The organism is Lysinibacillus sp. F12, from assembly GCF_057773605.1.
In genome coordinates this window covers 230,686-271,057 of the sequence record NZ_JBYMLP010000004.1, presented here as the reverse complement: position 1 = coordinate 271,057, position 40,372 = coordinate 230,686, and the positions used below count along the sequence as shown (strand labels likewise).

The 40,372-nt window shown below is 37.0% G+C and carries 42 protein-coding genes, 16 tRNA genes and 2 rRNA genes (1 of these 60 cut by a window edge); 42 read left to right on the top strand and 18 right to left on the bottom strand.

The annotated features are described in order from the left end of the window. The 19 genes from AC3CH7_RS19205 to AC3CH7_RS19115 all read left to right on the top strand — a co-directional run. Window positions 1-124 (top strand): 23S ribosomal RNA (locus tag AC3CH7_RS19205); the annotation flags it as partial. Between the two features lie 112 nt (window positions 125-236). Next, window positions 237-352, top strand: a 5S ribosomal RNA gene (rrf, locus tag AC3CH7_RS19200). Window positions 353-368: 16 nt separating this feature from the next. After that, window positions 369-445: transfer RNA gene (locus AC3CH7_RS19195), tRNA-Asn, on the top strand. A 5-nt stretch (window positions 446-450) separates the two neighbouring features. Beyond that, window positions 451-542 (top strand) — tRNA-Ser (locus AC3CH7_RS19190). Window positions 543-566: 24 nt separating this feature from the next. Further along, window positions 567-641 (top strand) — tRNA-Glu (locus tag AC3CH7_RS19185). 19 nt (window positions 642-660) lie between these two features. Then, window positions 661-736, top strand: a tRNA-Val gene (locus tag AC3CH7_RS19180). Between the two features lie 25 nt (window positions 737-761). Then, a tRNA-Met gene (locus AC3CH7_RS19175) sits at window positions 762-836 on the top strand. Between the two features lie 3 nt (window positions 837-839). Then, window positions 840-915: transfer RNA gene (locus tag AC3CH7_RS19170), tRNA-Asp, on the top strand. 16 nt (window positions 916-931) lie between these two features. Then, a tRNA-Phe gene (locus tag AC3CH7_RS19165) sits at window positions 932-1,004 on the top strand. Between the two features lie 10 nt (window positions 1,005-1,014). After that, a tRNA-Thr gene (locus AC3CH7_RS19160) sits at window positions 1,015-1,090 on the top strand. Window positions 1,091-1,099: 9 nt separating this feature from the next. Continuing rightward, window positions 1,100-1,183, top strand: a tRNA-Tyr gene (locus tag AC3CH7_RS19155). Between the two features lie 23 nt (window positions 1,184-1,206). Next, a tRNA-Trp gene (locus AC3CH7_RS19150) sits at window positions 1,207-1,280 on the top strand. 12 nt (window positions 1,281-1,292) lie between these two features. Then, a tRNA-His gene (locus AC3CH7_RS19145) sits at window positions 1,293-1,368 on the top strand. A gap of 44 nt (window positions 1,369-1,412) precedes the next feature. Further along, a tRNA-His gene (locus AC3CH7_RS19140) sits at window positions 1,413-1,488 on the top strand. 4 nt (window positions 1,489-1,492) lie between these two features. Further along, window positions 1,493-1,567, top strand: a tRNA-Gln gene (locus AC3CH7_RS19135). Window positions 1,568-1,573: 6 nt separating this feature from the next. After that, a tRNA-Gly gene (locus tag AC3CH7_RS19130) sits at window positions 1,574-1,648 on the top strand. Window positions 1,649-1,656: 8 nt separating this feature from the next. Then, window positions 1,657-1,730: transfer RNA gene (locus AC3CH7_RS19125), tRNA-Cys, on the top strand. 47 nt (window positions 1,731-1,777) lie between these two features. After that, window positions 1,778-1,858 (top strand) — tRNA-Leu (locus AC3CH7_RS19120). A 307-nt stretch (window positions 1,859-2,165) separates the two neighbouring features. Next, a complete protein-coding gene (locus AC3CH7_RS19115; RefSeq protein WP_488381831.1) occupies window positions 2,166-2,315 on the top strand; it encodes a hypothetical protein in 150 nt (49 codons plus the stop codon). Between the two features lie 129 nt (window positions 2,316-2,444). Here the strand turns inward: AC3CH7_RS19115 and AC3CH7_RS19110 are convergent, their stop codons facing one another. Beyond that, window positions 2,445-3,740, bottom strand: coding sequence for a S8 family peptidase (locus AC3CH7_RS19110; RefSeq protein WP_036165430.1), 1,296 nt, complete (start codon window positions 3,738-3,740; stop codon window positions 2,445-2,447). 135 nt (window positions 3,741-3,875) lie between these two features. Between AC3CH7_RS19110 and AC3CH7_RS19105 the strand changes: the two genes are divergently transcribed. From AC3CH7_RS19105 to AC3CH7_RS19095, 3 genes are all read left to right on the top strand, one after another. After that, complete coding sequence (locus AC3CH7_RS19105) at window positions 3,876-5,096, top strand: helix-turn-helix domain-containing protein (protein ID WP_031418222.1); 1,221 nt, start codon at window positions 3,876-3,878, stop codon at window positions 5,094-5,096. 434 nt (window positions 5,097-5,530) lie between these two features. Then, window positions 5,531-6,562 (top strand): ABC transporter permease, encoded by a 1,032-nt coding sequence (locus tag AC3CH7_RS19100; RefSeq protein WP_036165434.1) that lies wholly within the window; start codon window positions 5,531-5,533, stop codon window positions 6,560-6,562. Window positions 6,563-6,564: 2 nt separating this feature from the next. After that, on the top strand, window positions 6,565-7,260 hold the full coding sequence (locus AC3CH7_RS19095; protein ID WP_036165435.1) for an ABC transporter ATP-binding protein: 696 nt from the start codon (window positions 6,565-6,567) through the stop codon (window positions 7,258-7,260). A 19-nt stretch (window positions 7,261-7,279) separates the two neighbouring features. Here the strand turns inward: AC3CH7_RS19095 and AC3CH7_RS19090 are convergent, their stop codons facing one another. From AC3CH7_RS19090 to AC3CH7_RS19080, 3 genes are read right to left on the bottom strand one after another with little or no spacing between them, the layout of a single operon-like run. Next, entirely contained in the window at window positions 7,280-8,089 is an 810-nt protein-coding gene (locus AC3CH7_RS19090) for an SDR family NAD(P)-dependent oxidoreductase (protein WP_036165438.1), read from the bottom strand. Between the two features lie 3 nt (window positions 8,090-8,092). Further along, a complete protein-coding gene (locus tag AC3CH7_RS19085; protein ID WP_012292133.1) occupies window positions 8,093-8,794 on the bottom strand; it encodes an SGNH/GDSL hydrolase family protein in 702 nt (233 codons plus the stop codon). Next, entirely contained in the window at window positions 8,795-9,391 is a 597-nt protein-coding gene (locus AC3CH7_RS19080; RefSeq protein ID WP_036165440.1) for a TetR/AcrR family transcriptional regulator, read from the bottom strand. 162 nt (window positions 9,392-9,553) lie between these two features. On the opposite strand from AC3CH7_RS19080, the gene AC3CH7_RS19075 reads away from it, so the two are divergent. Continuing rightward, on the top strand, window positions 9,554-9,913 hold the full coding sequence (locus AC3CH7_RS19075) for a VOC family protein (RefSeq protein WP_031418229.1): 360 nt from the start codon (window positions 9,554-9,556) through the stop codon (window positions 9,911-9,913). Between the two features lie 82 nt (window positions 9,914-9,995). Continuing rightward, window positions 9,996-11,081 carry an S-layer homology domain-containing protein gene (locus AC3CH7_RS19070; protein ID WP_488381830.1) on the top strand — a complete coding sequence of 362 codons (1,086 nt, stop codon included), beginning with the start codon at window positions 9,996-9,998 and terminating at the stop codon, window positions 11,079-11,081. Window positions 11,082-11,121: 40 nt separating this feature from the next. On the opposite strand, the gene AC3CH7_RS19065 is transcribed toward AC3CH7_RS19070, so the two are convergent. Continuing rightward, window positions 11,122-11,868 carry an arylamine N-acetyltransferase family protein gene (locus AC3CH7_RS19065; RefSeq protein WP_012292137.1) on the bottom strand — a complete coding sequence of 249 codons (747 nt, stop codon included), beginning with the start codon at window positions 11,866-11,868 and terminating at the stop codon, window positions 11,122-11,124. Between the two features lie 186 nt (window positions 11,869-12,054). Between AC3CH7_RS19065 and nagB the strand changes: the two genes are divergently transcribed. From nagB to AC3CH7_RS19050, 3 genes are all read left to right on the top strand, one after another. After that, window positions 12,055-12,768 (top strand): glucosamine-6-phosphate deaminase, encoded by a 714-nt coding sequence (gene nagB, locus AC3CH7_RS19060; protein WP_012292138.1) that lies wholly within the window; start codon window positions 12,055-12,057, stop codon window positions 12,766-12,768. Window positions 12,769-13,058: 290 nt separating this feature from the next. Beyond that, window positions 13,059-13,967: a S66 peptidase family protein gene (locus AC3CH7_RS19055; protein ID WP_012292139.1), complete on the top strand. Its 909-nt coding sequence runs from the start codon at window positions 13,059-13,061 to the stop codon at window positions 13,965-13,967. A 22-nt stretch (window positions 13,968-13,989) separates the two neighbouring features. Next, the gene (locus AC3CH7_RS19050) at window positions 13,990-14,391 is read left to right on the top strand and encodes a cytidine deaminase (protein ID WP_031418233.1); all 402 of its coding nucleotides are present in this window, start codon (window positions 13,990-13,992) and stop codon (window positions 14,389-14,391) included. A gap of 47 nt (window positions 14,392-14,438) precedes the next feature. Here the strand turns inward: AC3CH7_RS19050 and AC3CH7_RS19045 are convergent, their stop codons facing one another. From AC3CH7_RS19045 to AC3CH7_RS19035, 3 genes are all read right to left on the bottom strand, one after another. After that, the gene (locus tag AC3CH7_RS19045) at window positions 14,439-16,025 is read right to left on the bottom strand and encodes a catalase (RefSeq protein ID WP_488381829.1); all 1,587 of its coding nucleotides are present in this window, start codon (window positions 16,023-16,025) and stop codon (window positions 14,439-14,441) included. A gap of 298 nt (window positions 16,026-16,323) precedes the next feature. After that, entirely contained in the window at window positions 16,324-16,833 is a 510-nt protein-coding gene (locus AC3CH7_RS19040; RefSeq protein ID WP_031418234.1) for a hypothetical protein, read from the bottom strand. 15 nt (window positions 16,834-16,848) lie between these two features. Then, window positions 16,849-17,538 carry a B3/B4 domain-containing protein gene (locus tag AC3CH7_RS19035; RefSeq protein ID WP_012292143.1) on the bottom strand — a complete coding sequence of 230 codons (690 nt, stop codon included), beginning with the start codon at window positions 17,536-17,538 and terminating at the stop codon, window positions 16,849-16,851. Window positions 17,539-17,597: 59 nt separating this feature from the next. Between AC3CH7_RS19035 and queG the strand changes: the two genes are divergently transcribed. Together queG and trmL are read left to right on the top strand one after the other, a co-directional pair. Beyond that, window positions 17,598-18,731, top strand: a complete 1,134-nt coding sequence (queG, locus tag AC3CH7_RS19030; RefSeq protein WP_488381828.1) for a tRNA epoxyqueuosine(34) reductase QueG — start codon at window positions 17,598-17,600, stop codon at window positions 18,729-18,731. A 67-nt stretch (window positions 18,732-18,798) separates the two neighbouring features. After that, entirely contained in the window at window positions 18,799-19,272 is a 474-nt protein-coding gene (gene trmL / locus AC3CH7_RS19025) for a tRNA (uridine(34)/cytosine(34)/5-carboxymethylaminomethyluridine(34)-2'-O)-methyltransferase TrmL (RefSeq protein WP_012292145.1), read from the top strand. A 35-nt stretch (window positions 19,273-19,307) separates the two neighbouring features. On the opposite strand, the gene AC3CH7_RS19020 is transcribed toward trmL, so the two are convergent. After that, window positions 19,308-20,153: a VOC family protein gene (locus AC3CH7_RS19020; protein ID WP_281486889.1), complete on the bottom strand. Its 846-nt coding sequence runs from the start codon at window positions 20,151-20,153 to the stop codon at window positions 19,308-19,310. A gap of 392 nt (window positions 20,154-20,545) precedes the next feature. Between AC3CH7_RS19020 and AC3CH7_RS19015 the strand changes: the two genes are divergently transcribed. Continuing rightward, on the top strand, window positions 20,546-20,716 hold the full coding sequence (locus AC3CH7_RS19015) for a hypothetical protein (protein WP_012292147.1): 171 nt from the start codon (window positions 20,546-20,548) through the stop codon (window positions 20,714-20,716). 84 nt (window positions 20,717-20,800) lie between these two features. Next, window positions 20,801-21,631, top strand: coding sequence for an aldo/keto reductase (locus tag AC3CH7_RS19010; protein ID WP_012292148.1), 831 nt, complete (start codon window positions 20,801-20,803; stop codon window positions 21,629-21,631). Between the two features lie 24 nt (window positions 21,632-21,655). Here the strand turns inward: AC3CH7_RS19010 and AC3CH7_RS19005 are convergent, their stop codons facing one another. After that, the gene (locus tag AC3CH7_RS19005; protein WP_012292149.1) at window positions 21,656-22,519 is read right to left on the bottom strand and encodes an RluA family pseudouridine synthase; all 864 of its coding nucleotides are present in this window, start codon (window positions 22,517-22,519) and stop codon (window positions 21,656-21,658) included. A gap of 54 nt (window positions 22,520-22,573) precedes the next feature. Then, on the bottom strand, window positions 22,574-22,999 hold the full coding sequence (locus AC3CH7_RS19000) for a disulfide formation protein C (RefSeq protein WP_012292150.1): 426 nt from the start codon (window positions 22,997-22,999) through the stop codon (window positions 22,574-22,576). A gap of 183 nt (window positions 23,000-23,182) precedes the next feature. On the opposite strand from AC3CH7_RS19000, the gene AC3CH7_RS18995 reads away from it, so the two are divergent. Together AC3CH7_RS18995 and AC3CH7_RS18990 are read left to right on the top strand one after the other, a co-directional pair. Then, the gene (locus AC3CH7_RS18995) at window positions 23,183-24,298 is read left to right on the top strand and encodes a GAF domain-containing sensor histidine kinase (protein WP_012292151.1); all 1,116 of its coding nucleotides are present in this window, start codon (window positions 23,183-23,185) and stop codon (window positions 24,296-24,298) included. 12 nt (window positions 24,299-24,310) lie between these two features. Beyond that, window positions 24,311-24,958: a response regulator gene (locus tag AC3CH7_RS18990; RefSeq protein WP_008173403.1), complete on the top strand. Its 648-nt coding sequence runs from the start codon at window positions 24,311-24,313 to the stop codon at window positions 24,956-24,958. Window positions 24,959-25,011: 53 nt separating this feature from the next. On the opposite strand, the gene AC3CH7_RS18985 is transcribed toward AC3CH7_RS18990, so the two are convergent. Next, entirely contained in the window at window positions 25,012-26,133 is a 1,122-nt protein-coding gene (locus AC3CH7_RS18985; RefSeq protein ID WP_012292152.1) for a response regulator, read from the bottom strand. A gap of 571 nt (window positions 26,134-26,704) precedes the next feature. Here AC3CH7_RS18985 and AC3CH7_RS18980 point away from each other — a divergent pair. Together AC3CH7_RS18980 and AC3CH7_RS18975 are read left to right on the top strand one after the other, a co-directional pair. Continuing rightward, window positions 26,705-27,631, top strand: a complete 927-nt coding sequence (locus tag AC3CH7_RS18980) for a helix-turn-helix transcriptional regulator (RefSeq protein WP_488381827.1) — start codon at window positions 26,705-26,707, stop codon at window positions 27,629-27,631. 63 nt (window positions 27,632-27,694) lie between these two features. Then, a complete protein-coding gene (locus tag AC3CH7_RS18975) occupies window positions 27,695-28,438 on the top strand; it encodes a zinc ribbon domain-containing protein (RefSeq protein ID WP_232900804.1) in 744 nt (247 codons plus the stop codon). 18 nt (window positions 28,439-28,456) lie between these two features. On the opposite strand, the gene AC3CH7_RS18970 is transcribed toward AC3CH7_RS18975, so the two are convergent. The 4 genes from AC3CH7_RS18970 to AC3CH7_RS18955 form a co-directional block, all read right to left on the bottom strand. Then, window positions 28,457-29,365, bottom strand: coding sequence for a cation diffusion facilitator family transporter (locus tag AC3CH7_RS18970; RefSeq protein ID WP_031418244.1), 909 nt, complete (start codon window positions 29,363-29,365; stop codon window positions 28,457-28,459). Between the two features lie 193 nt (window positions 29,366-29,558). Continuing rightward, window positions 29,559-30,878: a hemolysin family protein gene (locus tag AC3CH7_RS18965; RefSeq protein WP_031418246.1), complete on the bottom strand. Its 1,320-nt coding sequence runs from the start codon at window positions 30,876-30,878 to the stop codon at window positions 29,559-29,561. A 464-nt stretch (window positions 30,879-31,342) separates the two neighbouring features. Next, window positions 31,343-31,759: a hypothetical protein gene (locus AC3CH7_RS18960; protein WP_236249574.1), complete on the bottom strand. Its 417-nt coding sequence runs from the start codon at window positions 31,757-31,759 to the stop codon at window positions 31,343-31,345. A 171-nt stretch (window positions 31,760-31,930) separates the two neighbouring features. Further along, on the bottom strand, window positions 31,931-32,134 hold the full coding sequence (locus AC3CH7_RS18955; RefSeq protein WP_031418249.1) for a YheE family protein: 204 nt from the start codon (window positions 32,132-32,134) through the stop codon (window positions 31,931-31,933). A 189-nt stretch (window positions 32,135-32,323) separates the two neighbouring features. Between AC3CH7_RS18955 and AC3CH7_RS18950 the strand changes: the two genes are divergently transcribed. The 4 genes from AC3CH7_RS18950 (at window position 32,324) to AC3CH7_RS18935 (ending at window position 35,650) form a co-directional block, all read left to right on the top strand. After that, complete coding sequence (locus tag AC3CH7_RS18950) at window positions 32,324-33,466, top strand: DUF445 domain-containing protein (protein WP_012292160.1); 1,143 nt, start codon at window positions 32,324-32,326, stop codon at window positions 33,464-33,466. Window positions 33,467-33,482: 16 nt separating this feature from the next. Further along, the gene (locus tag AC3CH7_RS18945) at window positions 33,483-33,830 is read left to right on the top strand and encodes a YlbF family regulator (RefSeq protein WP_012292161.1); all 348 of its coding nucleotides are present in this window, start codon (window positions 33,483-33,485) and stop codon (window positions 33,828-33,830) included. A gap of 130 nt (window positions 33,831-33,960) precedes the next feature. Then, entirely contained in the window at window positions 33,961-34,623 is a 663-nt protein-coding gene (locus AC3CH7_RS18940; protein WP_488381826.1) for a ribonuclease H family protein, read from the top strand. Between the two features lie 118 nt (window positions 34,624-34,741). Further along, window positions 34,742-35,650 carry a copper amine oxidase N-terminal domain-containing protein gene (locus tag AC3CH7_RS18935; protein WP_488381825.1) on the top strand — a complete coding sequence of 303 codons (909 nt, stop codon included), beginning with the start codon at window positions 34,742-34,744 and terminating at the stop codon, window positions 35,648-35,650. A 46-nt stretch (window positions 35,651-35,696) separates the two neighbouring features. On the opposite strand, the gene AC3CH7_RS18930 is transcribed toward AC3CH7_RS18935, so the two are convergent. Beyond that, window positions 35,697-36,077, bottom strand: coding sequence for a hypothetical protein (locus AC3CH7_RS18930; protein ID WP_012292164.1), 381 nt, complete (start codon window positions 36,075-36,077; stop codon window positions 35,697-35,699). Window positions 36,078-36,252: 175 nt separating this feature from the next. Here AC3CH7_RS18930 and AC3CH7_RS18925 point away from each other — a divergent pair, with 175 nt between their 5' ends. Continuing rightward, the gene (locus AC3CH7_RS18925; RefSeq protein ID WP_012292165.1) at window positions 36,253-37,758 is read left to right on the top strand and encodes a coproporphyrinogen III oxidase; all 1,506 of its coding nucleotides are present in this window, start codon (window positions 36,253-36,255) and stop codon (window positions 37,756-37,758) included. Window positions 37,759-37,795: 37 nt separating this feature from the next. Here AC3CH7_RS18925 and AC3CH7_RS18920 read toward each other — a convergent pair whose 3' ends face one another. Then, complete coding sequence (locus AC3CH7_RS18920; RefSeq protein ID WP_099806326.1) at window positions 37,796-38,875, bottom strand: CdaR family transcriptional regulator; 1,080 nt, start codon at window positions 38,873-38,875, stop codon at window positions 37,796-37,798. A gap of 165 nt (window positions 38,876-39,040) precedes the next feature. Here AC3CH7_RS18920 and AC3CH7_RS18915 point away from each other — a divergent pair, with 165 nt between their 5' ends. Together AC3CH7_RS18915 and AC3CH7_RS18910 are read left to right on the top strand one after the other, a co-directional pair. Continuing rightward, window positions 39,041-40,180: a glycerate kinase gene (locus AC3CH7_RS18915; RefSeq protein WP_200990650.1), complete on the top strand. Its 1,140-nt coding sequence runs from the start codon at window positions 39,041-39,043 to the stop codon at window positions 40,178-40,180. After that, window positions 40,181-40,372, top strand: the beginning of a protein-coding gene (locus AC3CH7_RS18910; RefSeq protein WP_012292168.1) for a GntP family permease. The gene runs 1,155 nt beyond the window's last position; 192 of the gene's 1,347 nt are visible here — the first part of the coding sequence; the start codon lies at window positions 40,181-40,183; the stop codon falls past the right edge of the window.

Sequence of the window (40,372 nt, the reverse complement as noted above, 5' to 3'; positions counted from 1 at the left end):
AGATGAGATTTCCCATTACGCAAGTAAGTAAGATCCCTCAAAGACGATGAGGTAGATAGGTTCGAGGTGGAAGTGTGGTGACACATGGAGCTGACGAATACTAATCGATCGAGGACTTAACCAAAAAGTTTGAAGCATTCAATGAACCGTTTATCCAGTTTTGAAAGAATAAAATTATTATAATATACTTGTAATTTTGATAAAATATGTTATAATAAGTATTGTCTTTCAAATAGTCTAGTGATGATGGCAAAGAGGTCACACCCGTTCCCATACCGAACACGGAAGTTAAGCTCTTTAGCGCCGATGGTAGTTGGGGGCTTCCCCCTGTGAGAGTAGGACGTCGCTAGGCTGTATACTAAAATTATTCCGAAGTAGCTCAGTTGGTAGTAGCACCTGACTGTTAATCAGGTTGTCGCAGGTTCGAGTCCTGCCTTCGGAGCCATTCTTGGAGAGTTGTCCGAGTGGCCGAAGGAGCACGATTGGAAATCGTGTAGGCGGTTAACACTGTCTCAAGGGTTCAAATCCCTTACTCTCCGCCAGCACTTTTAATTATTCCAAACGAAGGCCCCTTGGTCAAGTGGTTAAGACACCGCCCTTTCACGGCGGTAACACGGGTTCGAATCCCGTAGGGGTCACCATTCATTTTTATACCCAGATGGAGGATTAGCTCAGCTGGGAGAGCATCTGCCTTACAAGCAGAGGGTCGGCGGTTCGAGCCCGTCATCCTCCACCATTTTAAAAACAACATATATCATTAACGCGGGGTGGAGCAGTGGTAGCTCGTCGGGCTCATAACCCGAAGGTCGTTGGTTCAAATCCGGCCCCCGCAACCAAATGGTCCCGTGGTGTAGCGGTTAACATGCCTGCCTGTCACGCAGGAGATCGCCGGTTCGATCCCGGTCGGGACCGCCATTTTTTTATAATATATGGGTCAGTAGCTCAGTTGGTAGAGCATTAGATTGAAGCTCTAAGTGTCGGCGGTTCGATTCCGTCCTGACCCATCATTTTTTTGCCGGTGTAGCTCAGTTGGTAGAGCAACTGACTTGTAATCAGTAGGTCGTGGGTTCGACTCCTATCGCCGGCACCATGAATTCCCGGAGGGGTAGCGAAGTGGCTAAACGCGGCGGACTGTAAATCCGCTCCTTAGGGTTCGGCGGTTCGAATCCGTCCCCCTCCACCAGTTTTATTTTTTTATTTTTAAATAGGGGCATAGTTCAACGGTAGAATAGAGGTCTCCAAAACCTTTGGTGTGGGTTCGATTCCTACTGCCCCTGCCAATTTATTTTATGGCGATTGTGGCGAAGTGGTTAACGCACCGGATTGTGGTTCCGGCATTCGTGGGTTCGATTCCCATCAGTCGCCCCATTCAAGAATAAAGTAAATTTCATAATAATAACTATAATATAATGGCGATTGTGGCGAAGTGGTTAACGCACCGGATTGTGGTTCCGGCATTCGTGGGTTCGATTCCCATCAGTCGCCCCATAGTTGGGGTATAGCCAAGCGGTAAGGCAACGGATTTTGATTCCGTCATGCCTAGGTTCGAATCCTAGTACCCCAGCCATTTTTTGCGGAAGTAGTTCAGTGGTAGAACACCACCTTGCCAAGGTGGGGGTCGCGAGTTCGAACCTCGTCTTCCGCTCCAAGTATGATGGCGGCATAGCCAAGTGGTAAGGCACAGGTCTGCAACACCTTTATCACCGGTTCAAATCCGGTTGCCGCCTCCATATTTTTACTGCTAATCGGTTTATCCGATTTTTTTTATCTCCATTATGCCGGTGTGGCGGAATTGGCAGACGCGCACGACTCAAAATCGTGTTCCTTTGGAGTGTCGGTTCGACCCCGACCACCGGTATCATTACGTACATATACGTTACATTTAGTAAGTTTAGAAAGCTCACAAACCTTGATAATACAGGGTTTGTGAGCTTTTTTCATTTTTGGGGATACGATAAGAATTGAAATCATTTTACACACTTCAGGTAGAAGACATTGATATATAAGGCTTTTTACTACATTCCCTATCCTTATCACCGGTAACGAGGTTAGCGTAATAATATAGCAATAGTTGTGTAGGAAGATTAGTTAAAGAAGGTAGTTTTTAAGTGAATGGTGCATTGTCAAAAAAATAATATATTACACAATAAGTAAGTTTCAATGGAATGGTTGGAGGTGATTTTTATGAAGAAGGTATTAGTGGACAACAAGATGAATTTAAAGGGAACGATACTGCAAATGGTATTGATAAAATGTTTTCTGGTCAACCTGTTCACCCTACATGTAGAAATATGTTTGAAGCTGATATCGTATAACAAGCGAAGCTATAATACTACTTGGGGGTAATAGGGGTACTGGTGAATACGTTTAGAACCCAAAAAATAGCAATACAAACCAAAGCTTTGGTTTGTATTACTATTGTTAGTATGCTTCACCTTTTGAAATTATTGAACGCGAGCAAATCCAAATCCTGAAGCGTAGTCATCACCTATAGCAGCTCCATAACCACCTTTAATATCTACTGATTTTGCTCTCTCTTGTAAGTTAGAACGTAGTTGCGTGTTAGATAATGACGGATTTTCAGCCCAAATTTTTGCTGCTAAACCAGAGACATGAGGGGTAGCCATTGATGTGCCGCTAATTGTATTATAACCGCCATTATACCATGTAGAATAAACGGATGAGCCAGGAGCTGAGATTTCAATATCACCTTCCTGGATGACATAATCTCCAGCTGTAGATATATAACCACGTGAAGAGTAGTCAGCTACACGATAAGTCCCATTTTGTTGTACATTTTCTAAAGCTGCAACGGCGATTGCATTTGGTAATGCCCCCGGATAACCAATTGTTCCTTGCGCATAGCCAGAATTACCAGCTGCAGCTACTATTAGAACTCCTTTACTGTATGCGTAATTGACAGCACTCGAAATGAGGCTATTATTCGCTGAAGAACCTAGAGACATACTAATAATTGTTTTGGTACCAGTAGCTGTTGCTTGATCTGCTGCATGTCGAATAGCAGCAGCAATATCATCTGAGTATCCAGAACCGCTATCTAATAACACTTTGTAAGCCCAAAGATCAGCATCTGGAGCTACACCGTAAATGCCTGCTTGATCGCTTCCACCATCAGCTAAGGCCGTACCAGCAACATGTGTACCATGTCCGTTTCTATCAGTACAGCTGTTATTAATGGGTGTTGTCGCACCTGTAAAGTCTTTACATTGCTCTACGTTATTGACAAGGTCAGGATGAGAAGTATTTACACCCGTATCGAGTACGGCAATATTAATGCCACTTCCTCCAGTTGTAGATGTTAAAGTATCATTGTTATAAATTGCTTTAATGCCCCAAGGTATTTGTTGAGAAGCTCTTAAAGAAGTTACCAAATCCAGAGTTTCATTTTCTACCATACTATCGTCTTCCAAACCTATCGTATCTAATGTAACGATAGGCACTTTTGTAACTGTGAAATTTTTATTCTTCTGTAATGCTTCGAATTGTTTTTCATTCATATCAGTTGAAAATCCGTTCTCTGTTAATTCCCAACGAGCAGAATATTGAGTTTTTAATGTTGATTTTTCTGTTTTTTTGTTTGCCTCAACATAAACACGGAATTTCTCCTGACCACCGTCGTTTCCTAAGCTATCTTCGCTATCCATCGCTGTTGCGTACACCGGGTTTATTACTGATCCTGCAATCAAAAGACTTAGCAACGTACTTTTCATTTTTTTCATTCTTTCCAACTCCTTTTCAAATTAAGTTATAGTACTACAATTTGAATCTACCATAATTTAGGTTTTTTGATTATTGGGAAAATTATGATTATAATAAATGTAAAATACAGTCATTCGATACGGGAGGTTATGAAAATGAAGATTGGTTCATTAATTAAGTACTATCGTACAAAGCTAGGAATGACACAGAATTCAGTGGCGATGGGGATTTGCTCGATTCCTCATTTAAGTAAAATTGAGAATAATAATAAAGAAGCAAATAGCGAGACAATACGTCTACTGCTAGAACGATTAAATATTAGTATTCACGATGTAGAGAATAACGAACAAAATATTATTTGCCTATTAAATGATTTACAAAAACATATAAATTACCTAGAGATTGAGAAAGTAAAAGAGACAATGAGCAGATTAAAAGAATATGAAGAAATAATAGGTTTTACAGAATCTATTTATTTATATGAACTTTATAAGTTACGTTATTATGTGTTTGTTAAAGAGCATAAATTAGCAGACAATCAATTAAAATGGCTAAATGCCCACCGACCAAATTTTTCCCAACATGAAAGGTATTTACATTCATATTATTATGCATTAGTTTTAATTACAAAAGGTAAATATGAGGAAGCAGCTAAAGAACTAACTCAAATACTTCAAATACATCCAGAACTAGGGTCACTAGAAGGAGAGTTTTACTATCATTTCGCTTTAATAAAAGGGCGGTTAGAGGAACCAAGCCAAGCAATTATTTATGGGAAAAAAGCTCTTCAATTCTATAAGGACCAATTTAATTTTAAAAGAATTGTTTATACATTAATGTCTCTGGCACTCAATTACTCTCGAGGAAAAGTGTTTCACGAAGCAATCGAAATCTATGAACATTTAGTGAGAAATGTGGAGCTATTACAGCAACAGCAGCTATTACCTGCTATATATCACAATTTGGGGGATTTGTACCAAATGAGATGGGAATATGAAAATGCATTAATTTACTTTGAAAAAAGCGCTTCTTTAATGTCAAAGAACTGTGATCATTATCTGCTTTGCTTATATAATTTAGGTGTTACGCAATTTCGCTTAGAACAAACGGAAAAAAGTATAAAAACCTTTACTATTCTAAAGGAAGAAGCAAAAAATAAGAAAAAATTAAGTTTTAATTTATTTGCTACTTTTTATTTATATTTGCTAGGAGAAGAAAAAAAGAAAGCGATGGATTTTTTAGAAGGGAGGTTAATTCCATTTATAGCAGATAATGAAGAATTAAAAGAAATGCACCAACAATTTTCTAATTTATTGGGAGAGTATTATCGACAAGAAAAGCAGTTCGAGAAAGCTATGCAATTTATTGAAATTTAAAGGAGAGTGTGAATATGAAGAAAAATGTTGGATTATCAATTTTACTACTGAGTGCTGCAGTAATAATTATATCTGTTCCAATTCATCCACCGGTTTTATAAAAGGCAAGAGTGGGAGAAGGTAGTGGCTCTATCTAATGATTGAGGAACAGTGTAAACCACAAGCCTTTGAAACTGAGAGAGATAGGCAGATTTTTTATGAAGGGTATGGGAGAAAGTTAATTAATCAAAACGAGTACAATTACTTTAAAAATGGATTATATGAGTTTTTTTAGATGAAGATCTAAACCGTTCTGTAGGATAAATGACTTTCCTTCAGAGCGGTTTATTTGTTTTCGTTTCTTTTTTTTCTTTTCCATTCTTAATGATTAGTTCATGCTCTGTTCATGAAACAATTTTAAGCTAAGGATAATTAAAGAAATGGAGGGATAAAGGATGAATCTTGCCTGGAAAGAAATGAAGAAAAATAAAGTACGATTTTTAATCTTGGGCTCCATCATCTTCCTAGTTAGTTTTTTAACGTTTATTATTTCAGGTTTGGCGAATGGCTTGTCACAGGATAATGCAGCTTTAATAAAAGACTTACCGCAGGGGCAATTCTACATGACAGAGGATGCTGATGGGACGTTTAATCTTTCAAGAATCTCTAACAATCTACAACAGGAAGTCATGTCTGAAGAGAAGGAAGCAGTTGCCTTTTCTATTCAAATGGGCTTTTTAAGTGATGAGGATGATAAACAGCAAAGTGTGGCCTTTGTCACATCGACAGAGTCATCACTATTTAGAAATGTGCGTCAAGGTGAGGTCCTGTTAGACAGCTCGCTACAGGAAAAGGGAATTAAAGTGGGAGATATATTAGCGAACAATCAATATAGTGGAGAGTTCAAGGTGAAAGGCTTTGTGGAGCAAAAGAAATATAGCCATGCCCCTGTTGCTTATATCAGTAAAGAGGCTTACCAGGAAATGTATCGGATACAGGATATGCAGTTAATTTTTGTTCCACACAATGCTGCCAAGGATTTTGAGGGGCTACAGTCTTATAGCAATAAAGAATTTCTGAATGCTATCCCGAGTTACAGTGCGGAACAGATGTCTTTAAATATGATTATTTGGTTTTTAGTTGTCATTAGTGGTATGCTGTTTGCTATTTTCTTCTATATGATGAATGTACAAAAGATTGGCCTATATGGCATTCTAAAAGCAATTGGATTAAAAACAGGTAGGTTGTTTAACATGATCTGGACACAGATGGTGATTATTACAGCTATTTCACTAGTATTATCAGTCAGCCTTAGTCAATTATTCAATATAGTTGCGCCAAAGGGGATGCCATTTACGTTAAATTTAGGTACAACAATGCAGCTATCGTTAGTGTTCCTTGTCATTGGTTTTGTGGGAGCTACATTGTCAGGTCTACAAATTAAAAAAATTCAACCGTTACAAGCAATACACCAAGGGGAGGCTTAGTCATGACGTTATTTACGATTGATGAAGTAAGAAAAACGTTTAAAAATGGTGATGTCGAAGAGGAAATTTTAAAAGGTATTAATTTATCCTTAAAAGAAGGAGAGATTACGGCATTGGTAGGTGCATCTGGTTCAGGAAAAAGTACGCTATTAACTATAGCTGCTGGACTGCAACCCGCAACGGATGGACAGATTCTTTTTGAGGGACAAAATCTAACGGCTATGAACGAAGAACAAGTACGAAAGCTGCGTGCAAGTAAATTTGGCTTTGTTTTTCAGTTTGCTCATCTTGTACCTTTTCTTACCGTAGAAGAACAGCTGCTATTAATGTTGGATGTTGCTGGGTCTCCACTGAAGAAACATGAACAAAAGCATGAAGTAAATCGTTTATTACAGTTAGTTGGGCTGGCTCATCGTCAAGATGCTTATCCTTCTTCATTGTCAGGGGGAGAAAAGCAACGTGTAGCGATTGCACGTGCCATCATTCATCAACCGAAAGTGCTGTTTGCAGATGAGCCAACAGCAAGTTTAGATTCACAGCGTTCTAAAGAAATTATGATGTTATTAAGAACATTAACAAAAACTTTAAGTATCACAACATTATTAGTGACGCATGACGAAGAGATGCTAGCTTATACAGATCGTATTATTAAAATGAGCGATGGTGTGGTATTACAAAATAAGCAAGGCTCCCACTAGTAGGGAGCCTTTGTAGCGTTTAGGTTAAACGGGCATTACGACTCACTTTACAAACCATTCTCATTAACGCTTTGTGTAGAAAAGGAAAAATAGTAAAAATAACATCCAGTGTTTTGCGCATTGGCATTGGACAAATGATAGGCTTATTTTGATGAACACCTTCTATAGCAATTTTTGCAATTCGCTGAGCTGAGATCATTTTTTGCTGCTGTAATTGTTTGGTGATAATTGATTTATCCATATGAATCGCTTTGGCGTTATCGAAAATAGGTGTATCCACAAACGTTGGACATAAGGCACTCACCTTAATCCCAAATTCCTCAGCCTCATAGTGTAGAGAGGTCGTTAATCCTATAACAGCATGTTTGGTAGTAGCGTATGCAGAAGAAAAAGGAGAAGGTCCTAACCCTGCAGCTGATGAGGTATTGATGATATGTCCAAAACCTTGTTTTTTCATAAGTGAATAACCTATTTGAGTACCATAAATGACACCCCATAAATTAATAGCCATAATTTCCTTCCAATCCTCAATAGTCGTTTCACCCAGCTCTCCGTACATAGCAATTCCAGCATTATTAAACAGATAATCTATCCGATGATATTCTTCAATTACACCATGAATGACAGATGCTACACTATTGTAATCGGTTACATTTAGTGGTACAAATTTTGCATGAACAGCATCTTTATTTAACTGTGCTTCTAACATACGACCTTCTTGTTCTTGAATATCAGCAATAATGACAAATATATGTCGAGTAATTAATTCCTGGCAAATGGCCTTTCCTATCCCTGATACACCACCTGTAACAACAGCAATCTTTTTCATTTTTTAGGACCTCCCGATTTTGTCTCCTTCGTTTGCATAATGTTCAATGATAGAGCTATATTGCTGTGCCACTATATCAGCACCTTTACTATTTAAATGAACGCCATCCATAGTTACATGTAGCCCTCTTTTTTGAGATAATTTATCGATGCGTAAAGGATTTTTGTAAAATAAAACATCTAGTAGAACTCTCATTACACTCGTATTAATAAAGCTTGAGCAGTCCAAATGTTCTAAATGCTCTTTAAAGAGATTTTGCATATTCACAAAATAAACATTGCCGGATTTCAATGCAATAGACTCCATAACGGACGTTAGCTCTTTTACTTCGTTGTTAGAGTGATTTTGAAGATCTTCTCCTACTAATGCTGGAGATACTAGCACAACATTTTTAGAAGCGGTATGTGCTTTCTCTAATACTTTGAGGCAGTACTCTTCGAATTCTATATGATCCTTCGTCACGGGTTGTGCTTGCACCTTTAATAATTTTGAATAGACGTCATTGACGCCTACCCAAAGAAAAAGGAGATCATAGGAGGATTGGAGTGGCGTTTTTTCCAAGCGAGTAAATAAACTTTTAATCGTCTCGCCTGGATTCCCAAGATTGTCAAATGAAATATGAGGATATTGCAGTTTTAAAAGATTATAAAATGAAACTCCTGGACGACCTTCTGTTAAGCTATCACCTATTAAACCTACTTTCATTTAAATCCCACCTTTTTTAATTTCTTTTAAGAAAATCGTTATTGCTTGTTGAAAGAGTGGTTCTAATGATTTCAAATGTTGAGTATTGGTAAGCTGACATAATCCGCCTAGCCATGTGCCTAGTAAGACGGTCCAAGTATCTACATCGCCATGAACAAATTCGTTTTGGTCGATGCCCTCTTGAAGAATTGCACGATAAGCATTCATAGGTGTAATAGCTAAATTGAATAACTGCTGTATAGATTCGGGGGTTGATTTAGGATTAGATGCCAGTTCCTGACCTGATTTTAGTAAAGGTGTTTGATACTCATAGAGGACATGTAGGGCCATACCATACAATTTTTCTGTTGATGTGGTGTATGAAGATTCTTTTTGCAACCATTTGTCATGCCAATTTTTCATTGATTGCTGCGCTAAAAGCACAAATAACTTTTCCTTATTTTCGAAATGATAATAAATATGTCCTTTACTGTAACCAGAAACCTTCGAAATATCGCCAACAGATGTTTGATTATAGCCATGTTGAGAAAATAATTGGGTGGCATGTTTGATAATTTCAAGCTTTGCCTTGTCACTGTCATAGCGTCTTTTATTCAATGTTGTACTCCTTTAATGATTTGAACAATCGTTCTAATTTAATTATACATAATTTTCTAATTAAATAAATAGGTAAAATTTTTATTTGAAATACGGTTGGGAAGGAAGGAAATTCCAATTGTTTGTTGAATTATTTGTTATGCTTAAAAAAGGGGGATTTGTATGGGAAGAGTGATTGGCTTTGAATTAAATAGTCAGGAACCGAAGAAAGCGGCAGCTTTTTATAGCAAAGTGTTTGGCTGGAGGATAGCGGCTCCAAATTGGGATTATTGGCCAGTTACAACTGGGCATGAAAGCAAAATTGGGATTAATGGTGGTATTAGCAAAGGACCTAGTGATTATCCACATGGTACACGAATTCAGATTGAAGTGGATGCAATGGATGAAGTTATTGAGCAGGCAACCAGCAATGGGGCTACTATTTTACGTGGAAAAATGGAGTTTGAGGACTTTTATCTTGCTTATTTGATGGATCCGACTGGCATAGAAATTGGATTAATTCAACATAAAAATAACGAATAAAGTCTCTTTCAGAAGAGTCTTTTTTCATTTTTAGCATAACTACACGTCTTTATGGGTAAAGAATCGATGGAGGAGGGATAATGTGAGGAACATATTGAAATTAGTATGTTTGATCCTGATAGCGATTGGCATAATACCGAGGGAAGTGCAGGCAGCCAGCTTTAAAGATTTAACGGATGATACCTTGATGACAGAAATCCATTATTTAGTAGAGCAGGATATTGTGAAGGGCTATTCCAATCAGTTATTCAAGCCGAATGATTATGTAACGAAAGCACAGGTAGCTGTTATGCTAACACGTGCTTTGGGGCTAAACACAATCAACATACAAAACCCCAATTATCAGGATGTAACGCCAGCTAATAAATACTACAAAGAAATAGCTGCTGTACAAAAAAAAGGAATATTTGATGCAGCCCATAAATTTAACCCAGATGCACCGTTAACTAGAGCGGAAATGTCTATTGTGCTAAATAGGGCTTTCCAATTAAAAGGGTCAGATCCTTATTATTTTACAGATGTGACGGAGCAGACATATGGTTATAAAGAAATTTTAACACTGGCTCATAATCATTTGGTAAGGGGCTATGAGAATGGTGAGTTTAAACCTAATGCTCCTGTTACACGTGCCCACTTCTCAGCTTTTTTAGCGCGAGCATTGACTCTTTCTAAGCCTAGTTTGCTAAAGGACCCCGCGTTTGTTTATACGTATGGCTATTATTCTTTAAGTGACCATAAGCGGTATACCTTGAGCTATCAATATAAGCAACATGACGGTAAAAATGATGTATGGACAGTCAAAAATATTAGCACAGGACAAACTCTTTCTGATGAGCTTTTATATGGTCATGATCGTGTATATGGTCAAGCCATTGCTAGTGACGCTAATACACATTATGATTTATATATGGAACTACCACTTAGAATAGGGGTTATTTTACATGAAGATGATCCAGGGGTTACTGCAGGAGAACGAGTAACTGTAAAATCAACGAATGGTACAGTACAAGCTGGAGAAGTGCAATATACGGGTGTAATTATAGTAGAGAAAAGGTCAGTATATAGTGATGTGGTAAAAACTTATTATTTCGTAGATGATATTGGTTTAGTCAAGGAACTACACAATGATAAAGTTGTATTTGAACTATTCAATCGGACAATGAAATAATCAGGAAAGGAAAGCAAGCCACTGATGGACTCGCTTTCCTTTATTGTTGTAAAGAGATATGAAAAAAGCGCTGTAGAGCTTGCAGCCATTCCTTCTCAGTGTTTGTTGTATAGGTAGTTAAGGATTGCCCTTCGTAAATTCTAAATTCATTGTTCATCATCGTGTGACGTCCACGAGTAGTTCGAATCATGGCAATTTTATTTTTTTGTTTAGAGAGTCGTGGGGCAAATTTTGCATCATTTGCATCATCATGAAAACAATAAAGCAAACGCCATTGTTGCTTGGTTAGTTCAAAAAGCATCCAACCATTTTCTTCATCATACTCTACTTTATACAATTCTCGGCCTTCGCGATGCTGATATCCTGCTATTAACGGTACTGGTTTACAAGGCGCTAAAGCACCAACGCCTACATCTGAAATATAGGATTGTTTTGCATCTTTTACTAGTAATAGCTGGTGCATGGGTATATCTTCAGGAGGAGAGTGTTCTTCAACATTACGCCAAAACTGAGCATAGCGGTTGGTAACTGAAAAGCCGAGCTCCCGTAAAAGCCAGCTAAATAAAATATTCAGTTCAAAACAATTGCCCCCACGTCTTTCTATAATAATCTTTTGAAATAAATCAGGAATAGAGAATGAGATACCGAGGTTCAAGGCAACATCTAAATTTTCATAGGGAATCGTCAATAGATGCTTTGTTTGTAGCTGTCCAAGTAGTTGGACGGTAGGCTCTAAGGTTCCTTGAAATTGAATATGCTGTAAATATTGCTGAATCTGTGCATTCATAAAATCGCCTCACTTCCTTATTAATAACATAACCGAAACAGCATCAGAATACACGCATAATATTAAGAGGGAAATGATAGAAAAATAGCTAAATAACTTGTAGAATTAATATATTAGCTACTATAAAGTGAAATATTTCCCAGTATAGTTAATGAATAAGAAATTAAGGTAGGTATGATAAGGAAAATGAAATGGATCGAAGTCAATACATATGACGAAATGAGCGAAGTGGCCGCAAATATTTTTTTAAAGCAAATACAGAAGAAGCCCAATAGTGTTCTAGGATTAGCAACTGGTGGTTCACCTGTAGGAATGTATAAAGAATTAGTAGCGCGATATCAAGCCGGTCAATTAACATTTAAGGATGTACAAACTTTTAATTTAGACGAATATGTAGGTCTTAAGCGCTCAAGTCCTGCAAGTTATTGGACTTTCATGCACAACAATCTATTTAATGGTGTAAATATTAAACAAGAAAATATACATTTGCCAAATGGTGAGGCAGAGGATTTAGCTGCTGAATGCAAGGCATATGATGCAAGGATTGATGCAGCAGGAGGTATTGATTTACAGCTTCTTGGAATTGGCGTAAATGGTCATATAGGTTTTAATGAGCCAGGTACACCGTTCGATTCGATGACGAATATTGTTGAATTAACGGAATCGACAAGAACAGAAAATGCGATTTACTTTGATGACGCAGCAGATGTCCCAATACATGCCATTACGATGGGCATTCAATCGATTATGAAGGCGAAGGAAATTGTCCTGATTGCCTTTGGTGAAAAGAAGATGGAGGCCATCCAAAAATTAAAAAGTGGCCATATTACTGAAGATTTCCCTGCAAGCCAATTATTAAAACATCCTAACGTCACGATTATTTATGGCGGTACCAATTAACAATAAAAAGCAAAGCCTTCTTATGATTGAAGTCTTTGCTTTCTTGTTTTTCTGATTACCATATGAGCAAGGAATATACGCTCCAGCAAATTACTGCTACAATAACAATTAAATCAACCTTGTTGAAGAGAAAGGTTACTGTTCAAGAGTCTGAAGGTTCCTATCGCTAGAATGTCGATAGTTTCTCCTCAAGAAGTAAATGATCGTATAGAATCATGGGAAGAAGAGGCAATAATAGATAAGTGCCTCACATCAGTATAGAGGCAAGCTTAAGGAAAATAAGAGGAGGAATGAACGTGAAAAATACCGTACCACGTTTACAAAAGGGAGATCTAGTTGGTGTAGTTGCCCTATCAAGTGTAGTAAATCATGAAAAGCTAGGGGACGCATTATCTTTTTTAGACGAGTTGGGTCTTCACTATATTGTAGGGGATACGATCCATGCAACGCATGATTATTTAGCTGGTAGTGATGAAGTTAGGCTAGCTGATTTTCATGAAATGGTAAAAAATCCTGAAGTGAAAGCTATTTTTTGTGTAAAGGGTGGCTATGGCTCTGCTCGCATAGCTGAAAAAATTGATTATACGTTATTAGAGGAAAATCCAAAAATTTTCTGGGGCTTTTCAGATATTACCTATTTGCATTGTGCGATCAATGAGTACGCCAATTTAGTAACATTCCATGGACCTATGTTAATGGCGGCCAATAAAATGGATGAACTATCGAAGAAAATGTTTGTACAATTATTTTCCCCCATTGAAATACAATACACGGAGTCAATTTCTCCTTTAACAACCATTGCTGGAGGGGTGGCACGCGGTGAATTAATAGGAGGAAATCTGTATCGTCTTGTCAGCACATTAGGCACTAAATTTGAGATACAAACAGAAGGTAAGATTTTATTGATAGAGGAGTTAGCAGAATCCATTCCTAATATTGATTCGATGTTACAGCAATTAAAGCAAGCTAGGAAAATTGAGCAACTAGCAGGTGTTGTCATTGGTTCCTTTACACAAACAGAAGCGAATGAAACAGCCTTACATAATTTAATGAAAGAGTATTTTGGAGACTTAGGTATTCCTGTTGTGGCAGGTTTTAAAATAGGACATGAATCAACCAATGTAGGCATTCCCTTGGGGGTAGACGCCTATTTAGATGCAGAGGAAAAAGTGTTGAAGATATTACCAGGTGTGTATTGACTATAGGGAGATGTTAAATGATATGGATATTGAGAAAAAGCTCTATGAGGCAGCCGTCCAATTAGTGGAGAAAAGATATCCGTCAGGATGGGGTGGAGCGGCGGCTTTGTATTCGGAGGACGGGCATATTTTAACTAGTGTTGCACCAGAGGTCATCAATGCAGCTACTGAATTATGTATGGAAACGGGTGCTATTCTGGAGGCACATAAATTGAATACAAAGGTGACACATTCGATTTGTGTTGCTAGAGAAAATGAAAAATCTAAATTCGTAGTACTGACACCCTGTGGGGTCTGCCAAGAAAGACTCTTTTATTGGGGAGAGAATGTGAAAGCAGCAGTTACGAATACAGACGATACACTACTATTTAAAACTTTAAAAGAGATACAACCCTATCATTGGTATAAGGCCTATGAACAATAATGCAAAAAAGACGTTACATAAAAATGTAATGTCTTTTTACGTTTGCCTTAATAAGGCTCAGCATTATGGCCTTTATCTATCGCATTTTGAGAGGCTTGATCTCCATCAATATTGCCAAGTGGCTTTGAAGTTGAGGATTCCTTTCTAGCCTTATGCAACCCTTCTTTTAGCAAACGACCATATTCTTCATCTGCTTCTTCCGCAAGTGCAATCATGGCATTTTGTATCTCCATATGACAGACCGATAAATCACGAATTAAATTGGCAAGCAGTTCATCGCGCTCCCATTGCTCAAAGTTACGATAAGTTTCGCCAGCTTGCTTGGTATTACTTTGACGGTCAATGGATTCTCGAACAAGGTTGCCTTCTACATATGGAGTATATTCCTTACCATCCTGTGTTGCTTCCTTTAAGCCATTTAACATGGAGGGCTCATAATTAATATGTGGATTTTGACCAGGTGCTAAATCTCGTTTATACATCATTTGCCCACCGCTTTGATTGGTTGCTACACGTTTTTTTGGCGCATTAATTGGCAATTGAAGATAGTTAGCTCCTACACGATGACGCTGTGTATCCGAATAAGAGAATGTACGACCTTGCAACATTTTATCATCAGAGAAATCTAAGCCATCGACTAGTACGCCCGTACCGAAAGTAGCTTGTTCTACCTCTGCAAAATAGTCCTCAGGATTTTTGTTTAACACCATTTTACCGACTGGATACCATGGGAATTGATCGTTTGGCCAAAGCTTTGTGTCATCCAATGGATCAAAATCAAGCTCAGGATGTGGACCATCCTCCATAATTTGAACATGTAACTCCCATTCAGGAAATTCTTCACGTTCAATCGCATCATATAAATCCTGTGTGGCATGATTAAAATTTTTCTGCTGAATTTCTTCTGCTTCTTTTTGTGTTAAGTTTTTAATGCCCTGAAGTGGTTCCCAGTGATATTTGACGAGGACCCCTTTGCCTTCCTGATTAACCCACTTATACGTATTGACGCCAGAGCCCTGCATCATACGATAGTTAGCTGGAATACCCCAAGGTGAATATACAAATGTAACCATATGGAAGGATTCTGGTGAGCTAGCACAAAAATCAAAGAAACGTTCAACGTTCTGAATATTAGTAATAGGATCAGGCTTAAATGCATGAATCATGTCAGGGAATTTCATGGCATCACGGATAAAGAAGATTTTTAAATTATTACCAACTAAATCCCAGTTGCCATCCTCTGTATAAAATTTTACAGCAAAGCCTCGTGGATCTCGTAATGTTTCAGGAGAGTGTCCACCATGTATAACCGTTGAAAAACGGACAAATACAGGTGTTTTTTTTCCTTTATCCTGAAAGACCTTTGCCCGAGTATATTTAGAAATAGGTTCATTGCCTACAACACCATATGTTTCAAAATAACCATGTGCACCAGCACCGCGAGCATGAACAACTCGTTCCGGTACTCGCTCCCTGTCAAAATGACTTATCTTCTCTAGAAAATCATAATTTTCAAGTGTTGCAGGACCGCGATTACTGACTGTTCGTAAATTTTGATTGTTAGTAATGGGATGCCCCTGTCGATTTGTCAATGTTGTATCTTGATCATGTTTTGAATCATTTTTCTGCGTCATCGTATGACCCCTTTCCAATAGATACGTCCATTTTGTCCTTGAAAGGGGTAATTTAGACATAGGGAATTTTTACATATTCGCTAATAAAAAAAGCTCTCCATACATAAATGTAGGAGAGCCTTGGATGGTGTTTTCAAATGGAATCAAGTTTTTTGAGTATGGCCTTTACCTATAGTTGGTCATTAGTCATGGGTCATACAGTAACAGGTAACTTGTTATTGGTTTTAATCTAATTAGCCGTAAAGCTAAATTTGAAAACAGCACATCCAACTCGGTTTGGAGTCTCACCGCCCCGAGACTAGAAATAGCGGGAATCATCAAAGTTAATTTGTATACTGTAATTTTTTGAATTAATAAGATTGGATAATTTATGTGCCTCTTTTTCAAGCTTCATTGCGCGCTCCCGATAGTCGTCAGGCTCATATAATGCAATCTCGTATAGCATTGCTCCATCACCATAGCCAAAACGAACACTTTCTTTTTCCCGCATACTAAATTCTTTACATAACTCAGCCTCAGCACGAAGCTGTGTAGCTAATTCGATAGCTTCTACTAGTGCGAGTTTCTGATCTTTAAATTCTACTGTGTTTTGGATGTTTGCTTCATATACTAGACGATCTAGTGTACGGGTATCTAGACGAACTTGTGCCAATTCGGTTTCGATAAGGGGGAGTGCACGGTTACTTGTTTTAGGAGTCTGTCCCTTTTCTACTGTCACAAAAGCACTACGATGTAATTCACTAATAAGCTCTTGTGTTTTTTTTCCTAAAATACTTTTTAGTTTAACAGCTTCTGCAAGATTGATCACGCAAACACGTCCTTTTTATAAACTTGTAGATGGTGCATTGTTTGATAGGAGGGCAATTTGATAGTCACCTCCATGAATTTGGTTAAACATTTTGCCTGCTGACGCCAAAAGGTCATTCGCTGCTTCATGTGTTAAAGAGGGTCTGAGATAAAAAATCTGTAGCGCCTCAGTCGTATCCTCTGTAACGGCTGTACGTTTAGAATCGACAAATGGAGAACCAAATGCTCCCTTCTCATCACGACTGTAGAGGATCTTGTTGAATGTATTAAAACGCCCATTTAAACCCTCATAACCAATGTCTTCATGGCCAAGAGCTATTTCTACATATCCTTTCATAAAGGCTATATCATATAGACCAACTGGAATTTCATATTGAAGAGAGAAGAAGTTATTTAAATCTACAGCAGAATGAAATGGTGTTACATAGTTTTGTTTACTAATTCGCCGCATAAGACTTTCTGCTGAGTGTCGATAACGATTTGGATCTGAACCTAGCTTTTTCCAAAATACCCGCCATTCAGCAATACCCTCACGCTGGTTCACAGGAAAATCCTGCATGTCTAGAAAAAGGTTTTCTTGATACAATTGCATCCGACCTTTAATCATTTGAGGGGATTCTGCTACAACAATTTTGGTATAATGAATAATGCCGATTTTTAGCTCGGGATGTTGCGTTAATAGAGATTCATTAATGGAAATTTCCAAAGAACATCACCTACTTTATCTATTTCTATTATTGTATCATGTAAGGAGTTGGAAATAAAATGAACATACATGACCTACAGCGAGACTTTGTGGCATATGCAAGAGCCATTGGCGTTGATAAAATAGGTTTTACAACAGCAGCTCCCTTTACAGAATTAAAAAACCGACTGCGTCGCCAGCAGGAGCTTGGTTATCAGTCTGGCTTTGAAGAAAGTGATATTGAAAAACGTACCGAACCCCTTCAATTATTAAACGAAGCAGAGAGTATTGTCTCGATAGCCGTTGCTTATCCCTCCCGTATGCAAAATGCACCCATTGGTAAAAAGGGAGCTAGAAGAGGAATATTTTGCCGTGCTTCATGGGGTGTCGATTATCATACAGCAATTCGTGAACGTTTGAAGTTATTATCTGCTTGGCTTGAGGAGCGTGTCGAAGGTGTACGTATCGAGTCGATGGTTGATACAGGTGCACTTGTAGACCGTGCTGTAGCAGAACGCGCAGGCATAGGCTGGAGTGGTAAAAACTGTTCGATTATAACACCTGAATTCGGGTCATATGTGTATTTAGGAGAGCTCATAACCAATGTTCCATTCTCGCCAGATAAGCCAATGGAGGATGAGTGCGGGGAATGTCGCTTATGCTTGGATGTTTGTCCAACGGGTGCATTAATCCAAGGAGGGCAATTGGATGCACAACGTTGTATTGCCTTCCTCACTCAAACGAAGGGAACACTTCCTGATGAGTTTCGTAATCACATTGGTAATCGCCTCTATGGTTGTGATACATGCCAGAGTGTGTGTCCCAAAAATAAAGGGAAGATTAATTGGATTCATGATGAATTTATACCGGATCCGGAGCTTGCCAAACCATTATTAACACCACTATTAACGATTTCCAATAGAGAATTTAAGGCCAAGTTTGGCCACGTTTCTGGTTCATGGCGAGGTAAAAAGCCTATTCAACGAAATGCCATCCTTGCACTGGCCCATTTTAAAGAGGAAGCGGCTATACCAGATCTCATCAACCTTTTGAAGAACGATGATCGTCCAGTCATACGAGGCACATCAGCATGGGCTTTAGGGAAGATAGGCGGAGAACAGGCTAAGTCTGCCCTATATGACGCGGAAGCTAATGAGCAGGACGAAGAAGTATTGAACGAAATTCACAAAGGTTTGCAGTTTTTTCATGAATGAAGAGAAAAAACACTCCATTAAATGAGTTCCACTTAAAGAAATTTTTATAATAAGGAAGTGTATCGTTATGCCATTGCATATCGTTTTATATCAACCAGAAATTCCAGCGAATACAGGAAATATTGCTCGCACTTGCGCTGGTACAAATACATCATTACATTTAATTCGTCCACTAGGCTTTTCAACCGATGATAAAATGTTAAAGCGGGCAGGCTTAGATTATTGGCATAGTGTGAATATTGTTTATCATAATTCACTGGATGATTTTATAGAGTACTCTAGAGATGGAGATGTATATTTAATCGAAACATATAGTGATGAGCCGTTCACCACACATGATTTTAGTAATAAAGAGCGTGACATTTACTTTATGTTTGGAAAAGAAACAACAGGCTTGCCAAAAGACTTTGCGTATGAACGTCGTAATATGTGCTTGCGTATTCCACAAAGTGATCATGTCCGTTCACTCAACTTATCTAATACGGCTGCGATTGTTATATATGAGGCATTACGACAACAGGGATATCCAGGTTTACATTAATAAAAGCAGTTCTCATTTGTGAGAACTGCTTTTTACTAAAATTTTAATAATACAACATTTCCAGCTGGATCTTCAGTTTGGAATCCACCGTCTATATCGATAACACGTGCACCAATTGTGCGAAGGTTTGCTTTCATCATGGATGCTTGTTCTTCATTATCTAAACGCAGTGAGAACGTTTTTAAGCCTACTTGGTTTTCTCCAAGCTTTGGAGCATTTTCTGAGTGCCAAGTGTTTAAGCCAATGTGATGGTGATAGCGGCCAGTAGAAATAAATAATGCCTGTGAACCATAGCGTGCCACAATATCATAGCCTAAGCCCTTTGTGTAAAATTGTTCAGCCTCTGCCAAGTTCGAAACAGATAAGTGAATATGTCCCATCACTGTACCTGATGGGAGGCCATCCCAATTTCCATCACCTTCTTCTAAAATCGATCGAATATTTAGTGGCTCTGTTACCATATTCACTTGGTCCTGATGCCAATCCCATACATTTTCAGGGCGATCTGCGTATACCTCAATACCATTATGATCAGGATCATTTAAATAGAGTGCTTCACTGACAGCATGATCAGAAGCCCCAAGATATACTCCTTTTTCGTGAAAATGCGTTATAATATTTGCCAAATCACGACGAGTTGGTAATAGTAATGCAAAGTGATAAAGTCCAGTCGTCATGCTAAGCTTTTCTTCCACTGTGTCTGGTTGGACTATTGTTAATAGTGTAGTATGTCCATCTGCTGTTAAAGTAGCTTTATGTGATTCTTGGTGTAAAACGTTGAAGCCAATAACCTCTTGATAAAATGTTAAAGAACGTTGAAGATCGCTTACTTTTATTTCAACATTTGTTACATATGTGTTAGGTTTTTCATGAAAATGCATATAGAATACCTCCGGTAAGTTATTTTTATTCATTTAGTTACTTTATGTAAGTTAGTTTATTTTAATAATAACTGAAAGTCAAGTAAGTTATTTTATTGTCGACAAAAAAGAAAATCACTAAGCATATCTAATGCTTAGTGATTTTCTCGAGGTATTATTTATCCGCTTTGTAATCGCCTTCGTACCCAGCAGTAAAAATAGCTGTTAAGAAAGCAACTGTTACACCAATGATTAATAATAGTTTCATGGAAGTAACCCTCCTCATGTAATAAAGACATCTCTATTTAGTATAGCCTATCTACTATAAAAATGAAACGACATACCTGAATAAAATATGTCAGAAATGGTTCAAACGTATAATTATCGGGAAAACTATTAAGGAGGTGATTAGTATGAAAAAAAAGGTGCCAAACATTGAAAATGGTACGATGGCGAGAGATATGAAGGAATTAAAAGATTTGGGCAAACAAATGGAACATTTACGTGATGGTCTAGAGCTTGCGGATGATGAGCGTATTGCAGATCCTATTCAATTGGAAAGTATCGAGGAAAAGGATGAATAGTGGTAAATAACAGTAGCTTCCTTATTTTTCTTAAATCCAATTTTTTGTATAATGGTACTAGGAAAAAGAAAGGGGTTGTGATTCGTGTATTTACAATCATCGAAAACATTATCAAATGGAGTAGAAATGCCTCGTTTCGGCTTAGGTGTTTATAAAATGACAGATCATGAAGAAACATTACAATCCATCGATACAGCGCTGAAGTTTGGTTATAGAGCTATCGATACAGCATCTTTGTATGGGAATGAAGCAGAGGTAGGAGAAGCTATCCGTTATTCAGGTATACCACGTGAGCATATTTTTGTTACCACAAAAGTATGGAATAATGACCAAGGATATGATGAAACCTTACGGGCTTTTGAAGTATCGCTAAAGAAACTTAAGATGGATTACGTAGATTTATATTTGACACATTGGGCTGTTCCAGAAACATTTGAGGAAACTTACCGCGCTATTGAGCGCCTATACGATGAAAAACTAATTCGAGCAACTGGTGTGTCGAACCATCATGAGCATCATTTAGAAAAAATACTAGCAAAGGCCAATATTGCTCCAATGGTTAATCAGGTGGAAATGCATCCGTATTTACAGCAACAAGCATTAAGTGCATATTGCCATGAACATCAGATTGCTGTCACTGCATGGTCACCGTTAGGGCGAGGTGGCGTACTTGATGATTCTACTATCTTAGAAATTAGCAAGGAAATCGGCAAGACCACTGCTCAGGTAGTGTTACGCTGGCATTTACAAAATGACACATTAATTATTCCTAAATCAGTGACACCAAGTCGAATTGAAGAAAATGCACAGATTTTTGACTTTGAATTAACACAGACTCAAATGGAAAAGATAGCGTCATTAAATCGTAATCAACGATTTGGGCAAGATCCAGATCATTTCAAATTTGATTTTTAGTTCTATATATAAATCCCGCTCTCGTTATTGAGAAGCGGGATTTTTTGATGATTGTTCGTCCTTGACGGTAATGCGTTTATTTAAAAATGGATGGTCAAATTCTAATTGGATAGCATGGAGTTCATAATCACCACTAGCAGTTTCTCTTGCGCCGTACATAGTATCACCAATAATGGGATGACCGATGTAGGCTAGATGTACACGGATTTGATGTGTTCGACCAGTTTCAAGAATCAAATGGACCACACAAGAATTCTTGTAGCGTGAAACGACTTCATAATGGGTCACTGCATGCTGTCCAGTTTGCGACACGACACGTCTAGAAGCGTGATGTCGATCCTTACCAATAGATTCAGAAATGGTACCCGATGAGGAGCGTATATTTCCTTGTACTTCCGCTGCATATGTCCGAATAATAGATTTTTCTTCAATCATTCGATCGAAAATTGATTTCGCTAAAGGATGCTTGGCTACAAGTAATAAACCTTGTGTCCCTTTATCTAATCGATGGACATGCTCTGCATAAATACCACCTTGTTCTTGAATATGTGCCATAACATGGTTCATACATGTATGGGTATCTCGGTCATCATTAGGGTGAGTTGCCATACCCTTTGGCTTCGATACGATTAAGCAATGATCATCCTCATAGACTATATCAATCGCACAAACAGGTGTTCGTTTATAGCTAGACGCTGGGATTGGGAATGTAAATTTGACAATAGTGCCGACTTGTAAAGGAGTATTCCATTGAACAAGTTCATCATTCTCTAAAGTAATAGCTTTTGCCATACGTAATTCATGTACGAGCTTTTTACCTAGTCGCCAGTGATTACGTAACAGTTCCTCAATCGTTAAGTTATCTTCATTAAATGCATAAAGAAACATTGATCTTCCTCCGTAGAAAAGACCGTATTCTAATGGTAGAACACGGTCTTTTGATTATTTTACAGCTTTTGTAGCTTTGATTAAATAGAAGCTTGCCCCTGCAATTAAAATAAATGCAGTTAATGCTAAAAATGGGATAGTAATAAAGCCTAACCAATTAATATATTGTCCTGTACATGATACGGCGCCACAAGAAGGGGCACTATCCGCTAAAAAGCTAAGCTTTTGAATGCCATAATGATAGAGTGAGATACAGCCTCCGATAACAGAAAAAACCGCTGTTGTAACAGCAATACGAGCATTTTTTTGTATAAAGGCTACAGTGGCCATAATGACAATCGGGTACATAAAAATACGCTGTATCCAACATAATTTACACGGTTCATAATGACGAATTTCAGAAAAGTATAATGAACCAAGTGTAGCTACAGCAGATACTATCCATATAAATAATAAGCCATTTTCCTCTTTTTTAGACATATCAATTCTCCCCTTTATAAAAACACTACTTGTACGATTATAGTTGTTCTAGTTTTATATGTAAATTAACTTACGCAAAATAAGGAAGATAATTTCAGTCTAAAGTATGAACGGCTAATGAAGACGAGCCTAATGCCTTAATGGTATCATTAATAATAGTAATGCTAAAGAAGAGGTGTTTTCGTGAAGGAAAATGAGCATTCCAATATAAGTATATTAAAGGAAATTGCAGAACTATTAAATGAAGAAACTGAAATCGTTACGATGCTAAAAGGGGCCCTTATCAAATTTTTAAATGGCACGAATTTTGAAACAGGCTGGATTTTTTTTATTGATGCAAAGGGACGCTCGGAGCTTGTTGTTCATGAAAATTTACCAGAGGCATTGGAATTTAAAAACTGTCACTATTTAAATAAAGGTGGCTGCTGGTGTGTATCTCGTTATCGTAATGAGGAGCTAAAAAAGGCATCTAATATTATTGAATGTCAACGTATTGAAAGTGCAATCGCAGCTAATGTTGGGGATCATGAAGGAATTACCCATCATGCCACTGTGCCCCTTCAATCAGGGCAGGAACGTTTTGGTGTACTAAATGTAGCTTCTAAGGATACGGTACGTTTTTCTGAGGAGGAGCTAGCTCTATTGGAGTCAGTAGCATTTCAGATGGGTTCTGCTATAAAGCGAATTTTACTGACGAAACAAGAGCAAGAAATGGCCCTTGTAAAGGAGCGCAACCGTCTAGCAAGGGATTTACATGATTCTGTCAATCAACTATTATTTTCGGTTACGCTAACGGCGAGAGCTGGTATTGAAATGACACAGGATAGTGATGTGAAAGAAACATTTAAAGAGATACAGCATTTAACTCAGGATGCGCTTACAGAGATGCGAGCATTGATTTGGCAGCTACGACCAAAGGGATTGGAAAATGGCTTACTGGAAGCGATAAAAGTATATGCTGAGATGCTTGGCTTAAAATTACATGTTACGGTTTCAGGAGTCCTACAATTTCCATCGCGCATTGAAGAGACATTATTTCGAGTAGCTCAAGAGGCTTTAAATAATGTGCGACGCCATGCTGGTGTTTTAGAGGCAGCACTTTATATTACCGTCACGTCTACAGATATTTTATTGGTTATACGCGATGAGGGACGAGGGTTTGTCATTGACAATAATACGAAGCTATTGTCAATGGGCTTACAATCCATTAAGGACCGTGCAAAATCAGTGGGTGGCACTGCTGACTGGGTAAGTGAAATGGGCAAAGGTACGGAACTGCTAATCCGCTTGCCATACTAAGGGGGAGAGGTCATGATACGTGTATTAATTGCAGACGATCATCACGTAGTGCGTCGAGGATTATTGTTTTTCTTAAAGACACAAAAAGATATTGAGGTTGTTGGAGAGGCAAAAAATGGACATGAAGCCGTATCATTAGCAGAAAGTATCCAACCAGATATTATTTTAATGGATTTAGTGATGCCTGAGTTGGACGGCATACAGGCGACAAAGCGCATTAAAGCAAAATTTCCAAAAATAGAGATTTTAATGCTGACAAGCTTTTCAGATAGGGACCATGTTGTCCCTGCAATGGAGGCAGGGGCAGCAGGCTATCAATTGAAAGATATTGAGCCAGATGAATTGGTTTTATCAATTCGTCGCATTATGCGTGGCGAAAATACATTACACCCAGAGGCTACAACCACACTTGAAATGGATCGCCAGGAGGCACAGAATGCCCCACATTCGTTAAATCCATTAACACCTCGTGAGCAGGATGTGCTGGCAGAGCTAACAAAAGGGAAAAGTAATCGAGAAATTGCATCCTCATTGTTTGTTACAGAAAAAACAGTTAAAACTCATATTTCTAATATATTTACAAAATTACAAGTACAAGATCGTACCCAGGCTGCTCTATATGCGGTTAAGCATGGTTTGACAGAGGGAAGCGGTAGCTAAAGCAAAAACGACGAGTTTCTACAATGTGTAGGAGCCCGTCGTTTTTAGTGTGGTTATTTACTTTCCACAAATAATTTTTTTGATATCTCTAATAAAGTAGAACTTGGAGGTAATGCTAAATCCTCTTTTAGTTTTTGTTTATACGTTAGGAAAATTTTGTGCGCCTGCTCATGAAGACCCGCCTGAATTAATGTGTATAAATAGTGCTCAAGCTTTTGTTCATTATAGGGATCATATTCTAACAAAGCATGTAAAAATTCAATTGCTTTATCAGTATCTGAAAAAACGGTAGTTTGGAACCCTTTTTCTAATAACTCTATGTATGATTTCGTTAATCTATCCTTATAGGCTTTTGCCCATTCATAATCATCGAATACAAATAAACCATTTTTATAAATTGCTAGACATTGATGAATTAAAGATATAGAAGGAAATTCTAATCGTGAAAAATCCTCATGAAGTTTTTGAAAATCATATAAGTCACACACGAGACTTGGTTTTTCAAAAATATAGTATTTATTTGAAAAAACAATACAGTTTTCATAGCCAATTGTATTTAATGTTTTTCGTAAGTACGACAAAGCTGTATGAAGATTTGATTTGGCTCTTACATAATCTAAATCTGGCCAAAGTATTTCAATTAAATAATCTCGGTGAATCGGGATATTTGGATGCAAAATAAAATAAGCAAACAATTCCTTCGTCTTTTCGGTTTTAAATGCCACTAAGCTTTTATTGCTATAAACAGCAAATTGATCAAAGCATTGTACGTTTAATAACGTTTGAGTTGCCTGTTGAAGCATTTGTTGTATTGAAAATTCATGCTCAATACGAGTCACCGTTTTTTCTAAACGAGCATGGCTGATAGGTTTTAATAAATAGTCAAGCCCACCAATTTCATAAGCCTGTAAAGCAAATTCATGATAGGAAGTAATAAAAACAACACTGACATGTGGACGCTCTGTTTTAATCATGTCTGCTACTTCAAGTCCAGAAAGTTCTTTGAGTTTTACCTCTAAGAATAGAACCTCAAATTCTATCGAGGGCAGCTCATTAAGAAATACTTCTACACTAGTAAAGGTTTGGATAACCTGAATTTGTTGAAATACTTGTAATTTATTTTGAAAATAATGTAAAGCTAAAGGTTCATTGTCTATTAAAACGGCTCGAATCACATCAAACTCTCCTTTTTACAATTAAATTAAAAACCATTAAACTCTAGTTCATTTTGGTTGAAAAGGCTTTCTATATATACTGAAAGGGCATGAAAAGATAAAATCACTTAATTTCTCTATTAAAAATTTGATACTAGAATAAAGCAATTTGTAGTAGGTCTTCCACAGGCGAGAGTTAGTAATCCTGTGGGGGTGTCACATCACGCCAAATCCTTTCTTAGAAAGTATTCGCCGTTCATTATATAGAAGAAAGAAGTTTTTTATTTGTGTTAAGAGAATTGAAATAATTGTTTAGGCGTTTATGTATCAAACTATTCTTATAAAAAATTGAAACAGTTTATATTTAGTAGGAATTAAATGCTGTAAGAGATTGACTTTTAAAAGTAATATTTTTTCTTATATTGTAAAAATAGTATAATGATTGTAATAATTAACCAGGCGTTATTATAGTACATTTGTCTTAAATAAAACTCAAAAAGTACTTAAAAAATACTTAAAAATATAGGATGATAGTAATTAAAATGCATTTTGCTGAGAAAAAAATAAGATCTTCTAAGAAAGGGGCTTCGCTATGAAATTAGAGCGTCTGCTAACAATGATAATGATATTAATCAATAGAAAAAAGGTAACAGCACAAGAATTAGCAGAATTATTTAATGTGTCGGTCCGTACTATTTATCGAGATATTGAAACGCTAAGCTGTGCAGGGATACCAGTTATTAGCCAACAAGGGGTGCACGGAGGAATTAGCTTAATAGATGGCTATCGTGTAGATAAACAGGTTTTAACAAAGGAAGAGCTTGCGTCTCTGACAATTGCCATTAAAAGTGCTTTGACTACCTATGAAGATTCACACGCATTAGCTGTTCTCGAAAAGCTAACAAGTATTGCAGATGATCATGTAACACAAACCATTGACCACTTATTTGTGGATCTGAGTCCATGGGGGCCAAACATCCTGTTTAAAGAACATATTACGAGTTTAAAAAGTGCTATAGAAAATAGGCATTGTGTAAGCTTTACTTATACCACGGCGCATGGAGAGTTAACAAAGCGAGTGGTGGAACCTCATACAATAGTTCAAAAAGGGAAGACTTGGTATTTATACGGCTATTGCACATTAAGAATGGACTTTCGTCTATTTAAACTGGCAAGAATAAAGAACTTAATGCAAGAAGATTTACACTTTGAGCGGAAGGAAATTAATTTAAGTGAACTTCCATGGGGGAAGGAATGGTATCAGCCACAAAACGTAGTCGATTTAGTAATTAGTTTTGATACGGCTGTAACAACATTAGTGGAAGAATCTTTTGGAGTAGCATATGTTGATCATGGGCAGGACAAAATTTATATATCTATACCAGAGGATGAGTGGCTTTACGGTTTTTTACTTAGTTTTGGCAATCGCATAAAAGTATTAGAGCCGCTCCACATAAGGGACATACTTCAAAAACGTGCGCATGAAATTGCTCAATTATATAATCCGGATAATAGTTGACAGACAGTTGTCAGGTTTCCTTTGCTATAGTAAGGACAAATAAAGCGAAGGGTGGAATCAACAATGATGCAAAGCTATTGTCAAAGCTGTGGAATGCCTCTAACAGATGAGGCTTTATTAGGAACGGAAAAAGAAGGTCACAAAAATCAAGACTATTGTACATATTGTTATGAGGAGGGGAGCTTTAAACAACCTAATTTAACCGTTGAAGAAATGATTGATATTTGTGTGCCACATCTAAAGGGAGATGGCATGCCTGCAAACGAGGCCCGTACTATGCTTACATCTTTTTTGCCAAGCTTAAAAAGATGGAGAAAACAGGAGTGGTCAGAACCAAAGATTATAAAAAGAGAAGCATTCCAAATCATAGGAATTTCGACGAAAACAAGCAATGCAAATGAACTGACAGCACAAGCCAAGATCCCGCAATTATGGCAGGATTTTTATGAAAAAAATATTGTTGACCAATTATCTAAGCTGGATAATCAAAATGTGTACGGTTTGTATTCGGACTATGAAACCGATGTAAATGGAAATTATGCAATTACAATTGGTGTAGAAGCTTCAAAGATGAATGACGCATCACCTGAGTGGGTTATTAAGACTATTCCAGCAGCTAAATATTTAGTATTCACATCACATAAAGGGAAAATGCCAGAAATTGTTATCCAAACATGGCAAGAAATTTGGGCATGGTTTGCAAATTCTGAGGTGGAACGAACATATACTGGTGACTTTGAATTGTATGATGAACGCTGCGCAAACCCTCAAGAGGCGCAGGTGGAAGTTTATATCGCTATAAAATAAAAATAAGTCTCCTACCAATCAACTGGTAGGAGACTTTTCATCGTTTTGAGGGGGGATTATTTCAATATGTGGTTCGATATGCACGAGAACCTGACAAAACCGATTTTCTCGCAAGATGGTACGTTCTATTTCTTCAGTAATACGGTGACTGTCAAAAACATTTAAATAAGGGTCAACAGTTACGGTTATGTCGATAAAGTACATATTACCGTGAGCACGGCCTTTAAAGTCTAGGAGCTCGATTACACCGTCCACATTCCGAATTAGGACGGATAACGCTTCCACTTCATCGATATCAAATGCATCTGTAAGACTTTGAACAGCTTCCCAAAAAATTTCTACTGCTGTTTTAATAATTAAAACAGCAACAATAAGGGCCGTAAGAGAATCGATAATTGGAAAACCAAAAATTGCTCCAAAGATTCCTATTGCTGTGCCAATACTAACAAATGCATCTGATCGATTATCAAAGGCAGCTGCTTTGACAGCGGAGCTTTTTATTTTTTTAGATAGTGCCAAATTATAGCGATAAACGATATACATGACAGCACCACTACCTATTGCTACAAATGCGGTTAAGAGGGAAGGAGTTGTGCCGGATGGTGCCCATAAGCTTTTTAAAGAATTGATTAAAACTTGGAGACCAACAACAAGCATGATAAATGATGCTACTAAAGAGGCAATGGTTTCAGCTCGCAAATGCCCATATTGATGATTAGAGTCAGGTGGCCTTTGCGCAATTCGTAACCCAATTAATACGGCGATGGATGCGATAATATCCGTAGTGTTATTTAAACCATCAGCTTTTAATGCCTCCGAGGTGCCGATATAGCCAATCGTTAGTTTGATGGAGCTTAGGATTAAATAAGTACCAATGGATAACCAAGCGCCTTTTTCCCCTTGACGTAAATTTGTATAGAGCTCCATTTTGTTTCCCCCTCGCAAAATTTTCTGACATTAGAAAACGACTCCCTATTATTAAAAGGGAGTCGTTTTTATCTATTATCACGGTATTAACTCCCACCTATATAAGGTGTGAGAAAAAGCCCATATTTATAGCATGAATCATATAAGTTTGCCTTTAATAGTAGCACGCTCAATCATACAAAGCAATGAAATCTTACTCCGTAACGGCGTCAAATTCATTTGATAAATCAGTTTCAGGTAACTTCAGAACTTCTAAGTATAAAATATGGTGACCATCTAATTCTTTTGCAATAAATTCATAACCTTGCTCCTGAATGCTGTCTCCTTCGACTGCATCGAAGCGTTTTGTCATAAACCAACCACCGATAGTATCAATATCATCATCTTCTATGTCAGTACCTAGCATATCATTCACATTTTCAAGAAGCATTTTGGCATCTAAAATAAAATGATTATCTGCAATTTCTTGTACTTCCGGGATTTCATCTTCGTCGAATTCATCTTGAATATCGCCGACAATCTCCTCAATAATATCTTCAATCGTCACTAAACCAGATGTTCCGCCATATTCATCCATTAAAATGGCCATATGAATACGTTCACGTTGAATTTTGAGTAATAAATCGTTAATTTGCGTTGTTTCCATCACTCGAATGATAGGCTGCATATAGTCAATAACTGGTTTATCCCCATTTTTCGAGTCTTTAATGTAAGCGGTTAATAAATGTTTCATATTAACTAGACCAATAATATGGTCTTTATCGCCGTCAATAATCGGGTAACGAGTATATTGCTCAACACCCATTAAATCAAATACTTCTTTTATAGTCAGTTCTTTTTCAATGCCAACAATCTCTGTTCGAGGAACCATTATTTCCTTGGCAAGGCGATCTGAGAACTCAAAAATACTATTTACATATTCATATTCTGCGTTATTAATTTCTCCACCCTTTAAACTATCCGATAAAATCATACGTAGTTCTTCCTCTGTATGAGCTACTTCTGATTCTGACATCATTTTTAAGCCGAAAAGGCCAGTTAAGCCACGGGCAGATCCGTTTAATAACTTTATGACTGGATACGTAATGTTGTGGAATAAAATTAAAGCGCCAGAAAAGTTTAATGTGACAAATTCTGCTTTTTGGATGGCTAATGTTTTTGGCGCCAATTCCCCAATAACAACATGCATAAACGTAACGATTGAGAATGCAAGTATAAATGAAAGGATAGATGTTATACTACCATTCAAATTTAGAAATTCAAACACTGGGTGCAAAATAATTTCGAATGTAGGTTCACCTAACCAACCTAAACCGAGTGCAGTAATGGTAATACCTAACTGACATGCAGATAAGTACTCATCTAAATCTGAAACAACACGTTTTGCATTTTTCGCTTTCTTATGCCCTTCTGCGAGCAATTGATCGATACGTGTAGTTCTCACTTTAACGATTGCAAATTCTGTTGCAACGAAAAATCCTGTCATTATAATTAGTAGGGCGAATGCCGCCAACCTAATGGTTATCTCCAATATGTCTCCGTCCAAATAATTCCTTTGTTCCCGCCCAAATGAGGGAAGTAAACAAAGTGTACACCTCCTATGATTTAAAAAATTGTTGGATGTTTCAATAATAAGTTATTTAAAAGAAAAACACAAATATTGACAACAACTTTTTCAGTTGATTTTCAATCCCGTTTAAAAAAAATAGGTAGAATCAAAAGTAAAGTAATTGTCAACGCCATTGCAATATGCTAATTTAAAATTGAGCAAAGATAGTTTGTTTAGGGAAAGAAGCATTTTGCATCTCATATAATACGACACGTCAAAAATCTCAAGAGTGCGTTTACTTGCGGATTTTTTTAAATGAATTATTTTGTATAGCTAAAGGAGAGACTCGATAATTAATTGGGACTTTCCTTTTTTTTGTGAAAAAAACTTAGAAGGAGCAGTCTCACATGTGACTGCTCCTTCTAAGTTTATTCCTGTTGGAAACGTAATTTTAAACATGCCTTCTCCACATCATGAAAGGATTCTTTTAAAGGTAAATCACCCGTAAATGGTGCTATAGATACTGGTGCCTTTTCCGTAATACCTTGCTGAGTCAACATATAATTTTTACCGTTATAAGTAAAGTACATTGTTTTAATTGATTTTTTACCAAAAGTGCTAGCAGAAGAGTCAAAGAAACCTTTTAGTTGACTACAATATTCATTATAGAAATCGCCATTAATACCCGAAATGGCTTCAAATTTTTTAATATCTAAATTACCAGCTTCGTCAGCTAATTCGAATATTTTTTTGGAAAATTCTGAAAAGAATTCTTTTACTTTTACACGTATTAATGCTTTTGAATGATAACTGTTTAAGTCATCTGAAAGCGTGACTTTACTCATTGAAATGGCCCCCTGCATAAAAAACATATACTATTTAATTGCTAACCTTAATGTATAAGAAATATATAGGAATTTCAACATGTATCAACATAATTAGCATAAAGGACGTGCTATATATAGTAAATATAGGTATTTTTATGTGGGAGGTAAGCGAAAAAATTACTATAGTTTTTAATCATATACATGGAATAGCATTAACTCATGAATCATTTTTTTAACATCCTCTTCGTTTGGTGGTGTTGGTCCCGTCCATTGAATAGTGCCATCTTTTAAATATTCAGCAGAGTAGCGTTCACGTTGATAAAAAAATGCAATAGTCCACCCTGGAAGTTGGGTATTTTCAAATAATGGCTTAAAACTAAAATGCTGAATCATCATAAAACCTCATTTCTATAATATGTAGTTCATATTATTCAAGGATAATGGTAATTTTGCAACTATTCACGTTTATGCTCAAATCTAAAGGGGGTATTTCTTTCGTTGGAAATCATTGCTCTGCTATAATAAGTGCAGAAGGCGACAAGAAACGCCAATCGTGAATACAACTGAAATGAGAGGATACTAATGGACAATTTTATAGTGACATTACTTTTTATGGCAATTATAGGCGCAGCAATCGGAGGCGTTACCAATCACCTAGCCATTAAAATGCTTTTTCGTCCACATAACGCAATATATATTAAAAACTGGCGCGTTCCATTTACACCTGGTCTTATTCCAAAACGACGTGACGAATTAGCAAAACAGCTTGGTCTTACCGTTGTAAATTATTTATTAACTCCTGAAACATTTAGAAAGAAATTTTTCTCGAAGGATATTCAAGAGAAGGTTGAACAGTTTGTGCAAACGAAAGTAGAGGAAACCATCTTTACAAATGATAAAACCATTCAAGATTGGTTAAATATTGCGGGGTTTTCTCATATGCCAGCTACGATTGAGCAGAAAGTTGAAGCAATTGTTGAGGGACAATTTGCATCAGTGAAGAATACACTATCAACAAAATCAATTCGTACACTGCTATCGTCAGATATGCAGGATACTCTTGATGCCAAGATTCCTGTAGCAGTCAGTCATATACTAGAAAAAGGCGAGGATTACTTTTTATCACCTGAAGGTGAAATGACAATTAAAGCAATGATTGATGATTTCTTATCATCAAAAGGATCATTTGGTGGTATGATCAATATGTTTTTAGGTGATTCATCGTCCCTTGTAGGAAAAGTTCAACGTGAGCTCGTAAAATTTTTACAAGCTCCGGGCACGTCAACATTATTAACAAAAATATTTACGCAAGAATGGGAAAAATTAAAAGATCGACCAGCGATGGACTTTTTGCAAGACATGCAGTTTGATCCGATTTTATCGAAATTACAAATGTATGTAAAAGAACAATTAGCTGTCGCCGAACGTTTAAATCAACCTATTTCTTATTATTGGCCTGAAGGAAACGAATGGATGAAAAATTCGGTCATTCCACAAGCAATTGACAAAGCTTTTGTCAAAGCAGAGGAAAAACTAGAAGATGTACTTAAACGTTTAAATTTACAAGAAGTTGTTCGTGAGCAAGTGGATTCTTTCCCTGTTGAGAAATTAGAGGAACTTGTATTAGGTATTTCAAAACGTGAATTTAAAATGATTACCGTATTAGGTGCAGTTCTTGGTGGATTGATTGGAATTGTGCAAGGTTTAATTGTTAATTTTATTTAAAAAGGAGATTGTTTAAATGGTTAATATTTATAATGACATTAATGCACTAGAGGCAACTTTCCGTAAGACCCCAGAGTTTGAGGCTTTACAAGCGGCGGTTGAAGTTGTAAAGAGTGATGAAGAGGCGTTAAATGTCTTTAAAAACTTCCGTAAAATTCAAATTGAATTACAAAAGAAACAATTAGCTGGAGAGGAATTATTGGAGGATGAACTTGTTTATGCTCAAAAGGCATCTCAGCTTGTACAGCAAAATGAAAAGATTTCAGCTATGCTTGAGGCAGAAATGAAATTAAGTAAAGTGATTGAGGAAGTAAATCGTATTTTAATAAAGCCAATTCAAGGCCTATATGAGGATATTCAATAAATCATTCATATAGTAAGGAATAATTGTCTGAGGAATTGCACATATACAAGTAATAGGAAAACGTGTATCCGCTAATCGGAGCACGTTTTTACTTTATATACACCAGTCAATTGTATTGGAGGTTTTATCTATGTATGTGTTCATTGAATGGACCTATAAAACACCGAAAGGAGCCACAACTGTTTTACGTTCAGAAGAGATGCCTGCTGCGCAAGCGCTATTACTAGCAGAGGATATGGAAAAGACCGGAAGAGTCAAGTCCATTCATTGCTTGGATCGTCAAGATACAAGTTGGACAATAAAAGAACTCAAAACCTATCTAAAAGAAATAGATACAGAGCCGCATAATATCATTGTCTATTTCGATGGAGGCTTTGATCGGGGGACAAGACAGGCAGGGCTTGGATGTGCTATTTACTATGAACAAAATGGCAAGCCTTATCGTTTAAGAAGAAATGCTTTTTCATCCGAGCTTACATCTAATAATGAAGCAGAGTATGCTGCGCTTTATTTAGGTGTAGTAGAGCTAGAATTGCTAAATGTCCATCATCTACCTGTCCAAATTAAAGGCGACTCCCAAGTAGTTATCAACCAATTAAGGGGGGAATGGGCAGCATTAGAAAAGGATTTAGTAGGTTGGGCAGATAAGATTGATGCCAAATTAGCACAGCTTACTATTCAACCGGACTACCAGCTAATCACTCGCAAGGACAATTCAGAAGCAGACCGTCTTGCTACCCAAGCATTAAATGGAATAGATATTACAGGTTTGAGTGAACTCGTAAAAGAATAAATGTAAGAGGTGTCAGTAGTTACTGTCACCTCTTTTTTAAATTCTCTATAGGTGATGAAACTTTTTCCCCATTGAAACTACTACTCCTATGAACCCAAACAATAAGGAGAGATATTTTATGTATATGAAAAAATTAGCACCTGTAGCTTTGTCTGCATTATTAATGGGGAGTGTTATGATACCTGTTGCTTCGGCAAATGAGCAAAAAGATGAAGTTGAAATTCCACAAATTCAAATTGATCCAGTACACATTTTCAATCAAACACATGGAACAGTTGAAGATGTTCGCGTTGGTAAAGACATTACATATTACACTGTTAAAGACGGAGAGCAAACAAATATACTAGAAATTACAAAAGATACTCTTGTGTATGATAATACTGGTAAAAAAGTAGAGCTTAAAGAAGGCGATCAGGTAGTGGCGTATACCTTTGCAAATAAACCACAAAAATATATCTATCCACCGCAATTCAATCCAGAGATTATTATTGTAGATTCAAAAGAAGTTGGGTTTGTAGAAGTGGATTATTTCTTTGATGACTTAACAAACACATATGATATTTTAAAATTAAATATCGGTAAAGAAACAGAGCTAGTCAACGCAAAAGGTAAAAAAGTAACATCAAAAGATTTAGTAGAAAAGCATTTAGCTGTTTTCTATACAGCATCTACTAAAAGTACTCCTGCACAAACAACACCATCGAAAGTAATTGTTCTAGACGACAATTCTGAAATTTCTTTAAGTCCAATAGATGAGGAAATTAATACGATCATTGCCACGGATTATTATATGGTAGCTGAAACAACAATGGTGCCTTTACGTAGCATTGCAGAAAAGCTTGGCTTTCAAGTAGAATCAAAAGGTAAAACGGTTATTCTAACGAAGGGCAATGAATCTTATACAATCACACGTGGTGAAAAAGCGTTTGGTTACAACAAATCATTACTCACTTTGTCAGTAGCACCCTCTTTGAAAGATACGAAAACTTATGTCCCTGTTGAATTCATTGAAGAATATTTGAAATAAATTTGAAACTAGTATGCCAACTTTTTGTGGCATACTAGTTTTATGTTCAAGAGACTATTTTGGAAGAATTAAAAGTCGGATATCTTTTTACGAATTGTTGCAGGCAATACTTGAAAGACACGGTATTCATAAAGTTATTAGCTAATATCATTTCATCTGAATACAATAAAAGCTGCTGGAAGTGCTGTTTAACAAATGCCCTAGCTTTCTCATAGTGCTTGTTGATAGAAATAGCTCCATACATGTCTTGTTGGTCAATGATGTAGATAAAGTCACAAATCACATTATGTGTCCCATACTTAAATAATACAGTGACATATAATGTTTTTTCATCACATCGCGCTAAGTCAAAATGGTGGAATGCTACCTCTACTTGATGAATAAAACTCGAAATGAATGGACGTTTATTATTTTTTAAAAGAAACACTATCAACACCACCTTTTGTAAAAATTATAATGATAAAAAATTAGTTTGTCTATATATAGACTGAATATTCTGTTTTTTTGTAATTCCCTATTGTTACTTTGCTTAAAGTCATATAAATTTGTTAAACTTAAGTCTGCAATATATATGGAATAAGAAAAGAAGAGAGCGAAACAATATGAAAATGATTCACATAGATCAAAAATATCCCGAAGATTGGATTCGCGTATTAAATCATATAGCGAATTTATTTTTTGAGGATTCCAAGCTGCGAGTGGAGCCGGAGGAAGCAGATATGTCGGTTTCATTTACGTACGACGTTGAAGAGAATTTTACTATTTCTACAAAAGCAATATTAACTGTAGATGGACAACAATATACAAATAATTACAGCATCCAATATGAATCAGCTGCAACTGGTCGTGAACTCAATATACGTATGAAACGAGCATTATCTCATGTATTTTTAGATGTTCTCGAGCAGCATACAGGGGTACACCAGCAATGGGGGATTTTAACAGGAGTTCGTCCGACTAAGCTCTATCACAAGTTTAGAAAAGAAGGAAAAGGGGAGCAAGAAATTGCTGAGCTATTAATTCGAGATTTTCGCCTGTCTGAGGAAAAGGTGGCACTTTTAAAAGATATCGTGGAACGACAATTAGTAACCATTCCAGATATTGATCAAATTGGGCAAGAGATTAGTGTATATATCGGCATTCCATTTTGTCCAACAAAATGTGCCTATTGTACGTTTCCAGCCTATGCGATAGGAAGTAACCGTAAGCAAGGTCGTGTAAATACATTTTTAGATGGCTTGCATATTGAATTACGCGAAATGGGGAAATGGCTCAAAAACAATAATATGAAGATCACGTCTATTTATTGGGGAGGCGGTACACCAACTTCCATTGAAGCAGATGAAATGGATGCCTTATACCAGACGATGTATGAATCTTTCCCAAATCCTGAAACAATTCGAGAGATTACAGTTGAAGCAGGAAGGCCAGATACGATTACACCGGAAAAATTAGAAGTTCTTAAAAAATGGGGAATTGATCGTATTAGTGTAAATCCACAATCTTATACAGATGAAACGTTAAAAGCAATTGGTCGTCATCATACAGTTCAAGAAACAATCGATAAATTTTGGCTTGCTCGTGAATCAGGGATGAACAATATAAATATGGACCTCATTATTGGTTTACCAAATGAAGGTATTGAAGAATTCCAGCATTCGTTGGTGGAATCAGCTAAGATGCAGCCTGAGTCATTGACTGTCCATACATTATCATTTAAACGTGCATCTGAAATGACTCGCAATAAAGATAAATATAAAGTGGCGGATCGTGATACAGTTGCTGAAATGATGCAAATGGCACAAGATTGGACAAAGGAAAATGACTATGTTCCATATTATTTATATCGCCAAAAAAATATTTTAGGTAATCTTGAAAATGTTGGCTATAGTAAAGCTGGTGAAGAGAGTATTTATAATATTGTAATTATGGAAGAAGTACAGACAATCTTAGGGGTTGGTTGTGGGGCATCTTCTAAATTTGTTCATCCTGAAACAGGAAAAATCACGCAATTCCACAATCCAAAGGATCCTGCCGCCTATATTATGACCTTTGAAGAGGCTATCGGGAAAAAAATTGAGTTTTTAGATGAGTTATACAAAATATAAAATAAAGGCGGTCTGAGTTATTCAGATCGCCTTTATTTTATAAAGTTCTTAATGTACACGCCATTTGCAATATAACAGCATCTTCAAAATATTGTGGGTCATAGCCAGTTAACTCTCTTATTTTATTTAATCGATAAGTAAGTGTATGGCGATGGATATTTAGTTGCTGTGCACAAAGCTTTAACTGTAAATTGCAGTCAAAAAAGGATTGTAATGTTTCCAATTGTTTTGCGTTGATATTTTTTAGTATTCGGTGATGGAAGGCTTGTACCTCCTCTGATTCACGATGTTTAAAAAGAGAAAATAACTCTACATCTTCGAAAAAGGTAATCTCGTTATGGATGGTAGCGAATTCAAGTGCTGTTCTAGCTCCCTGATAGCTATAGGGAAGTTGCGAAAGTTGCTGCACAACAGGACCAATACCAATTTGTAAGGAAGGAAGTTTTTGTTTTTTCTTTCTTAAAGCTTTTATAATGGATTGATAGTTTTGTTCCTGGCGATATGTTAGCAGTATATAATACTCCTGTAATTGGCTATGTCCAGCTAGAATAGGCTGTCTATAAAATAAATCTTCAAAAAAGAATGGCATCCTATTTTCTAAATAAGATGTTTCATGTAAACTCACTAAAATAACTTGGAAGGGTGCTATTAGTGAAAAGGGTAATTTCTGAATTCGTTTATTTAAAGTAGCATCAAGCTTACTTCCATGAACGAGTGCCTCGAATATGTAGTCATTATTCTTCCGTTGCCACTCGCTTTTAGACTCGACGAGTGCTTGATGTGTCATGATCTCTGTCGTTAATTGAACAAGATTGGCGATTTCAAGCATTTCTTCTGAATTTCCAGTTATACCAATAACACCTACAACTTCATCCTGATACAGGATAGGCATATTAATGCCAGGCTTTGTATTTGGATACAATTCTATATTATCCTCATTAATAATCAACGTTTTTTTTGTTTGTGCTACGTAAACTGCACCTTCGTGAATATCCTCCACCCTCATCTTATCTCCAGAAGCTAAAATAACACCAGTAGGGCTAATGACATTAATATTGTGACGTAAGCGTAACATTGTTTGATGTACGATTTCATCTGCTAATTTTTTGGTCAACATGTTTATACACCTCGGATAAAAAACAGTCTGTTATAGGACAGATAAATTGTACATTTATTATAATGTTTTCTGAATTTATTGTCATTATAATAATTTGTAAGCGCTTAACTAAGGAATTTGAAAATTTACGTAAGTGTCAATAGGCGACATAAGTGGAGGTATTGTATGAAAGTCATTATTAGTCCAGATTCCTTCAAGGGTACTCTATCGGCAGTTGAAGTAGCGAAATCCATGCAGCAAGGCATTCTGGATGTAAATCCATCAATAGAAACTATTATTCTACCGGTTGCAGATGGTGGCGAGGGGACACTTGATTCACTTATTGCCTCTACGGGTGGTCAGTATTTTTCAACGGAAGTGCTAGATCCAATAGGAAGAGACATACAAGCACAGTATGGTGTATTGGGTGATAAAGAAACATGCGTGATTGAAATGGCTCAGGCATCTGGCATCATGTTGCTACAAGACCATGAGAAAAACCCTGAATTTGCTACAACGTATGGTACTGGCCAATTGATTAAGGCGGCACTCGACCGAGGCTTTAGAAAATTTATTATCGGTATTGGTGGAAGTGCCACAAATGATGCAGGGATTGGCATGCTCAAGGCATTAGGTGTGCGATTTATAAAGGAAGATGGCTCAGATTTAGAGGATGGTATTTCGAGTTTAATGGAATTAACTGCAATAGATATAAGTGGACTTGATGAAAGATTGATAGGAGCGATATTTACCATTGCCTGTGATGTGGATAATCCATTCATTGGTGAACGAGGAGCAACAGCTATATTTGGCCCTCAAAAAGGTGTGCAGGACTATCAAATTACACATTTTGATAACTGCTTAAAGCATTTTGCAGATATCATCGAGCAACAGTTTGCTATTCGATTGCACGATTATCAAGGAGCGGGAGCTGCAGGAGGATTAGGTGGCGCGTTAATCGCATTTTTAAACGGGACATTTCATGCAGGAATTGATATTGTCATAGATGCTGTCCAGTTACAGGATCACTTAGCAGCCGCACAGTTGGTAATAACGGGTGAAGGGAAGTCGGATCTCCAAACATTACATGGTAAGGCTCCATTAGGAGTTGCTAAAGCGGCCGCTTTAGCACATGTAGAGGCAGTTTTATTGTCAGGAGACATTGATAGTATGGCTAAACCTGCACTTCAAAATTATTTTAGTGTTGTGGAGACATTAGTAGATGAGGAGATTACTACTGAGCAGGCAATGCGAGAACCCGCTTATTTTATTCGTTTAAAAACTAAGCAAATCTTTGAGCTTTACATACAAAAGGGGGATGACTAGATGTTATTCATCATTATTTTACTAGGGGTATTGTTTGTTGTATGGGGCACGGCCAAATTAAAGCTACATCCTTTTCTGGCGTTATTAATTAGCGCCTTCTTCGTTGGAATTGCTTCGGGAATGCCACTATTAACAGTGGTAGAAAGTATTAACACTGGCTTCGGTGGTCTAATGACGAGCATTGGCTTAGTA

What these genes read in the sequence shown, in the direction of transcription:
- AC3CH7_RS18975 (WP_232900804.1), top strand. Translation starts at nt 27,695, where the DNA reads ATGATGCAAAGCTATTGTCAAAGCTGTGGAATGCCTCTAACAGATGAG.
- trmL (WP_012292145.1), top strand. Translation starts at nt 18,799, where the DNA reads ATGCCATTGCATATCGTTTTATATCAACCAGAAATTCCAGCGAATACA.
- AC3CH7_RS18990 (WP_008173403.1), top strand. Translation starts at nt 24,311, where the DNA reads ATGATACGTGTATTAATTGCAGACGATCATCACGTAGTGCGTCGAGGA.
- AC3CH7_RS19050 (WP_031418233.1), top strand. Translation starts at nt 13,990, where the DNA reads ATGGATATTGAGAAAAAGCTCTATGAGGCAGCCGTCCAATTAGTGGAG.
- AC3CH7_RS19095 (WP_036165435.1), top strand. Translation starts at nt 6,565, where the DNA reads ATGACGTTATTTACGATTGATGAAGTAAGAAAAACGTTTAAAAATGGT.
- AC3CH7_RS19000 (WP_012292150.1), bottom strand. Translation starts at nt 22,999, where the DNA reads ATGTCTAAAAAAGAGGAAAATGGCTTATTATTTATATGGATAGTATCT.
- AC3CH7_RS19005 (WP_012292149.1), bottom strand. Translation starts at nt 22,519, where the DNA reads ATGTTTCTTTATGCATTTAATGAAGATAACTTAACGATTGAGGAACTG.
- AC3CH7_RS19090 (WP_036165438.1), bottom strand. Translation starts at nt 8,089, where the DNA reads ATGAAAAAGATTGCTGTTGTTACAGGTGGTGTATCAGGGATAGGAAAG.
- queG (WP_488381828.1), top strand. Translation starts at nt 17,598, where the DNA reads ATGAACATACATGACCTACAGCGAGACTTTGTGGCATATGCAAGAGCC.
- AC3CH7_RS18935 (WP_488381825.1), top strand. Translation starts at nt 34,742, where the DNA reads ATGTATATGAAAAAATTAGCACCTGTAGCTTTGTCTGCATTATTAATG.
- AC3CH7_RS19100 (WP_036165434.1), top strand. Translation starts at nt 5,531, where the DNA reads ATGAATCTTGCCTGGAAAGAAATGAAGAAAAATAAAGTACGATTTTTA.
- AC3CH7_RS19065 (WP_012292137.1), bottom strand. Translation starts at nt 11,868, where the DNA reads ATGAATGCACAGATTCAGCAATATTTACAGCATATTCAATTTCAAGGA.
- AC3CH7_RS18940 (WP_488381826.1), top strand. Translation starts at nt 33,961, where the DNA reads ATGTATGTGTTCATTGAATGGACCTATAAAACACCGAAAGGAGCCACA.
- AC3CH7_RS18945 (WP_012292161.1), top strand. Translation starts at nt 33,483, where the DNA reads ATGGTTAATATTTATAATGACATTAATGCACTAGAGGCAACTTTCCGT.
- AC3CH7_RS18950 (WP_012292160.1), top strand. Translation starts at nt 32,324, where the DNA reads ATGGACAATTTTATAGTGACATTACTTTTTATGGCAATTATAGGCGCA.
- AC3CH7_RS19115 (WP_488381831.1), top strand. Translation starts at nt 2,166, where the DNA reads ATGGTTGGAGGTGATTTTTATGAAGAAGGTATTAGTGGACAACAAGAT.
- AC3CH7_RS19105 (WP_031418222.1), top strand. Translation starts at nt 3,876, where the DNA reads ATGAAGATTGGTTCATTAATTAAGTACTATCGTACAAAGCTAGGAATG.
- AC3CH7_RS18960 (WP_236249574.1), bottom strand. Translation starts at nt 31,759, where the DNA reads ATGAGTAAAGTCACGCTTTCAGATGACTTAAACAGTTATCATTCAAAA.
- AC3CH7_RS18920 (WP_099806326.1), bottom strand. Translation starts at nt 38,875, where the DNA reads ATGTTGACCAAAAAATTAGCAGATGAAATCGTACATCAAACAATGTTA.
- AC3CH7_RS19075 (WP_031418229.1), top strand. Translation starts at nt 9,554, where the DNA reads ATGGGAAGAGTGATTGGCTTTGAATTAAATAGTCAGGAACCGAAGAAA.
- AC3CH7_RS18980 (WP_488381827.1), top strand. Translation starts at nt 26,705, where the DNA reads ATGAAATTAGAGCGTCTGCTAACAATGATAATGATATTAATCAATAGA.
- AC3CH7_RS18955 (WP_031418249.1), bottom strand. Translation starts at nt 32,134, where the DNA reads ATGATTCAGCATTTTAGTTTTAAGCCATTATTTGAAAATACCCAACTT.
- AC3CH7_RS18970 (WP_031418244.1), bottom strand. Translation starts at nt 29,365, where the DNA reads ATGGAGCTCTATACAAATTTACGTCAAGGGGAAAAAGGCGCTTGGTTA.
- AC3CH7_RS19045 (WP_488381829.1), bottom strand. Translation starts at nt 16,025, where the DNA reads ATGACGCAGAAAAATGATTCAAAACATGATCAAGATACAACATTGACA.
- AC3CH7_RS19020 (WP_281486889.1), bottom strand. Translation starts at nt 20,153, where the DNA reads ATGCATTTTCATGAAAAACCTAACACATATGTAACAAATGTTGAAATA.
- AC3CH7_RS19085 (WP_012292133.1), bottom strand. Translation starts at nt 8,794, where the DNA reads ATGAAAGTAGGTTTAATAGGTGATAGCTTAACAGAAGGTCGTCCAGGA.
- AC3CH7_RS18915 (WP_200990650.1), top strand. Translation starts at nt 39,041, where the DNA reads ATGAAAGTCATTATTAGTCCAGATTCCTTCAAGGGTACTCTATCGGCA.
- nagB (WP_012292138.1), top strand. Translation starts at nt 12,055, where the DNA reads ATGAAATGGATCGAAGTCAATACATATGACGAAATGAGCGAAGTGGCC.
- AC3CH7_RS19015 (WP_012292147.1), top strand. Translation starts at nt 20,546, where the DNA reads ATGAAAAAAAAGGTGCCAAACATTGAAAATGGTACGATGGCGAGAGAT.
- AC3CH7_RS19055 (WP_012292139.1), top strand. Translation starts at nt 13,059, where the DNA reads ATGAACGTGAAAAATACCGTACCACGTTTACAAAAGGGAGATCTAGTT.
- AC3CH7_RS19110 (WP_036165430.1), bottom strand. Translation starts at nt 3,740, where the DNA reads ATGAAAAAAATGAAAAGTACGTTGCTAAGTCTTTTGATTGCAGGATCA.
- AC3CH7_RS18925 (WP_012292165.1), top strand. Translation starts at nt 36,253, where the DNA reads ATGAAAATGATTCACATAGATCAAAAATATCCCGAAGATTGGATTCGC.